Annotated in this window: 41 protein-coding genes (1 of these 41 running past the window's edge); 8 read left to right on the forward strand and 33 right to left on the reverse strand. The window is 36.6% G+C overall.

Translation table 11 applies throughout. The features are described 5' to 3' along the window. Positions 1 to 108: 108 nt before the first annotated feature. The 5 genes from MS2017_RS07640 to MS2017_RS07660 all read left to right on the forward strand — a co-directional run bounded on the left by MS2017_RS07640 (position 109) and on the right by MS2017_RS07660 (position 16,189). Positions 109 to 576: a hypothetical protein gene (locus MS2017_RS07640; RefSeq protein WP_122951814.1), complete on the forward strand. Its 468-nt coding sequence runs from the start codon at positions 109 to 111 to the stop codon at positions 574 to 576. Positions 577 to 780: 204 nt separating this feature from the next. Then, the gene (locus tag MS2017_RS07645) at positions 781 to 7,164 is read left to right on the forward strand and encodes an FISUMP domain-containing protein (RefSeq protein WP_164707661.1); all 6,384 of its coding nucleotides are present in this window, start codon (positions 781 to 783) and stop codon (positions 7,162 to 7,164) included. Between the two features lie 154 nt (positions 7,165 to 7,318). Then, complete coding sequence (locus tag MS2017_RS07650; protein WP_122951816.1) at positions 7,319 to 13,138, forward strand: galactose-binding domain-containing protein; 5,820 nt, start codon at positions 7,319 to 7,321, stop codon at positions 13,136 to 13,138. A 598-nt stretch (positions 13,139 to 13,736) separates the two neighbouring features. Next, a complete protein-coding gene (locus tag MS2017_RS07655; protein ID WP_122951107.1) occupies positions 13,737 to 14,741 on the forward strand; it encodes an IS5 family transposase in 1,005 nt (334 codons plus the stop codon). Between the two features lie 152 nt (positions 14,742 to 14,893). After that, entirely contained in the window at positions 14,894 to 16,189 is a 1,296-nt protein-coding gene (locus MS2017_RS07660) for an IS5 family transposase (protein WP_122951817.1), read from the forward strand. 211 nt (positions 16,190 to 16,400) lie between these two features. Here MS2017_RS07660 and MS2017_RS07665 read toward each other — a convergent pair whose 3' ends face one another. From MS2017_RS07665 to MS2017_RS11445, 26 genes are all read right to left on the reverse strand, one after another. After that, a complete protein-coding gene (locus MS2017_RS07665) occupies positions 16,401 to 18,527 on the reverse strand; it encodes a hypothetical protein (protein ID WP_122951818.1) in 2,127 nt (708 codons plus the stop codon). Between the two features lie 547 nt (positions 18,528 to 19,074). After that, the gene (locus MS2017_RS07670) at positions 19,075 to 19,767 is read right to left on the reverse strand and encodes a hypothetical protein (RefSeq protein WP_122951819.1); all 693 of its coding nucleotides are present in this window, start codon (positions 19,765 to 19,767) and stop codon (positions 19,075 to 19,077) included. Positions 19,768 to 19,836: 69 nt separating this feature from the next. Then, a complete protein-coding gene (locus MS2017_RS07675; protein ID WP_164707662.1) occupies positions 19,837 to 20,439 on the reverse strand; it encodes a hypothetical protein in 603 nt (200 codons plus the stop codon). A gap of 110 nt (positions 20,440 to 20,549) precedes the next feature. Next, positions 20,550 to 20,714: a hypothetical protein gene (locus tag MS2017_RS11435; protein ID WP_164707663.1), complete on the reverse strand. Its 165-nt coding sequence runs from the start codon at positions 20,712 to 20,714 to the stop codon at positions 20,550 to 20,552. A gap of 194 nt (positions 20,715 to 20,908) precedes the next feature. Next, positions 20,909 to 21,508, reverse strand: a complete 600-nt coding sequence (locus MS2017_RS07680; protein ID WP_164707664.1) for a hypothetical protein — start codon at positions 21,506 to 21,508, stop codon at positions 20,909 to 20,911. 258 nt (positions 21,509 to 21,766) lie between these two features. Next, positions 21,767 to 22,600, reverse strand: coding sequence for a hypothetical protein (locus MS2017_RS07685; protein ID WP_122951822.1), 834 nt, complete (start codon positions 22,598 to 22,600; stop codon positions 21,767 to 21,769). Positions 22,601 to 22,627: 27 nt separating this feature from the next. Then, the gene (locus MS2017_RS07690) at positions 22,628 to 23,425 is read right to left on the reverse strand and encodes a hypothetical protein (protein ID WP_122951823.1); all 798 of its coding nucleotides are present in this window, start codon (positions 23,423 to 23,425) and stop codon (positions 22,628 to 22,630) included. Between the two features lie 804 nt (positions 23,426 to 24,229). Continuing rightward, positions 24,230 to 24,802: a hypothetical protein gene (locus tag MS2017_RS07695; protein WP_122951824.1), complete on the reverse strand. Its 573-nt coding sequence runs from the start codon at positions 24,800 to 24,802 to the stop codon at positions 24,230 to 24,232. A 576-nt stretch (positions 24,803 to 25,378) separates the two neighbouring features. Then, positions 25,379 to 26,062 (reverse strand): hypothetical protein, encoded by a 684-nt coding sequence (locus MS2017_RS07700; protein ID WP_139458309.1) that lies wholly within the window; start codon positions 26,060 to 26,062, stop codon positions 25,379 to 25,381. Between the two features lie 651 nt (positions 26,063 to 26,713). Beyond that, the gene (locus MS2017_RS07705; RefSeq protein ID WP_122951826.1) at positions 26,714 to 28,981 is read right to left on the reverse strand and encodes a DUF262 domain-containing protein; all 2,268 of its coding nucleotides are present in this window, start codon (positions 28,979 to 28,981) and stop codon (positions 26,714 to 26,716) included. Positions 28,982 to 28,999: 18 nt separating this feature from the next. Next, the gene (locus MS2017_RS07710; protein ID WP_122951827.1) at positions 29,000 to 29,803 is read right to left on the reverse strand and encodes a protein kinase domain-containing protein; all 804 of its coding nucleotides are present in this window, start codon (positions 29,801 to 29,803) and stop codon (positions 29,000 to 29,002) included. After that, on the reverse strand, positions 29,781 to 31,157 hold the full coding sequence (locus tag MS2017_RS07715) for a DUF262 domain-containing protein (RefSeq protein ID WP_241156918.1): 1,377 nt from the start codon (positions 31,155 to 31,157) through the stop codon (positions 29,781 to 29,783). The genes MS2017_RS07710 and MS2017_RS07715 overlap by 23 nt, the downstream gene beginning before the upstream one ends. 13 nt (positions 31,158 to 31,170) lie before the next feature. Beyond that, complete coding sequence (locus MS2017_RS07720; protein WP_122951828.1) at positions 31,171 to 31,965, reverse strand: phosphoadenosine phosphosulfate reductase family protein; 795 nt, start codon at positions 31,963 to 31,965, stop codon at positions 31,171 to 31,173. Between the two features lie 3 nt (positions 31,966 to 31,968). Next, positions 31,969 to 35,238, reverse strand: coding sequence for a DUF6079 family protein (locus MS2017_RS07725; protein WP_122951829.1), 3,270 nt, complete (start codon positions 35,236 to 35,238; stop codon positions 31,969 to 31,971). After that, positions 35,228 to 36,079, reverse strand: coding sequence for a DUF4007 family protein (locus MS2017_RS07730; protein ID WP_122951830.1), 852 nt, complete (start codon positions 36,077 to 36,079; stop codon positions 35,228 to 35,230). The genes MS2017_RS07725 and MS2017_RS07730 overlap by 11 nt, the downstream gene beginning before the upstream one ends. A gap of 408 nt (positions 36,080 to 36,487) precedes the next feature. Beyond that, entirely contained in the window at positions 36,488 to 37,492 is a 1,005-nt protein-coding gene (locus tag MS2017_RS07735; RefSeq protein ID WP_122950936.1) for an IS5 family transposase, read from the reverse strand. 465 nt (positions 37,493 to 37,957) lie between these two features. Further along, complete coding sequence (locus MS2017_RS07740; protein WP_122951831.1) at positions 37,958 to 38,500, reverse strand: DUF3226 domain-containing protein; 543 nt, start codon at positions 38,498 to 38,500, stop codon at positions 37,958 to 37,960. Beyond that, on the reverse strand, positions 38,497 to 39,456 hold the full coding sequence (locus tag MS2017_RS07745; RefSeq protein ID WP_122951832.1) for an AAA family ATPase: 960 nt from the start codon (positions 39,454 to 39,456) through the stop codon (positions 38,497 to 38,499). Before MS2017_RS07745 ends, MS2017_RS07740 begins: the two co-directional genes overlap by 4 nt. A gap of 8 nt (positions 39,457 to 39,464) precedes the next feature. Beyond that, positions 39,465 to 40,901 carry an Asp-tRNA(Asn)/Glu-tRNA(Gln) amidotransferase subunit GatA gene (gene gatA, locus MS2017_RS07750; protein ID WP_122951833.1) on the reverse strand — a complete coding sequence of 479 codons (1,437 nt, stop codon included), beginning with the start codon at positions 40,899 to 40,901 and terminating at the stop codon, positions 39,465 to 39,467. Between the two features lie 5 nt (positions 40,902 to 40,906). Next, the gene (gene gatC, locus MS2017_RS07755) at positions 40,907 to 41,191 is read right to left on the reverse strand and encodes an Asp-tRNA(Asn)/Glu-tRNA(Gln) amidotransferase subunit GatC (RefSeq protein WP_071564671.1); all 285 of its coding nucleotides are present in this window, start codon (positions 41,189 to 41,191) and stop codon (positions 40,907 to 40,909) included. Between the two features lie 8 nt (positions 41,192 to 41,199). Further along, positions 41,200 to 41,805, reverse strand: coding sequence for a hypothetical protein (locus MS2017_RS07760; RefSeq protein WP_071564672.1), 606 nt, complete (start codon positions 41,803 to 41,805; stop codon positions 41,200 to 41,202). Continuing rightward, positions 41,802 to 42,878, reverse strand: a complete 1,077-nt coding sequence (gene aroB / locus MS2017_RS07765; RefSeq protein WP_122951834.1) for a 3-dehydroquinate synthase — start codon at positions 42,876 to 42,878, stop codon at positions 41,802 to 41,804. The genes MS2017_RS07760 and aroB overlap by 4 nt, the downstream gene beginning before the upstream one ends. A gap of 46 nt (positions 42,879 to 42,924) precedes the next feature. Next, positions 42,925 to 45,693, reverse strand: coding sequence for an isoleucine--tRNA ligase (gene ileS, locus MS2017_RS07770; RefSeq protein WP_122951835.1), 2,769 nt, complete (start codon positions 45,691 to 45,693; stop codon positions 42,925 to 42,927). 414 nt (positions 45,694 to 46,107) lie between these two features. Next, entirely contained in the window at positions 46,108 to 47,013 is a 906-nt protein-coding gene (locus MS2017_RS07775; protein ID WP_122951836.1) for a hypothetical protein, read from the reverse strand. A 78-nt stretch (positions 47,014 to 47,091) separates the two neighbouring features. After that, positions 47,092 to 47,229, reverse strand: coding sequence for a hypothetical protein (locus tag MS2017_RS11440; RefSeq protein WP_164707665.1), 138 nt, complete (start codon positions 47,227 to 47,229; stop codon positions 47,092 to 47,094). 724 nt (positions 47,230 to 47,953) lie between these two features. Then, the gene (locus MS2017_RS11445; RefSeq protein WP_164707666.1) at positions 47,954 to 48,103 is read right to left on the reverse strand and encodes a hypothetical protein; all 150 of its coding nucleotides are present in this window, start codon (positions 48,101 to 48,103) and stop codon (positions 47,954 to 47,956) included. A 252-nt stretch (positions 48,104 to 48,355) separates the two neighbouring features. Between MS2017_RS11445 and moaC the strand changes: the two genes are divergently transcribed. From moaC to moaD, 3 genes are read left to right on the forward strand one after another with little or no spacing between them, the layout of a single operon-like run. Next, on the forward strand, positions 48,356 to 48,832 hold the full coding sequence (gene moaC / locus MS2017_RS07780; protein WP_071564170.1) for a cyclic pyranopterin monophosphate synthase MoaC: 477 nt from the start codon (positions 48,356 to 48,358) through the stop codon (positions 48,830 to 48,832). Continuing rightward, a complete protein-coding gene (gene moaA, locus MS2017_RS07785) occupies positions 48,825 to 49,817 on the forward strand; it encodes a GTP 3',8-cyclase MoaA (RefSeq protein ID WP_122951837.1) in 993 nt (330 codons plus the stop codon). The genes moaC and moaA overlap by 8 nt, the downstream gene beginning before the upstream one ends. Before the next feature lie 7 nt (positions 49,818 to 49,824). Further along, positions 49,825 to 50,061 carry a molybdopterin converting factor subunit 1 gene (gene moaD / locus MS2017_RS07790; protein WP_122951838.1) on the forward strand — a complete coding sequence of 79 codons (237 nt, stop codon included), beginning with the start codon at positions 49,825 to 49,827 and terminating at the stop codon, positions 50,059 to 50,061. A 6-nt stretch (positions 50,062 to 50,067) separates the two neighbouring features. On the opposite strand, the gene MS2017_RS07795 is transcribed toward moaD, so the two are convergent. The 7 genes in view from MS2017_RS07795 to MS2017_RS07825 are tightly spaced (at most 18 nt apart) and all read right to left on the reverse strand, a layout consistent with a single transcriptional unit that may run on beyond the window. Then, positions 50,068 to 50,550 carry an HPP family protein gene (locus MS2017_RS07795; protein ID WP_071564167.1) on the reverse strand — a complete coding sequence of 161 codons (483 nt, stop codon included), beginning with the start codon at positions 50,548 to 50,550 and terminating at the stop codon, positions 50,068 to 50,070. A gap of 18 nt (positions 50,551 to 50,568) precedes the next feature. Then, positions 50,569 to 50,907 carry a TusE/DsrC/DsvC family sulfur relay protein gene (locus tag MS2017_RS07800; RefSeq protein WP_071564166.1) on the reverse strand — a complete coding sequence of 113 codons (339 nt, stop codon included), beginning with the start codon at positions 50,905 to 50,907 and terminating at the stop codon, positions 50,569 to 50,571. Between the two features lie 2 nt (positions 50,908 to 50,909). Beyond that, positions 50,910 to 51,365 carry a hypothetical protein gene (locus MS2017_RS07805; RefSeq protein ID WP_071564165.1) on the reverse strand — a complete coding sequence of 152 codons (456 nt, stop codon included), beginning with the start codon at positions 51,363 to 51,365 and terminating at the stop codon, positions 50,910 to 50,912. Positions 51,366 to 51,371: 6 nt separating this feature from the next. Then, positions 51,372 to 52,052: a respiratory nitrate reductase subunit gamma gene (narI, locus tag MS2017_RS07810; RefSeq protein WP_122951839.1), complete on the reverse strand. Its 681-nt coding sequence runs from the start codon at positions 52,050 to 52,052 to the stop codon at positions 51,372 to 51,374. Between the two features lie 12 nt (positions 52,053 to 52,064). Continuing rightward, on the reverse strand, positions 52,065 to 52,721 hold the full coding sequence (narJ, locus tag MS2017_RS07815) for a nitrate reductase molybdenum cofactor assembly chaperone (protein ID WP_071564164.1): 657 nt from the start codon (positions 52,719 to 52,721) through the stop codon (positions 52,065 to 52,067). After that, positions 52,718 to 54,259: a nitrate reductase subunit beta gene (gene narH / locus MS2017_RS07820; RefSeq protein WP_071564163.1), complete on the reverse strand. Its 1,542-nt coding sequence runs from the start codon at positions 54,257 to 54,259 to the stop codon at positions 52,718 to 52,720. The genes narJ and narH overlap by 4 nt, the downstream gene beginning before the upstream one ends. Further along, positions 54,256 to 57,671: the 3' portion of a nitrate reductase subunit alpha gene (locus MS2017_RS07825; protein WP_122951840.1), read on the reverse strand. Its footprint extends 319 nt past the window's final position; 3,416 of the gene's 3,735 nt are visible here — the last part of the coding sequence; the start codon falls outside the window, past its right edge; the stop codon is at positions 54,256 to 54,258. The genes narH and MS2017_RS07825 overlap by 4 nt, the downstream gene beginning before the upstream one ends.

Below are 57,671 nucleotides of genomic sequence, written 5' to 3' on the forward strand. Positions count from 1 at the left end.
TACATTTGTTATATTACTTTTCGGTAGTTTTAATGCTCTCAGTGAATAAGTGTGCAAAAAAAAATGAAGATAGTGATGTTATTAATAATTCATTATTCACAGCAATAGATGAATAATGGCACTTGCAATCTTGGACATAAGAAATCAGATGATAAGTGGAATAACGCCAGTGAAAGTAATGAAAAATTTTCAGACATATATGTCAAAGATAGCAACAATCGGCTAATGCCTCTTACTATCGGCGGCGGGGTTGCAACGGTTATTATTCGTCAAAAATATAAATTTTTTCCCTCTAAATCGGCAATGATAAATAGTGCCAAATATAATGACCCATGGTGGAAAGGCGATCAAAGGGAAAAAAAATTAAATCCAAATACGCAGAATTTTAAAAAGGTAGCAACAGAGGAGTTAGACACAGACGCTCCTACTATTGCCAATCAAATTGACACAGAAGTTGTGATCAAGGAAATAAGTGCCGCAAAGAATAGGATGGTTACAAATAAAATCCTTTTTGAGTTATCAACAAGTGGTAAACAGAGTGGATTTAAGAACTTTTTTCAACAAAAATCCTCATGAAGCCATCTCTGCAATTCATTTCGAAAATAACAGTTTATCTTGTTAAATATTTACCAAAATTACCTATGTTTGTTTTAATGGAGTTTGATTGTGCAAATAATTAAGTTACTGGCTAGCAGCCTATTAGTTTTTTCCCTGAATATAAATTCATCTGCTGAATCTACCACCTTCCAAGAAAAGGCCGTAAAAGAAATTTTCAATAGTGTGAAGAATCATATAAATACTGATTCTAATACAAACAATATCCCAATAGTGAATAACCCAAGGGTGGAAAAATTTGTCGAAAGACTTTTTAGCGCACCAAGTTTGTATATAAAGTGGCTTAAAGCTCTTGAAATGTCAATACAATATGACGATGGTTTTTCCTCTGTAAATGCTTTTTTAAACCATAATAAATGTATTTCTTGCACTTATGAACAAGTTAGCCAAGTATTTGAAACAAAAAAATCCGAACATTTGGTTTTTTGGGCTGGGCATTATCAAACGAACTTAATAAGCAATAGTGGCAATGGCAAAAAATTAGACTTAGTGATAGACAAACATGCTAAAGTTAAATTCAATAAAGTCGTTAATTTTCACTTCCGAATAGATGGCAAGGTTATTTTTGGTGCAAAATTTAAAAACTACAAGCTCACTTGGGATTATGGCGTCAATATACAGTCCAATGATAGCAAAGGTAGTATTACTTTTTCTGAGGTATTTTTGAATGGAAAGTATATTGGTCATCAATTTACTGGCAAACTTATTAGGCAGATGAGCACTGAAACTTTTGTAGGTTTTACTACCAGTTCTATAAACAACACCTCAAACAGTTTGGAAGAGTCAAGCAATAGCATTAGTCAATACAATAACAGTGGCACTACAAATAATGGTAATGGCAATAACGCCAACAATGGTACTAGTACTAACAATAGTACTAGCGCTAACAACAGTGCTGTCGTTACCACTAATATCTTAAATAACACAACCTCAGAATATGGCGATACAGCGAAATTCTCAATAACATTAAGTTCCAAACCAGTGTCTACACTTGAAAATCATAAAGGTTTTACCGAATTGTCTATTGTTCTTTGGTCTGACGACCCTAGCGAAGGGAGATTTATAGATGATGCAGGCAACCTTAAAGATACAATTAGCCTTACTTTTACTGAAGAAAATTGGAGTGTGCCAGTAACAGTTACCGTTTATGGGCAAAATGATAACTTAGGTGATGGCGATAATCCATACCAGATCAAATTTCAACCAATAACTGGAGGCTCTAACTATGCGGGTCTAGTTATCAATCCTATTAATTTAATCAACCGTGAAGATTATGATGATATTGACCCTATGACTGGCAAACCCAGAATGACTATCGGTTTTATTCACTATCCAGCCAAAAAAATTGGCACCCAAATATGGACCACTGAAAATATGCGTCATTATCCAGACAAGGTTGGCAACGGTTTTTGGAGTAGCACTGATAACAGTGGCGATGAATTCAAGTTTTACAATTGGAATGCGGCTATGAATGGAGAGACTACAGAGGGCGCTCAAGGCATTTGTGCCATTGGCTGGCATATTCCAACAGATGATGATTGGAAAACATTAGAAGGCTTCTTAGGAATGAGCAAAGCCATACAAGATCAAGATGGCACCTATCGTGGCACTGATCAAGGTGCTCAACTTTTGACAGATGGCTATAGTGGTTTTAACGCTGAATTACTTGGTTATCATGCAAATAATTTTGTACAAGACCAAGGTTTGGGTACGCGTTTTATCAGTTCTACCAGTAAAAATAATAATGAATTTATCAGTCGTTATATAGGTGAACGCCGTTTCTTTGCGCGTTATATCTTGCTTCAACAAAGTTCCTCAGTACTAGAATCTTGGTCGTTTTCTGAAATTGAAGTAATGCTTAATGGGATTAATATCGCACTCGGTGCAAAGGCAGTTTTTTCGGGAACGGGGCTTTATATTTTAACAAGTTCTCTTTGGGGGGTTTTTACTTCAAATATTAGTGAAAAGGTAAACGCTTCAGTATCTAATCATGTCAAAAGTGCTTTGACAGGTTATGATAATGATGATCAGATGGTGTTCGACATGTATTATCCTGATAGAACTGGACACTCTAGTTTAACAGATGGCTCGGGAAGAACGGGGCTTAGTTGGGGTAGAACTGATAAAAACCTTATCAACCTGAATGGTAGTAGACGCCTTACAGTGCGACCTAACGAGTGGTTGAAAATTGATTTGGGTAAAGAGTATCCAATTGATAGTATTAATATAAGAGAATTTGACATTGGTGCCACCAATCCGCCTTTTGCGGTTACTCGAAGATTTGAAGCTAACAAAATAGTTATATTTACCTCTCAAGATGATATTAGCTCGCTGACAATGACACAGCTTGGGCTTAATAATTCTGTTGCATTAAGAGTGGGGAGCGTTAAAGATGGGGCAAATTCTTCTCAAAATATTCAAATACCTGGTCCTCGATCTGTTTTTCATTATATGCCGAATGCTTCCAAGGCTGTATGGCGTGGTACTGGAGGAAAGGCAGAGGGCAATCTTGTGCGTTGCGTTAAAGGCGCTAACGATAAAAGTATTTCCGCCCACTCTCCCAAAAGATTAACCCTTAAGGTTGGCAAACCAATGACGCCAATTGGATTTGGCGATACAGTGACATCAACAACTAGAAACTGGTCTATCACTCCAGCAGTTGGCAATGGCTTAAGTTTTAATACTGCAACAGGGATTCTATCGGGCACACCGTTAGCCACTCAAGAGACAACTGACTATCAAGTAACAACTGCCGATGACTCAAAAGCAGTTTCTTCTATTGCTATTACAATTACTGATGGCGCAACAATGGTTAGCAGTATTCATATTGAGGGTGAGCATATTCTCAAAATTGGCGATAATACTCAGTTGAATGCAATAATTAGTCCTAATTATGCAAGCAATAAAAAGCTCGCTTGGTTGATTATTGGAGATAGTGACAAAGCGAGCATTAGTCAAACAGGAGAGTTAATTGCACTCAAATCGGGTCATATTATGATCGTTGCGACCTCACTTGACAATAGCGCCACTTACGCCACATTTTCTGTCCTTATTACTGCTCAAGAACATATTGTGTTTGAGGGTAAAAATTATTTAACAACCTTGTCTAAAAAAACAAGAAGAGTTTGGTTAGATAGAAATTTAGGCGCCTCTGAAGCTTGCACTTCCACTGCAGGCACTGCTGCTTGTTATGGCGATTTATATCAATGGGGAAGGGGGACTGATGGGCATCAAATTAGAAATTCAACAATCGTATTGAGCGACATCCAGGCAACCAGCATTACACCCGATAATGGAAAATTTATTATTAACGCTGGCGATTGGATCGTACCTGAGGTTGATGATTCAGGTAAAAAGCGGCAACTTGCATGGGGTAACATTTGCCCATCTGGTTTTAATTTGCCAACACTAAAAGAACTGGCGGCTGAAATGAATGACCATCCATATTTATCAAGTTCTTTAAACTTAATGCCATTAAATGGCTTGCGTAACGAAAAAGGTCAGTTGCAATTTGTAGGAATTCAAGGTAATTATTGGACACGGGATACGGGTCTCCCAACGATTACCAGTGTAAACCCCTCAGAAATAGAAAAACATACTGATATTCCAGGGATAGCGGGTATAGAAAATAACACAGATGTAGGTAGTAAGTTAAATATTAAGTTGGGTTTCAGTTCAAATATTGCAGGAATAGGCGGTTCAAATGCTGTAAAAGAAGGTGGTTCAAATACCATAGAAGAAGGGGCTAGCTCAAATGCTGTAAAAGAAGGTGGTTCAAATACCATAGAAGAAGGGGCTAGCTCAAATGCTGTAAAAGAAGGTGGTTCAAATACCATAGAAGAAGGGGCTAGCTCAAATGCTGTAAAAGAAGGTGGTTCAAATACCATAGAAGAAGGGGCTAGCTCAAATGCTGTAAAAGAAGGTGATTCAATTACTATAGAAGGAGGGATTAGCTCAAATGCTGTAAAAGGAGACGGTTCAAATGCTACAGAAGGAGGGGGCAGTTCAAGTAATATAGGTACCAATACAAACGACATTGTCAAACCAGACATGAATGCTAACCCAAACGACATTGTCAAACCAGACATGGATGCCGATCCAAACGACATTGCCAAACCAAACATGGGTGCTGATCCAAACGACATTGCCAATCTAGACAAAATGAATACTAGCCCAGTAACGCTACCTACTAACTTGTCTACATACCTTAGTTTTCATAGTGGTAATTACGAATATTTGTCCAATGTACGCACTATGGGTATGGGGGTGCGTTGCATCAAAGACCTGAAAGATTCGCCTCCTTTTATTAGCCCTAGCGTTAATAACTTAAATGTAGTTGTTGGCGCTACTATTGCACCCATTACATTTACCAACATAGGTGGAATGATAACTAAGTGGCGTATCACCCCAGTATTAAAATCTGGTTTATCTTTTAATACAAGAACTGGTACAATTTCAGGCACACCCAATAAAGCGATGCCTGCACAGCGTTATCGCATTACTGCTAGTAATGCCTCTGGTGCTGATACAGCTTGGGTGCGCATTACGGTACAAGCTACACCAATATTAACGACGGGGATTCAAATACAAGTTCGTCAAGCGACAATGAAAGTCAATAGTAGCATTTATTTAGATACAATTATTAGCCCTAGCAATGCTAGTGACAATAGCGTTTCATGGTCATCATCAAACACTAATTTAGCAACAGTTAGCAAGACAGGAGTTGTAAACACCCATGCGTACGGTAAGGTAACAATTCTTGCTCGATCTCATGATAATCCGATTGTTTTTGATGCAATAACGATCACTATTGCAGAATATACTGCCAACAACAAAAGTTATAACCTTATTAGTTCACCTAGAACTGGCAGGACATGGTTAGACAGAAATCTAGGCGCCAGTCGGGTTTGTATCTCTAGCACAGACATGGCGTGTTACGGTAATTTGTATCAATTTGGGCGTGCCAATGATGGACATCAAAAGCGTTCAAATGCTTATTTTGAAAGCACTCAGAGCGATACCGTTAATGCCTACAACAGTGCATTTATCGTTACAGGTAAAGACTGGACATCTGCTGATCAATCAGGCAGCTTACGCAAAGCAGATTGGGGCTATGGAAGCAGTAACAATATTTGCCCAGCAGGCTTTCGTGTACCGACTATAGATGAGTTTAAGGATGAAAAGATAGATTACGATTCGGTTGTTTTTAAAAATTTCTTAAAGTTGCCTATGTCAGGTAAGCGCAATGCTCAGGATGGTATTTTAATAGAGCCGGGTCGTCATGGTTACTATTGGAGTAACACAACTTCTAGTGACCATCGAACACAAAATTTAAATTTCACAAATAACGCAGTTAGAACGGATAACGCATACCGAAACCTAGGCTTTAGTGTACGCTGCATACAAGATTCAAAGTATAAAAACACAAGATACAATCAAGACCCTATGGAAATTTCTGGCATCCGCTATAAGACAATTAGAATTGGCACTCAAATATGGACAACAGAAAATATGCGTCATAATCCTAAAGGCAGCCTGCTTGGATACTCTTATAAAAACAACCCAAATTACGATATCATCAATGGTAAATATTACACTTGGCCTGCTGCCATGAGGAGATCAACTAAAGAAAATGCACAGGGCATTTGTGCATCAGGGTGGCACATCCCAACAATCAATGACTGGAAAACTCTAGAAGCATATCTAGGTATGGATAAAGACTCTATAGATAGGCAACAGGCGTGGCGTGGCAACAACCAAGAAGGCACCCAACTTAAAAAATGGGGCAGTAGTGGGTTTAATGCACTTACAACTGGCGTAATGGCCGAGAGAAACAATACCTTTGATTCTATCTCCCAAGGAGAGCAAATTTCTTTTTGGACTTCTAATCGTACTTCCAGCCACTTGGCTTCATACAGGTCGTTAAAAGCTTCGTTACCCACAATCTATCAAGGTACTATTAACTCAAATAAGTTTGCACTTAATGTACGCTGTATAAAAAACCCTCCAGCACCGATGATAATTCAAAATTTTCATTATAAAGTTGTTAAAATTGGTAACCAAGTGTGGACAGCGGAAAATATGCGTCATAACGCATCCCATGGGCGTACTTTTTCTAATGGTAACACTGATGATTATGGCAAACTGTATGATTGGGAAGCCGCTATGGATGGCTCTAAAGCTGAAGGTGCGCAAGGAATTTGTGCGCTAGGTTGGCACATCCCAACAGATAATGATTGGAAGACACTGGAAGGGCATTTATACATGGATAAAAAACAACGAAATACACGATGGGCATGGCGTGGTAGCAATCAAGGTTACCACCTTAAAAAAACAGGCTATAGCGGATTCAATGCACGCATGGCTGGTAGAGTCCTTGATCATAATTATACACTTAAAGGGAAAGAGGGTTATTTTTGGACTTCTAGTCGTAACAAACTCACACCTCTCTTTAGATCTTTGAAAGATTCGTTAAATAGAGTTTATAGAGGGGCTGATAATACGGGCACTTATGGGCTTAGTGTGCGTTGTATCAAAGATGCAAATTAAAACACTTTGTTTGTATGGCGACAAGATTTTTACGCTTGAGTGGAAAAACTTATGGCATTAATTTGGAATGCCGTTGTATGAAGTACATAAACAATGCCAACCTTAAAATTAGCGTTGTAATAGTTAACAATTTAATCATTAATATGGCGAACTTATGAATATATATATTTTGAAAAAAACCTTTTTTCGTGCTTTACTGATAGGCATTGCTTTTATTGCTTTATCAGCACATGCCACCACTCATTTTATCCCAGGATTTCTATCCAAACAACCAGTCGCTATTCCCAATATTTACTTGATAAATGCAAATAATATCGTTACCAAAATAACAGGCAAACTTGGTGGCAGTATGATAGGCGGAAATGGCGTATTTGACTTTACTGCAATCAAATTACAACAAAATTTATTCCTAGCCCAGGCTACTGTCGGTGCATATAAAAAAGGTGTTTTTTTTGAAGTAAACAACAACTATATCAAAGCAACTGCCGCCCGCTATTGCCCTCTTGCAGAATGCGTCAATCGTAATTTAGCGTTAACCGACACCTACAACACCATAGCCAGTAGCCCAACACTTGGTGCATACGGAGTTTTTGATCTTACTTTATCAATAACACATATCAACTCTAATCAAAACCCTATGCTTCAGACGGATTTTACATACCCAGAAAAAAGCACCTCTCTTAAAGGGGGTAACGAAGAAGGCAATAAAGAGGGTAATGAAGATATAAACAGGAATACAACCCAAAATTGCTCTACAGAAGGGTCAACTACAGAAGGGTTAGTTGCAAAATGTCAAAATCACACTTTAGGCCCAACCGTCCAACAAACAGACATCGGAGACATTTCTATAAATCCTCCACCCCTTACTCTTGGAAAACCTATCTTTACTAGTGATAACGAACTTCTTATCTCTGTCCTCATAACCACACAACCGACTCCTTTTCGAGGTTCTCGCTTCATCAATGCAAATCACATTATTACCAAGATAACAGGTAAATTTATTGACAAAGAGACGAACAATGGAGGTGGGACGATTGACTTTACTGCAATCAGGTTAAAACGAAATTTATTTTTAGCTCAAGTTGCTGTTGGGGTATATAAAAAAGGGGTCTTTTTTGAAATAGAAGACAAAAAAATAAAGGCAAATGCTGCCCGTTATTGCCTTCTTACAGAATGCCAAAATCGCAATCTAGCATTAACTGACAAGTTTGCAAAGCTTGCAACTCTCAATAATCGCCAAATAACCAATGGATATGGTATCTTCGATCTGATCCTATCAACAACCTATTTTAATGCCAACCAACGCTTTGTCCCAGGCTTTATAACCACTCAAGGTGTTACAGTTTCTGATTATACGACGAATAAAAAAAATATCGTTACTAAAATAACAGGCAAACTTGGTGGTAGTGGAATAGATGGAGATGATAAAGTTGACTTTACTGCAATAAAATTAGACAACAAATCATTTTTGGCTCAAACTATTACGGCTTACCATAAAAAAGGTGTCTTTTTTGAAATGGAAGGCAACAAGATAAAGGTAACTGCCGCCCGTTATTGTGCACTCACAATTTGTCAAGACCGCAATGTGACTTTAACTGATGCTCATGTAGCCATAGCTAGCAGTCAGATTACTCTTGGATACGGCGTTTTTGATCTTGTTTTATTAATAAAGCGCCTTACTGCCGACCAACGCTTTATCCCAGACTTTGTAACCACTCAAGGTATTGTGGTTCCTAATTATGTGGCAAATAAAAGCAATATCATTACCAAAATAACAGGCAAATTTGGCGGTAGTGGCATGAGTGGAGGTGATGGCAACTTTACCGCAATAAAATTAGACGGCAAATCATTTTTGGCTCAAACTGTCATGGCTGGCCATAAAAAAGGTGTCTTTTTTGAAATGGAAAATAACAAAATAAAGGTAATTGCCGCCCGTTATTGCGCTCTCACAGTTTGTCAAAACCGTGATGTGGCTTTAACGGATACCCATGCAACGATAGCCAGTAGTAAAACTGTTGGTGAATACGGAATTTTTGATCTTATTTTATCAATAAAGCACCTTGGTGCCGACCAATATCTTATTCCAGACTTTGTAACCACTCAAGGTATTGTAGTTCCTAGTTATGCAGCAAATAGAAGCAATGTCATTACCAAAATAACAGGAAAATTTGGTGGTAGTGGGATAAATGGAGATGATAAAGTTGACTTTACTGCAATAAAATTAGACAACAAATCATTTTTGGCTCAAACTGTTACGGCTAACCATAAAAAAGGTGTCTTTTTTGAAATAGAGGGCAACAAGATAAAGGTAACTGCCGCCCGTTATTGTGCACTCACAATTTGTCAAGACCGCAATGTGGCTTTAACGGATACTCATGTAGCCATAGCCGATGGTCGGATTGCTAGTGGATACGGCATTTTTGATCTTATTTTATCGATAAAGCATTTTAATGCCGACCAACACTTTATCCCAGATTTTGTAACCACTCAAGGTATTGTGATCCCTAATTATGTTGCAAATAAAAACGCTGTCATTACCGAGATAACAGGCAAATTTGGCGGCAGCGGAATGAGCGGAAGTGATGGTATCGACTTTATTGCAATAGAATTAGACGATAAGTCATTTTTAGCTCAAACCATTACGGCTAACCATAAAAAAGGGGTATTTTTTGAAATAGAGGACAATAAGGTAAGGGTAACTGCCGTCCGTTATTGCATACTCACAGTTTGTCAAGACCGCAATGTGGCTTTAACGGATACCTATACAACGATAGCCAGTAGTAAAACTGTTGGTGAATACGGCATTTTTGATCTAATTTTAACAATCACATATCTTAAATCTAATGAACGATTTACTCCAAGCCTTATAACCACACAAGGTGTTGTTATTCCTGACACCCATTTGATTAATGTAAACCAAGTAATAACTAAAATAACAGGCAAATTTTCTGACGATTCAACAGGTGGTGCCATTGACTTTACTGCAATAAAACTAGGCAATCAATCATTTTTGGCTCAAATTGTTACGGCTAACCATAAAAAAGGTGTCTTTTTTAAAATAGAGGGCAACAAGATAAAGGCAACTGCTGCCCGCTCTTGTTCTTTCACAGTTTGTCTAAATGGCAATGTGAAGTTAGCTGATACCCATGCAACGATAGCCAATAGACGAACTGCTGATGGATACGGCATTTTTAATCTAATTTTAACAACCACATATATTAATTTTAATGAACACTTTATTCCAAACTTTATAACCACGCAAGGTGTTGTTATTCCTAAATCCCATTTGATTAATGCAAACAATATAGTAACTAAAATAACAGGCAAATTTTCTTACGGTACAGAAGATAGAGTTGTTGACTTTACTGCAATAAAATTAGGCAACCAATCATTTTTGGCTCAAATTGTTACGGATAACCGTAAAAAAGGTGTCTTTTTTGAAATAGAGGGCGATAAGATAAAAGTAACTGCTGCCCGTTATTGTCACGAAGTTTGTCAATATAACGATGTGGCACTAACTAACTATCATACAAACATAGCCAATAGTCAAGCTAATTCTGGATACGGCATTTTTGATCTAATTTTAACAACCACACATATTAATCCCAATGAACACTTTATTCCAGACCTTATAACCACACAAGGTATTATTCTCAATGCCCACTTGGCTAATGCAAACAATGTAGTAACTAAAATAACAGGCAAGTTTAGAAGCTCCTTAACAGGCAAAGAGCTTGATTTCACAGCAATAAAATTAAATGGCAGTCTATTTTTAGCCCAAATTACCATGAGTAACTTCAAAGAAGGTATGTTTTTTGAAATAGAAGGGGATAAAATAAAAGTAATCGCTGCCCGCTATTGTTCTCTTGTGGTTTGTCAAAATCGTAACTTAGTTCTCACTGATCCTTATAGGAAAATAGCCAATAGTCACATGTCTTCTGGTTACAAAATCTTTAATCTTATTGTATCGATAATGCCACTTAATGCTAACGAACACTTTATTCCAAATTTTGTAACCACATTTGGTGTTGCTATTCCCAATGCCACTTTAATCAATGCAAGCAATATAATTACCAAAATAACAGGCAAGTTTGGTGGTGCTTCAATAAGTGATGCAATTGATTTTACGGCAATAAAATTAGGTGACAATGCATTCTTAGCTCAAATCACCACGAGCACCCATAAAAAAGGCATCTTTTTTAAAATAGAGAATAACAGTGTCAAGGCAACTGCTGCTCGTTATTGTGCACTCACAGTGTGTCAAAATCGTATATTGGCTTTAACTGATTCTTCTACCACAATAACCAGCGATCAAACCGTTGGCGCATACGGTATCTTTAATCTCATTTTATCAACAACGCGCATTAACAAAAACAACCATTTTGTTCCGGGTTTTGTAACCACACAAGGTGTTGCTATTCCTAATGCTTATTCGATCAATGAAAGTAACCCGGTTACATTCATAACGGGCAGAATGGGTGGTGGTTCAATAAGTACTCCAATTGAATTTATTGCAATAAAATTAGGCGACAAATCATTTTTGGCTCAAGTTGTTGAGGGTTTATATAAAAAAGGTGTCTTTTTTGAAATGGATAACAATAACATAAAAGTAACCCACGCCCGTTATTGCATTTTGACAGAATGCCAAAATCGCAATCTAAGTTTAACTGACAAGCATATGAGTGTAGCCACCAGTCCAGAATCTAATGGATATGGTGTTTTTGACCTTATGTTATCAACAACTTTTACCACTCCCAATTTCAGAAGTCGCTTTATTTCAGGCTTTGTAGCCAAACAGCCTAGAGCCATTCCCAATGCCCATAGATTAAGATTAAATAAGGATCATATTATTAGTAAAATAACAGGAAAACTTGCTGGACTAAGCATAGGCGGTTTTATGGATTTTACTGCAATAAAAATAAGTAATCATTCATTCTTAGCCCAAGGCATTGGAGACAAATACAAAAAAGGTGTCTTTTTTGAAATACGCAACAATAACGAAATAGTAGCAACCGCTGCCCGTTATTGCCTACGAACAGAATGTCAAAATCGCAATCTAAGGATTACCGATCATCATGCGGATATAGCCAACAGTAAAACGACTGCCAGTTATGGTATCTTTGACCTTACTTTGACAATAACACCTCTTACTATAATGACAAACACCGCTAGTCTTATCCCCGGTTTTGTGTCTAATCAACCTGTTGCCATCCCTAATTTCCTTAATTACCCGATTATTCAAATTATAGGTAAATTTGGTGGCGCTTCAATCAGAGACGACACTACAGTTGGTTTTACGGCAATAAAATTAGGCGACAATTTGTTTTTAGCTCAAATCATTCAAGGTATATATAAAAAAGGTATCTTTTTTGAAATAGACAACAATGGCAGAATAAAAGTAACTCAAGCCCGTTATTGCTTACTGACAGAATGTCAAAATCGCAATCTATCCTTAACTGACAAATATATGGGTATAGCCACCGATTCAAAATCTAATGGATACGGTATTTTTGATTTAAAAATTACTTCATTAATCAACTTAGCGCTTAACAAGACTGCCACACAATCTAGTACTTATTATGGTGCCAATGCTCATAAAGCGGTTGACGGCAATACCAATGGAAACATTCTCTCAAAAAGTGTTTCCCATACAAAACTTAGTCAAGGCGCTTGGTGGAAAGTTGATTTGGATGGACCTAAACTTATCCAGCAAATTCGCATCTTTAATCGAACTGATTGCTGCAAGAATAGACTTGCTCATTATCAAGTTAGCATTGCTAACGATGCTAACTTTGTAACCACTACTTACCGACAAGAATTTCGCACTTACCCCGATCCAGAGAAAAGTATTGATTTAAGTTTACCAAGCATACAAGGTAGTTATGTCAAGATTCAACTACTGAATAAAAACTATCTTGCTTTGGCAGAAGTTCAAGTGCTAGGACATCACTTAGTGTCAGAAACCAGTGATTAAAACCTTAAGACATGCTTAACTCAGTGGCGTAGAATCACCTAGGCAACCTGAAAGTCCTGTCCTGCATTAGACCTAGATGTTAAATTTTATTTGAGACCTTTGCATAAATATGGATGATTAGCAAAATCCACTTTTCACCCACTTGGTAATTTTCTTAAATCTTATCCCAGCAGGGCTAAGGCTAGGTTTAAAAAATTACCAAGTGGGTGAAAAGTGGATTCTTGATGATTATTTATATTTGTGCAAAGGTCTTCTATTTAATTGTAATTTTTTATAGCGCTTGCCCTAATGCCATTTTCAAAAATAAATCAAACAATCTGGCATTCATCCTCATTCCAAGTATTAACAGTAAAAATACTTAGTCAACCCTTAAAAACCACACAACAATTTGATTTATAACAATAAAAAATCAAATACCCATAGACAAATCAACCAACTTTTGGTATAACAACACTCTTTTACTGGTCGTTTTACCTAAAAAAAGACCCCTGCATTAAACTAAAAAACCCAACAAAAAATCACAAATCAACCCTCAAAACCTTATGCAAACATTAGAATTTATGATAAAATACTATAATTATCAGACACTTACAAAAAAATGCGAGTTAAAACCACTCAAGAACAAACCTTTGCTGATAGTTTTATCAACATACCAAACTCCCAACTAGACATCATTAACAAAGTTATCGATTGGGAAGTTATAGCCAAAGATCTGTCTCATATTAAAGTTGACTATTCTGCTGTTAGTCTGTTTAAAGCGCTATTAATAGGCACATGGCACAATCTCTCTGATGAGAAGTTGGCTGATAGTCTTAGTAGAGATTTAGTCTTTATTAACTTTTGCAACTTTAGCCTAAGTGGCAACAAACCTGATGCTACAACCATTGGCAGATTTAGAACCAAACTAATCAAACAAAATCTATTTGATAGACTTTTGAGTAGCATCAATCTTATGCTTGAGAATAATCAACTCAAACTCTCTAATGGCAAACATGTTGCCATGGATGCAACCTTAATTCAAAGTGCTAGACGCACTAAGAAGATTATTACAACACACAAAACTGGTGAGGTTTATGAGATTGATAGTAACCCAATTCAATATTCAGATGATAAAGATGCAAGATGGACATTTAAGGCGGGAAAATACACTTATGGATATTCATCAGTAGTAACAACTGATGCCAATGGATTAATTAACAAAGCCACTACGCACCCTGCTAATGATAGTGAAATGACTCATTTTGAAGAAAATGTTAAACAGGCAGGCAATCAAAAAGGCGTAAGAGTTTTATACGACAAAGGAGCAGCCTCTCAAGCTAATAGTGAAGCACTTAAAGCACAAAAGTTAAGAGATGGTATTATGCGCAAAAAACCCAAAGGCAAGCAAATGAGTCATTGGCATAAATTACGCAATAAAGCAATCAGCAAAAGAAGGTTTGTGGTTGAACGCACCTTTGGTACGCTCAAACGCACTTATGGTTTGGCAAGAAGTCGTTATATTGGTTTAGAGAAAGTTGCCAGCGAAGTTAATCTTAAAGCTATTGCTTATAATCTAGTTAGAGCGGCGAATGTTTATATTAACAAGGGATTAAATACAGCCTAGGGATTATTGTGTTTTTTTTGTGGAAACAGTACAAAAAAGAGTAAAAAATGAGCGATTTATAGTTGATATTGATGATTTTTTTAATGAAAGCTGGGTTTTATATGTTTTTTGACTTTGAAAAGTCAAAAATTGAGGGTTTTGGGTTTTGATGGTTGGTTTTAGGGTGCTATGCAGGGGTCTTATTAGACATCAAAGACCCACTCATTGCACTATCTCACGCCATAGACTGGCAAGTTCTTAATGATGCCTTCACCAAGCACTATTGCCTTAACAATGGCAGACCCTCAAAACCCATTCGCCTAATGGTAGGCTTGCTTATCCTCAAACAGTTAGAGAATCTATCAGATGAAGCCGTTGTTATGCAGTTTAAAAGAAACCCGTATTACCAATACTTTTGTGGTCACAGTGCTTATATTGCTGATGTACCTTGTAACGCCACTGAGTTAGTGCATTTCAGAAAACGCATTGGCGTTAAAGGTTTTAATCTTATCTTTAAAATGAGCGTTGAGTTACACGGTAAAAAAGCACAAGAGTCAACTGTGTTAATTGACACCACCGTTCAAGAGAAAAACATCACTTATCCTACTGACGCCAAACTGGCAATTAAGATAATTAATCGCTTAAACAAACTGGCAAAACAACACGGCATCAAACAGCGAAGAACTTATGTCAAAGAAGTTAAAAACTGTCGTCTTAGCATTCGCCACTTTCGCCATGTCAAAAAGCGTGCCAAAGCCAAAAAAGCCCTTAAAAGACTCAGAACCATTGCCAACAAGCTTATCCGTGAATTGCAACGCAAACTTCCAACTCATTCTTTGTTTGAAATCTATCAAAAAGACTTCTTGTTCTACCAAAAAGTGCTCGCTCAACAACCTGGAGACAAAAACAAAATTTACGCCCTACATGAGCCCGATGTTTATGTTATTGCCAAAGGCAAAGACCATAAGAAATATGAATATGGCAACAAAGTTTCAATCGTCTCTACCAAAGACAGTAACATTATCGTTGGCGTGGCAAGTCATAAAACAAACATTCATGATTCAAAAACACTAGATACAGCCATTGCTCACGCTAACGCTAATCGTATCAAGCCCATTCAGAAGGAAGTATGTGATAGAGGGTATGTGGGTGCAAAAGAAGTATTAGGTGTTGAAATCATCTTACCTAAAAAGCCCCTGAAACGAGACAGCCGTTACCAACGAGATAAAAAGCGTAAGTTGTGTAAAAGACGAGCAGCAATAGAACCCATCATTGGACATCTTAAAGCAGATTTTAGATTGTCTAGGAATTTACTCAAAGGGCAAGTTGGTGATGAGATTAATGTTTTAATGGCTGCTATGGCGTGGAATTTGAAAAAGTGGCTGATTGCCACTGTTATTTTTTTGTCTTTGCAAAAAATTGGTTTGTTTTTTGTGAAAAGGGCGAGGATTTTGTGTGTTATTGTTTGAAAACTGGTTTGGTTGATTAGGGGGGTGGTGGGGTTTGGGGTTTTTAAGGGTTGACTACTTAGGCGATTATAGGTGCTATATGATTCATTTTATTTTTGAATAATGGCGCAATAAGGCCAAAATAGGCTTTAACTAATACCGAATGTCTGACGCAGGGGTCTCAAATAGGCAAGAGTGGATTCTTGATGATTGTTCACATTATGTAAAGGTCTCATTGTATATTCTGCTTTTTAGACAGTTGAGATATTTTAATATCTTTAATAAAACGCTGTATTAAAGCCACTTTAACGCCTTCAAATATTTCTTCGAACAACACTCCAGAATTATCCTTATCAAGATAAAAAGAACCCAGTTTAGTTAGTTTCCTAGCAAAAATGATGGGCGCATCATCCCTTCTGTTAAGGCAATTTTGGCGGTCATCAATGACTTGCTGATGAACAATATTTACCGCCAAATCAAGCACTGGATCTTTTGTTGGCGTATATTTAGTTATACTACATATATATTTATCAACCCATATTCCTGTACAATACATATTCGGCACCTTATTCCTCATTACACCATTGTTATACCAGCGTGTACACTCACGATCCCAACATTCGCGATTTAAACTTTGACCCTTTCTATTAATATGGTTTTCTTTGTAAAAATTTTTTTTTGCAGACGCAGCCATTATTGAGGCTGCACGGGCTAAAACTTTTTTTGCATTGTCGTAATAAAGCTGACAAATTTGCTTATTTAGAGGTTCTTTTTCTCGGTAAAAATTGTTAATAATTTTAATCTTAGCCTGGGCTAACAGGTGATTGTAAGATTGTCCATAAGTCTGCAAGAGTTTTATTAAAGTAGAGTCAACAATTTTTTCGTCGCGTGTATCTACCTTAATAATTCGGTTTGAATCATAAGCAGAAAAGTAATTTTTGTAATCCAAAAGCACACTGTCTAAACATTTATCAATTTTTTGTATTTCTTTGCCACTTAAGAAATCAACATCATTATCGTCTATACCACAAAGTGTTATGGTTTGCTGAGAAATAATACTAGGTATCGGCACGCCAGCTCTAGTAAAACTTGTCTCAAGTCCTGTTGCTGTGTAACCAGAAGTAACAATTTCCCAACCTGCATTTTCAAAATTATTCGTTGTTGCCAACTCAGCGTCAAGTGTTACAAAGTTATCGGAATTTAAGATAGAGTAGATACTATATTCTACCCCCTCATCCTGATTAGGTGTATCTCTCAAAGTAACAACAAGATGGTGCGCCTCTCGTGTAGGGTATCTTTCCCCTATTATCCAAGTATTGTCTAATACAGTAGATTTAATCACAAATGTATCAGTATATAGTTGTGTTATTTTATTGCCAAAACTACTTGTATAGGTAAATTTATCCAAACCAGTAATGCTAGTAAAGTATGCTAGACCATTAGCAGTTAAAGGATGCCACTGCTGATCGTCTTGAATTACATCAACATCAACATCAACAACATTCCTTGAATTGTTTGATTTATTTATAAAATCAATCAACTCTATAAATATTGGCGAGGCCTTTATCCATTTGTCTGCGAAAAAATGTTTTAGATGCTTCTGCAACAAAGAAACATTGTGTAAATATTCTGATTGGTAGCGCTTGGATAGTTTTGCATTGTAGCCAATCACGATTTTTTTTACAGCTGCCAGATCTTGAGTGACCCCTCTTTCCAAAGCAGGACGGACTTTTGCAAGTATTGCCTCTTGAGTTTCTTCTGCTGATGCCCTATATTTATAATGTTCCGTACTGTTAAGCGCTTCAAGTTTTTGGCTTAATTCCGCCCAGCGCCTTTTCTTGTTATCATTCTGGTCAGCGATAAGAAATGGAAGTCCGATAATTGGTATCCAACCAAACACAGCAGTTACTTTATCAAGATCGGTTGAATTTGGATCCATAAAAACATGTATCCCCTGTATAACACTCAGCGAAAGCATTACTACTAAACCAGCAGGACCCAAAACATCTCCTAAGGAGTCAAGTAATGTTATCGTTTCCCCCGTTACTGATGAGACTGATATTACGCTCTCAGTCTCATCCAATACTTCACCTGTTGTTGCTGCTATATCTAACTCCGAAGAAGCGCTTAAGTAATCAGTATTTTCAGTCGAAATATCAAGGTATTCCTCGTTTGTTTTTGGGAGGATATCATCCTCAAGTATATCTTTGTACTGCAAATTAGGTTCTTCTTGAACAAAGGTTTCATCTTGAAATTCTTCATCATCTGACATACAAAACTTTGCAGAAAAGACATTAAGACTAAGTGTGAATGAAGCAACTAAAACTAAGGTTGAAAGTTTAAAATTTACCAGTGTCATATGCTATCTCATTAAAATAATTAAATTTAATTCATTAGAAACACGATCCACGCCTCTCATTTTTAAAATGTTTACTGATCACCTTTATTTAAAAAATAGAAGCCATAAATCTACCCCTTACCTCATCTGCATTCACAAAAAAAAACAACCGTCAATACCAAATAAATAGAACTAATATTTTTTTTTATAAACACAATACAAAACAAGAGGGTTCTATTGCAATCTTTATACGGATTAGCGTTAAAGCGTCCTAAGTTTCAAATATTTTGACCTAGATGCAACATTTATTGTATGTGATTATAGCAGTGAATTTATAAATATTCTAACAGAATTTCCCCTTGAATTCAAATAAATTCAATAGGAGTCTTTTTTGTATAGAGACTCTTGTGCAAATAGATGATTAGCAAAATTCAATTTTTACTCAATTGGTGATTTTATTGCACCTTACCTTAGTGGAGCTAAGGCTAGATTTGTCCACCTAAAGCCCCTACATTAGACATAGATGCTGAATAAAGGGATTTCTAAATAGAATACCTGATTGGCATCATTACTTACTCACCCCCCCGCAGGCGCCCTCAGGTTCAGGTTCGATTTGCCAGCCTCGGTTGAAATAATACTCATCATTTACAGAATAAAGCTGAATTTTCTCCACACCTTCCTCTTCATATTTGTGAACCATATAGTCTAAGAGTGACGACCCCCCTCCTTTGGGAAGCATCGTCTGATTTTCTACTAACCCATTAGGGTTTGCTACCAGTAAATCAATTTCAAGATCTTTCTCAGTTGTATCTTTCACATAAGAGATGGCTTCTATCTTACCTTTGTAAGTAGCGATATGGATCTCTTCTTGACTCGAACTTCTAAAGTCTTCACCGACATACGCCTTCATTAGCCCAGAAAAATTTTTGGACAGTTCGGCATTCTCTCCAAGCAATCCAATTTTCTCCGACCATTCAATTAAAATAGGTTTAACCTCCGCTTCATATGATTCAAAATCAGCCTCTAAGTTCAAATTGTAAGTTTTAAATTGAAAGGCATTCTGCTCTTCTAATACTTTAATGAAGTTACCTGCGTTTAGTGGATTTTCTCTCAGAAAGTAAGGGGGAAAATCAGCGACTGTATATTGATAATCCTGAAGCATCAGAATCATATTTATACCAGCATAAAGCGAACTACTGCAGAATATGGCTATCAATAACCAAGTTCTTAAAAAACCAAAAAAGATATTTCTAAATTTCATTGACACACCTCTAAAAATTCTTAATACAATTTGAGACCTTTGCATAAATATGAATACTGGTTGGCATCATTACCCATCTCCCCCGCAGGCACCCTCAGGTTTAGGTGCTATTTGCCAGCCTCGGTCGAGATAATACTCATCGTTTACAGAGCTAAGCTGAATTTTCTCCACACCTGCCTCTTCATATCTGCGAACCATATAGTCTAAGAGTGACGAACCCCCTCCTTTGGGGAGCGTCGTCTGATTTTCTACTAACCCACTAGGGTTTGCCACCAGTAAATTAATTTCAGGATTCTCTCCCACAATTGCATCTTTCGTATAAGAGATAGCCGATATCTTGCCTTTGTAAGTAGCAATATGGATTTCTCCTTGATCCAAACCTCTAAAGTCTTCATTGACATACGATTCCATTAGCCCTGAAAATCGTTTGGACAGTTTGGCATTCTTTCCAATCAATCCAGTTTTCTCCGACCATTCAATTAAAATAGGTTTAACCTCCGCTTTATATGATTCTAGATCAGCCTCTAAGCTCAAATTGTAAGTTTTAAATTGAAAGGTATTCTGCTCTTCCAATACTTTAATGAAGTTACCTGTGTTTAGTGGATCTTCTACCAGAAAGTAAGGGGGGAAATCAGCGGCTGTATATTGATAATCCCGAAGTATCAGAATCATATCTGTACCAGCAGAAAGCGCGCTGCTACAGAATATGACTATCAATAACCAAGTTCTTAAAAAACCAAAAAAGATATTTCTAAATTTCATTAACACACCTCTAAAAATTCTTAATACAATTTGAGACCTTTGCATAAATATGGATGATTAGCAAAATTCAATCTTTGCCCACTTGGTAATTTTCTTAAACCTTGTCCTAGCAGGGCTAAGGCTGGGTTTAAAAAATTACCAAGTGGGTAAAAGTGGATTCTTGATAATGATTCATATTTATGCAAAGGTCTCAATTTTAAGGATATAAGAAATCATAAATTTCCCAATCCACACTGACACCATTTTCAAAAATAAACCAAACAATCTGGCACCCATTCTCATCCTGAGTATTGGCACCAATTATTCATTTTATTTTTTAAAAATGATATGAATTAATAATACGAGACCTTTGCATAAATATGAATACTGGTTGGCATCATTACCCATCTCCCCCGCAGGCGCCCTCAGGTTCAGGTACTGCTTGCCAGCCTCGGTCGAGATAATACTCATCGTTTACAGAGCGAAGCTGAATTTTCTCCACACCTTCCTCTTTATACCTAAGAGCCATATCGTTTAAGAGTGACGACCCCGCTCCTTTAGGAAGTACCGTCTGATTGTCTGATAATGTCCTAGGGTTTGCTATAAGTAAATCAATTTTAGGTGCCCGCCCTTCTGTACTTCCCACATAAGAGACGGCTTCTATCTTGCCTTTGTAAGTAGCAATATGGATTTCTTTTGGCGTCAAATTATGGAGACTTTCATCAACATACATCTTCATTAGCCCAGAAAATTGTTTAGACAGTTCAGCATTACTTCCCAACAATCCAATTTGCTCTGACCATTCAGTTAAAATGGGCTCAACTTCCGCTTCATATAATGCTAGATCGGCTTCTGAGCTCAAATCGTAAGTTCTAAATTGAAAAGCATTCTGATCGTCCAATACTTTAATGAAATTACCTGTGCCTAGTGGCTCTTCTCTCAGAAAGTAAGGGGGGTAATCAGCGGCTGTATATTGATAATCCTGAAGCATCAGAATCATATTTGTACCAGCATAAAGCGAACTACTGCAGAATATGGCTATCAATAACCAAGTTCTTAAAAAACCAAAAAAGATATTTCTAAATTTCATTGACACACCTCTAAAAATTCCTAATACAATTTTAAGGATATAAGAATTCATGAATTTCCCAATCCACACTGACACCATTTTCAAAAATAAACCAAACAATCTAGCACCCATCCTCATCCCAAGTATTGGACTCATTAAATAAAGATGAATGCTGGTTGGCATCATTACTTACCCATCTCCCCCGCAAGCACCCTCAGGTTCAGGTACTGCTCGCCAGCCTCGGTTAAGATAATACTCATCGTTTGATACAGAACGAAGCTGAATTTCCTCCACACCTTCCTCTTTATATCTGTGAGCCATATCGTTTAAGAGTGACGACCCCGCTCCTTTAGGAAGTACCGTTTGATTGTCTGATAATGCCCTAGGGTTTGCTACAAGTAAATCAATTTTAGGTGCCCGCCCCTCTGCTCTTCCCACATAAGAGACGGCTTCTATCTTGCCTTTGTAAGTAGCAACATTGATTTCTTTTGGTGTTGCTTTATGGAGGCCATTATCTGTATACATCTTTATTAGCCCTGAAAATTGTTTAGACAGTTCAGCATTATTTCCCAACAATCCAATTTGCCCTGACCATTCACTTAAAACGGGTTCAACTTCCGCTTCATATAATGCTAGATCGACTTCTGAACTCAAATTGTAAGTTTTAAATTGAAAAGTATTCTGATTGTCCAATACTTTAATGAAGTTACCTGGGTTTAGCGGATCTTCTCTCAAAAAGTAAGGGGGGTAATCAGCAGCTGTATATTGATAATCCCGAAGAATCAGAATCATATCTGTACCAGCATAAAGCGAACTGCTGCAGAATATGGCTATCAATAACCAAGTTCTTAAAAAACCAAAAAAGATATTTCTAAATTTCATTAACACACCTCTAAAAATTCCTAATACAATAGAAATCATAAACTCCCTAATCCACACTGACACCATTTTCAAAAATAAAATAAATAATACAGTAGCTTCATTTGAATAAAGATAAATGCTTGGTTGGCGCCAATTATTCATATTTATGCAAAGGTCTCATAGTGTAACTTATCCACCCCCTCCACAGGCACCCTCATTCTCAAAATCGGAATCGGAATTAAAATTGGAATCAGAATCGGAATCGGAATCAAAGGAATCGGAGTTAAAGTTAGGGTCAATTTCAATTTCAGCTTCAGTTTCAGGTTTTATTTGCCAACCTCGCTTAAGATAATATTCGTCATCTACAGAATAAAGCCGAATTTTATCCACACCTTTCTCTTTAAATTCTTGAATCATACGGTTTAAGAGTGATGATCCTCCTCCTTTGGGTGTCGTCGTTTGATTCGTTATTAGTCCCTCAGGGTTTGCGACAATTGTCTTAATTTTAGGCTCCTCTAAGCCTACTACTTCTACATCTTCCGCATAGGACACAGCTTCTATCTTGCCTTTATAAGTGGCAATATGGACTTTTCCTAAAGGAAAGTTTTTGTCTAATTCCTTATTAATTTGTTCTACCATATATCGTGAGAAAGATGAAGCCCTGTCAGTCTGCTCTTGATACGGTTCAATTCCTTCCCCCCATTTAAGTAAAACAGGCTTCACTTCTGTTTCATATAATTTCATGTCATCTGCTAAATTTAAACTATAAGATTTAAACTGAAAAGTATTCTGCATGTCAACCACTTTAGTTATTTCACCCGTGTCTATATTTTTTTCAAAGAAGTAAGGCGGAAAATCACTGTCTACATAATGATAATCCTCAAGAATAAGAAACATACGATTATTAGCATAAAGCGAGCCACCGTAAAATATGGTTACCAATAACCAAGCTCTTAAAAAACCAAAAAAGATATTTTTAAATTTCATTTACACATCTCCAAAAATTCCCAACACGATTAAAAAAAATAGGAAATCATGAATTTCCTAGTCCATACCGAGTTAATACAGTGAAACCTTTGCATAAATATGGATGATTAGCAAAATTCAATTTTTGCCCACTTGGTAATTTTCTTAAACCTTGTCCTAGCAAAGCTAAGGCTGGGTTTAAAAAAATTACCAAGTGGGTAAAACGAGGATTGTTGATGATTATTCATATTTATGCAAAGGTCTCTCAATATAAAACCGCCATTTACCTAGTAACACCATTTTCAAAAATAAACCAAATAATCTAGCACCCACCTTCATCCCAAATATTAGCAGGAAAAATACCCATGCTATCAAGAAGTAGCGCAGGTGTTTTTGCTACTAATGCTTAGGCAATTATAAGCGTTGTTATTCATTGTTATTTTTGAAAATGGTATTAGCCCTATTAGAAATAGACCTTATAAAAAATTACAACTGAATAAAATTTGCCCTTTGTTTGACATTCATGCCTAATATAAAGTCTCATCTTGAAAATATGATTAACAGTGAGCAAAAATTGAGATCTTTGCATAAATATAACTAAGCAGTGAAATTCATTTTGTACGCCCTAGAAGGTTATTGTATAACTCTTTCTTTTAAATCTTGTGCAGCGAAGGTGCAATTACAAACCGCTCCCTGCGACTGGGTTTATCCCTGCCAGAGAACTGTCAAGTGTCGCCAGAAGAATTGCCAAGTGAATAAGAAAAGTGGATGTCTGATGATTGCTCATATTGACGCAAAGGTCGTCAATATGAGAACCTTCTGAAGTTAATGATTAAAATCAAAAATAATCCCTCCCCTTAGCCTCCTTAATTTCTTTGTCTTATTAACTAAAAAATTTAATTGTCTTATGCCGGCACTCATGTCATTATTCGCTATTGAAAGAGGCGTTTTTTCCATTGAATTAGTCAAATTACCGCCATCACTTATCGCCCCCTCAATCCTATCTTTACTCCGTTTCACCGTGCTAATTGCCTCCGCTTTGTCAACATTATTAAAGTCAACTTGATCTGTACTCCAGTGAGACGCTGCATAACTTTCCTTATCAGTTGACGCAGTTCCTTCGGTGTCTTTTATTTCTGTGTAAAATTTATACCCTGTATAAATAATATCACTCGCAGCATCACTAACTACCGAGCCAGTCATTATGACACCAACAACCAAAGGAGCCTTCCATGCATCGACATACTCAACACAGGCGCCTTCAGAGTCGCATTTGCAAACAAGAAAGTTTTCAATACCAATTGGCACATCAGCACTCTCTAAGCAAATATTATCAAGTGCGGTAGCATTGCTAGCAAGCAATATGTTTAATAAGAATAGTTTTATAATTAAATGCATTTATTTCTTTCCAATTAATGATTTTATTGTGGTAAAAATTTTGAGATTGTGACATAAAACCTGAACGCTATCTAAAAAAAATCAACGCTTACTCATTATTCATCAATCTTTACAAACCCCGTCAAAACTTACTTTGTAAAAATCGCTAATTCGATAGCATTCAACTTTTGACCAACATCCAAATCTAGCGAACTCAACCCATAAGTGCAACACTTTTATTTAAAAAATAGCCTTTACCAATCATCTTAGCAAAAACCTCACACAAGAGCCTCACTCTAACCATTCACTATACTCTATTATTCATTAAATCTGTCCCTTTGGTTGCCTTTTTTTACCAATACTATCTAAAATAACCCACAATCCATTGACTTAACAATAAAAAACCGTCATTAACCCTAACAAAAATTGCAACTTTTTACCAGAATACAACTCAACTGCCCAAAATTAGTTGTCTTGAATTTCTGGGGCAATGTAAAGATCTTATGTGGATAAAAATACCATAAAGATGAATGCCTAGCTGGCACCAGCATTTATTAAAATGGTGCAATTTATACTATTTTCAAAAATAAAATGGTATTATTCACCTCCCCCACAAGCGCCAGACTCAGGGACTCTTTTCCAGCCTCGGTTCAGATAATACTCGTCGTTTATAGAGTAAAGTTTAATTCTCTCCACCCCTCTTATTCGATATCTTTGAATCATATAATCCATGAGTGACGATCCCCCTCCTTTAGGAATTGTCATTTGACCCGTTACCATCCCATTAGGATTTGCGACAATAATGTCAATTTCAGGCACTTCCATCTCTGCACTGTCCGAATAAGCCAAAGCCTCTATATCGCCCTTGTAAGTGGCAACATGGATTTCTTTTGGAATGCCATTACCAAATTCTCGCTCAATATCGCCTATCATCTTCTTTGATAAGCGCCCAGCCGACTTGACCTCGGGTTCAATCGAATACTCCTCTTCTTCCCAATCCAGTAAAACAGGCTTGATTTCCATATCATAGGATTCAAAGTCATCTTCTGACTCTAAAACATAAGTTTCAAGTTGAAAATCATTTTTTGCATCATATACTTTAATTAAGTTACCTGTATTTGGATCTTTTCTAAAGAAGTAAGGAGAAGGATTACTGACTACATATGGATGACCCTCAAGAATAAGAATCATATCTCCTGCCGCACAAAGCAAGCCACTGTAAAATATGGCTACCAATAACCAAGTTCTTAAAAAACCAAAAAAGATATTTTTAAATTTCATTTTTACACCCCCAAAAATTCCCAGCACCATTTAAAAAAAATAGGAAATCATGAATTTTCTAGTCTACTAAGTTAATACAATAACTTCATTCAAATAAAGATACCATCAACAGCAAACCCAACCCACAAGCACAACACTTTTATTTAGAAAATAGCCTTTACCAACCCTCTTAGCAAAAACCCCACATAAGAGCCCCACCCCAAACATTCACCACACTCAATTATTCATTAAATCTGTCGCTTTGGTTGCCTTTTTTTACCAATACTATCTAAAATAACCCGCAATCCATTAACTTAATAAAAAACTGTCATTAACCCTAACAAATAATTGCAACTTTTTACCAGGGATACAACCCAACTGCCCAAAATTATTTATTTAAAAACCGCCTTGAAGTTTGTTCACTTTGCAGTAATTTAAACGCAAGTTTGGTTTTAAATGCTGATGTGTATTTGATTTGTTTTTTTTACTTCGATTTTTTGTTTGTTTTAATGGGTTGGAGATAAGAAAAATTAAACGGTTGTTTTGAATTGCTGGGGTTTTGCAATATATTCTTTTTAAAGATTTTCTTATTAACGCATTTAACTTTGATATGTTGTTTTATGCAAAATATAGGGTGCTATTCAACTTCCAAAACCATTCTTTTAGTTATTATCATTTTTCAAATCCTAGCCACTTTATTGCTAATTTACTCCAAATAATTGACCCTAAATTTTCAGTTCTTGCTTCTATAACCTCATCATTCCAACCTTCTAAGTTATCCAACGACTTTAAATATGGAAAGTGTTGAGATTGAACAAGAATTGATTCTGTACTTTCCCCAAATTTAACATTACTACTTCCTAAATGGGCTTTTTGCCCGTCTAGGGTTTCTGCAGACAAAGCTTTAAACATTAACTCTTTTTCTTTTAATGCTTTGTTACTTGCCGAACTATTAATGCTTTTTGGTAATAAAGTAAGATTGCCTAGCGTATGTTTCCTTTCATCGGACACACCATTCCAATTGTTTGTTTGTGGAGATATGTGTTCTATTGACTGAAAAAATGAATAATCAAAACCCTTATTTAAAGTTTCAGACACTCCACTTCTAGCCTCTTCCACTAAACCAACCCCTTGCTTACTTGGGGCAACGCCGTCAAATGCTGAAATCAGCATTATTTTGCATACTTCTTTACTCTCAGTATAAATATTAATATTCTTAATTTTACTTAACCATGTTTCTTGAGAATAAATTTCAGCCTTATCTGTTGCGCCCTTAAATAAAAAATATCTCAATGCTTTTTTTAGTTCTTCTAGGTTGATATTATCTGCATTCTTTTGCCTGCAAAAAGGCAATATTGCATCTTGCACCTTCTCAGATCCGTCGTCATCTCTAACGGTAGGAGCCTTTACACCTTTAGACATTAGTTCTCTATAGCAATTATCTATGCCTGCAGTCCCCGTTCTTGCCGACCTCCACAATACAAAAAATGCAGCAATGGCTTTAATTGCATTTGTGAAGTCAACAGCATTAGAATCCCCTGACAAAGACTTACTATAAAATCTAGACAAAAGTGCAATAGAAATAGTATGTTTTTTTGCTAAAAACTGCAAGCAGGTTAACGCTACTTTGTCATTTTTCAACTCATTCATAATAATTTCATCTGGGTTCTTATTTGACAAATTCCAAATATTATAAAATTCACTAACAATGGCTAAATTTTTAACAAAGTCTTCTTTTGTGTTAGTTTCCCTGTATTCATCACGCAGATATATTCTTTGCTCTCTTAATTTTTTAGATAATGCCTTACCATTTTCAGATAAAGAAAATGTTGTAATTAATTGATTGGTAGATGTGTCCCTTCTCTTTGGATCGAGTTTTAAATAAGCCTCTATTCGCTCCATATATGTTTTAGAATTAGAATCAAAATACTTCTCTAAACCAATATGCTCCACTACTTTAGGCTTAAAGGTCTCAAACGCTGTTAAGGGGTCTCCTGTTGTATTTAAAGAATCAAACATTTCAAAAGCATACTCTTCTTTTTTAGCAACAATGTCGGCAACAAATACTCTTTGTAAAACAAATCTAAGTATTAACAACAAGATAAACACCTCTTTCTGATCTTGATTGGTAGATATATCCTTGCGTATACCACTTTCTCCATCTGCACCTACAAATATAGACTCTTCTACATCTAAAAGCCCTGATTTTTCCATCATTATTTCATGAACATCCACCCTATCCCTTAAAAAGCCAGCAATAGATTTTTTAAAAACATCCAGGTTAAATTTAATTCCTTTATGGCTTTCTATATCTTTATCTGCATCATCAGCAGAATAAACAAATGTTTTTCTTCTGTTGTTATCATTAGCAACAAAATCTATATACTCTTTTAATAATCTAGCTATTGGTGAGCTATACCGTTCTTGGCTATCTGTTGCCCACTGATCGTCATAAGCTCTTATTATTTTAGGGTAATCTTTGGAGTCGTTTAATCCATAATTTTTAGGAGATTTATACATATTACCCACAAAAGTCAAGGTATCTAATACTCGACTCAATACCTTTTCATTATCTTTAGTCAATTTTTTTCTAATAGCATTATCAAGAGATATAACCAATAACAACATTGTTGTCAGCCTTTGCTGTCCATCAATAACAACCATAACTCTTGTTGGAGTTTCTCCTCTAACAATAGGCGCAATGGACTGATGTTTTATATCATGCATTGTTATAACCGACCCTAAAAAGGTAATATAATCTTCACTACCCCCTAATTGCTCTAACCCATAAACAATATCCTCCCACATTCGATTGATATCGTCTTTTTTCCATGAATAAGGCCTTTGGTAAGCAGGAATGTAAAAACATTTCTCACTCTCATCAGCAAACAATTTTTTCATGTTAACCGTGTCAACACTAAATACATTTTTTATATCCATAATTTTTTCCTTTTATAACTACCCTATAATTGCTTTATTAATTTGCTGGGCAAACTCATTTCCATCTTTTGGGCGTATACTTTTATCATTGTGTAATGCATCAAATATTGGTTTAAATAATTTTTCCGGCCCAGACCAATCTTCTTTTTTCAATATTCCTGTCGGGTGTGTCTTATTAACAATTAACCAAAATATTGACGCTAATTGAAATACATCAGACGATTTGCTAATATCGTCATTAATGCCACAATTAAGATTATTCGCTTCTGGGGACATCCAAAAAGCAGGCCCTACTTTCTCCCCATCTTTAGTAATTGAATCTTGCTTTGCATCGTCATCAAACTTGCACAAGCCATAATCACTCAACAACCACACTCCATTGGAAATTAAAATATTATCTGGTTTAATGTCCCTGTGAATGGCCTCTTTATGCAAACATGCTAACGCCTCCGATAGCCCTCTAAATTGAGCAAAATATTCTTCTTTGGCAAAATTTTCTTTATCTTTAAATAATTGTGTTAAATTTTTTTCGGCAATATTCATAACAATAAATGGGTATTTCTTGTATTCACCGCTGTCTATATATTTGATTAAATGCTTATGATTAATTTTTTTATTTAACTCAATTTCTTTATCAAATCTTTTGAGTCTCTTTTTTTGAAGTCTTGTCTGAAATTTGATTGCATACTCGTTACCTGTAGCCTCATTAACACACTTATACACCTCCGCATTACCGCCACTACCTATTGCTTCGTTAATAGTATAGATTACCCCATCTGTTTGCACCAACTCTGGGGCATCAAACTTTCTTAACATTTGCATAAAAACATTTAGGGCAAATAAATCGTGAATTTACTAGTTGATGGTTAAGCTCACTATCATCCCAATACAATAAATCTAAATCATTTGCTATTACTTGACTATTTTCATCATCTTCTTGATAAAAGTTACCTGTATTGCATTTGCCACAGTATAGGCTAGTAGGGCATCCATATTCTCCTTGCGATGAAGGTTTTATTTTTATCCAACTAAATGCAATTTCACTAAAAATTTTACATGTTTTTTGATTGTTTTCTTTTGCCCCATAAGTGCCAAGTAAAATGGATGATAAAAACTTGATTCGCCACTCTCTGCTAGCCTTAGAGTTTGCATCTGATAAGCACTTAGTAGCATATTCTCTAAACCGATTAATTTCTGAATTAGGATTAATATATTTATCCATCAAAGCCAAATCTATTCTTAAATTATCTAAATTTTTATTGACAATACTCAAACCATTTCTTTTTAATTGATTAATTGCAAAAAATAGAGCGTAAAAATCAGCTTTCTGTTTAAATCTTGTTTTACCAATAAATCCTTTAAATTTTAGTTCCTCATGGTAAATAGCCGTTATGGGTCCGCTTTGTCTAATGCATTCTTTTTCATTAAAAATAAGATGTATGTCTTTAAGTGTTTCAACAAATTCCTTCTCTATTTTGTCTTTTTCTTTAGTATCCCAATCAGCATAATTTCTATAAAAATCATCTAATGCATTCTTTTTATCTTGAGTGCCATCTATTAATCCTGCCAATAACTCTGACACATATTCGGCATCGCCAAACCTTCTTCTACTGGTGATAGTGAAAATTTTTGTATTATCGAAAAAGGAATTTACAGCTAGTTTTTCAGCTAATTCTAGGAAGTCACCAGGAAAATCAGAGCGCCTTAATTCTTGTTTATTGAGGACAGTAGAGTATTTATTAACACGCGAATATATCTCTCTAAGCTGCTCATCTGAAGCATCATTTATCTCATTAAAATCCAATTTATATCTAAGAAAAGTATTTTGTATGTTTTCTGGTAATTGACTAAATTTTTTATTGAAAAACTCTCCATTATAAGGCTTTTTCAAGGAAAACTCATTTCTAATAAACGACAAAATAGCCGTAATTCTTTGCTGCCCATCTATTACAGAACGATAAGGACTGTTATCTTTTACCACATTAGAGACAAATATTTTTGGCATTGGTATATTTTTTAATATAGTATCCATAAGCATTATTTGTGCCGCATTGCCCCAAACGAATTTTCTTTGAAAATCTGGCGCTATATCCAAACGATTATTGTCTGTCCAATCTCTTAAATCCAATATGCTATTAGTTGATGGTTGCCAATTAATTTGCTCAATTTTCTCCATAATACCTTCCTTTCTACAAACTACAAATCAAACAAGCCTGATCTTCGTCATCCCGCCCGTCTTCTATTAAAATATCTTGCCAAGAGCGATTATCTTTTTTCTCTGCAAGCTGTTTTTTTCTTTTTTTGCTGCTCGCCAGAATTTCATCTTTCTGCTCAACTAACTCTTCAAGCGTTATTCCTTGAATCCAAGTATAACCTTTGCCACCCTCTTGCTTTTCCATTTCGACCGCTCTCGCAAACTCTTTAGGATGTCGTTCTGCCAGACCCAGCCATTCTTCTTTACGCTGAAAGAAACAAAAGAAACAGCCTGAGCGGCTACGCCATTCATAATACTTAGGAATACCTACTGTTTCCCTTAATAAGTTAAAAATATCTTCCCTGACTAAACCATCTTCAATAAAGGGGAAAATTGGTTTAATATTTTTTTTACGACTAATGTAACCTTCGCGATTTTCATCGGCACGAATGCCAATATAAGAAATGCATTCATCATCACCAATAAACTCTTCAAAAGGGGCTAATTTCATATCTTTGGTACACCAGCGTTGTTGCGGCGATGGTAGCATTCCATCTTTCATTTTAAGGTGATGAAAAAAATCTTTTTCACTTCCCAGTTTTTTTATTTTCTTGCCTAAATAAATTTGTAATTTATCCAAAAAAGTATAAATTTCAGGCAACTCCACCCCCGTATCTGTGAAAAAATATTCTATCTCAGGGATTTTATTCTGCTGTTTGAGGTAGATTGCTAAGGCTGCACTGTCTTTGCCACCTGAAATACCCAATACATGTCTTATCTTTTTAGCCATTTTCTAAATAACTCTTAATGTTTGAGTGACTATCTTATTATCCGCTTCTTTTACCAATTCACCTACCACGCCTAATTTATCTTTCGTCCTTCCTAATAATTCTAAGATCTCATTTTTAATTTTTTCGTCCTCATGACTAAGATTAGAGTTTTGTATATGTACAGCATATAAATTGACAACCAAATTTATATTTTCTATCAATAACTTTTCTGCCATAACGGCATTTTGATCGCTCCAATTATTGATAGGCTTGTCAATAAGTGCCGATAAAATTCTCTCTAAATACTCATCAAGATTGTCAGAATCACAACTAATATTTTTTATGAAACCTTCAACTTCGTTATTAAAAGAGTACTTGCTCAAGGCGCACCCATAAGAAATAAGTTTTGGCTTTATTGCTTCTTTTTTGCTTTCATCTAATTTAGACGCAAGTATATTTATTTGCTTATCACGCATCGCTGGATAAGCGTTTTTAATTTCTTGCAAAGCAGTTTTTATTACCTCGCCAAATCCATCGGCAGTATTGTTATCAAAGCCACACACTTCTGGCAATTTTCTAAATAATAAGTCTTGGGGGCTTTTATTATTTTTAAAGGCATCTCTTACTTTTTGCGCTACCTTGGAAATACTCTCAGTTTGCTTGGTATAAGGTGGGATATTTTTCATAAATACTGCTATTGCTTGAAACAGTTTTAATGCATTTGGTGCTTTTTTACCATTCAGCAAACTGTTTTCATATTCTTGTAAAAATGATTGGGTAACGCCTTCTATTTTGAACTGCTGAAAGGTAAAGGTATCTGGGCGTTTTAAAAAACGCTCTAAATGTTCGGTTGTGAAATACGGCACATAAAAACGGTCTTCATAAACGGCAATTTCATCTTTATTAGACAAATAAACTGCGATATAAAAAATAGGTAATACTGGTTTTTTAATGCCAAAGGGGGGTGCGGTTAAAATTTCATCTAAAGTGGAAAGATTTTGCGCTTGTTCTTTGGCATTATTGAAAAACTTTTCTATTTTGTTCCACACTGTTAAATAATTTGAGTTATCTTTAGTAGGTGGTGCAATCTTCCAAACCTTTCCTGTCTTTTGATGCATGCCACTACTTTCTAAGATAGCCCTATACATGCTTTTTTCTGCGGGATATGCTTCAATACCTAAATCTTGTTTATCAGAATTATTTAATAGTGCTATTAATAATTTCTTGCGACCTGCATTCGCTTGAGCTGATGGGCGGTTTCTATTAATAAGCTCGTTTTTGATAATTGGGGTTTGGGGGTAAATATCTGCCAAGGTTTCGGAAAGTAACTTTTGAATGCCTCTTTTACTGTTTATGGACTGTTGGACTTTATTTTGATACCAGCAACAATCTGCAGGGGTTTCTACAATTTTATTAAGTTCATTGGTTACTTCTTTTTCAACATTGGCTGCATATGCTTTAAACTCTCTTTGCACTACTGGGTCTTGTTGGATAACTGAGTTATGCATTTTTATATACTCTAAAGCCGTTTGGTTTTTAATAACTTGTTTGATTTGCTCGCTGTTGTTTAGCAAAACGCAAATATCTTGCTGTGAAAAATACTGCACTAACTTGGTTTCAAAGGTTTCTTGGTCTTTTGAAGTGTCACTTAAGCAAAATATAATTCTTGGGTTTGTATACTGTTTAGCTTGCAATTTGTATGCTGATACATTAATAAAAAGTGGTTCAAAATAAAATAAACTGTGATGTTCAATAGAATATTTTTTTGCAACGAATGGCAAAAAAACTGAGATTTCATTTAATTTGTCTGCAACATTTAATGTGCATAATTGCACTTCTTGCTTGTTTAATTCAGCATTTATATCAAAATCACTACCTTGCCATACTCGATACTCATTATTAAATTTTCGGTAATAAACAATTGATTGCTTTTCAAGGTTTTGAATATTTTCCTCAAAAAGACTGTCGCATAACTTCAACAATGACTTTGATGCTGGAATTTTGCTAATGACATTTAACAAGCCAATGGTTTTAAGCAAATTCATTTCTTCTGTGTTGCTTGCTGAAAACCGCTCTATCGCACTATTGGCTTCAACCACTGTTCTTTGCACTTGCAAATCATTGGTTAGTATTTGACCTGTTAAAAAATAATCAAAAATATCTGCTGGTAGGACAAATTCCCCTACTGTCAGCTCGTCTAGTTTTTTAACTAATGACAAGGGTTCTGAGCCACCTAAATAATTAAACAAAGTCCTTTCATTTTGTGCCACTTTTTGGCATAAAGTAGGCAATAATAAGGCTGTTATTGGGTGCAATGGGTAACAATTTTCAAATAAATGATGGGCTGTTTTTGTATCAAGTGAAACAGGTAACAAATTGTTTTTTTGCAAAACTTTGACTGTGTTTTTTATTTCGGCTTGTATGGGCTTTAGTTGTATTTCGCTTAATTGATTTTGAAAAACTCGCCCCATAATATGTAACGATTGGGTGATGGTTTCTACAAATGATAAAACTTCATACCTGCCTTGTATTTTTGTCCATTCATTTTTAAGCTTGGTGTTTAAATTTTTGCCATATTGCTCAAAAGATTGGTGCAGCAAAACAAACAATAAAATATTGTTATTATAAGTTGCCTCTGCAAGTGTCTGCAACAAGAAAATATCATCACTTTCATGGCGAGCCGAATACTCTAAAAACTTACCCAACTCATCAATAACAATTAGCAATCCTTTGCCACCATTATTTTGAATATTATTTTGAACATTGACAACTAAATTACTTACTTTAGATGGTGATATCTTGTTACTGGATAATAATTTATCAATCGCCGTTAAACTTGTGTCGTCTGCTATATCTAATGTCTCATAATAATCAATAACGCTTATTTTTAATGTTTTTAAGAATACTGTAATAAGAGAATCTGGGCTGCCTGTAATTAATACCTCACAATAGCCGTTAGAGTTTTTTAGGTGCTTACTAATATTGATTGCAAAATTAGCGTTGTCTGTGCGTAATTTTTTACACGCTAATTTACTAAGTGCTGTTTTTGGATTGCCAAGTAAATGACTTAAATATAGGGCAAATGATGATTTTCCTGAACCATAAGAACCGATCAGCGACCATGCTTTATTGCCATTGGTCTTTTTCTGTGCGTTAATGACATTTTGAATATTTTGCATCGCTGTTGAAGTTAAAACATAACTTTCTAGCAATTCTTTGGCTGACTTATCTCTATCTAAATTAATAGATTTGGTTAGCGTTGTCTTAACAGAGATTAATTCATTAAGCCGCATAATATTCTTCTAAACATTTATAAGTGTCAATAGTAGTGCTTTTATGCAACTGAAAGACACCTGCATCTTCTCTTAAATGATAATCGCCATATTTTTGTGTGATTTTTTCTAAAATAGCGATTAACTCATCTTCTCTTATTTTTAAAGCGGGTGCAAATGCATTATCACCATACATTAAATCGTGAATAGAAACAGGCTTGTCGCCTTTAAATTGATCACCAATATTGTGAGCAATAACTTCAATTGGGGTATTTTTTGGGTCAAAAGAGAAATGGTATTTTCCATCAAAATGTTTGATTAAACCCAGTAAAGATAAAGGTGATTCTAGCATATCTTCTATTTGAGTTTTTGCTGATTTGTGTGGTGCATACATTCTTAGAATTACCTGGATATCCATTCTTAGCGTTTTTTCCGACCCCTTCCAGTTGTTTTCTTTTGCATAGGACAAAAAAGCACTTCCTGCCTCTTCTGCACTAAATTCGTTTTGATGAAAGTGATTAAACAACCAATAAATTGAAGTTGACAATTCTTTATTTTGAGCAAGCGCTAAATGCAACAACCACAAAGAAGCGTCATCCTCTAAATAAGCATCATTCTTATTTAAAAATTCGCCAAATTCAGTGATTGATTCATTGTCTATAACTTTAGTTGCCATTAGCCAATAACGAATAGCAGCAACCATATTTTTACCAACACCTAAATTAACTGTTGCATCATCCGAAGTAAAAACATCAGCTATTTTGCGAGACTTTTGAGTTTGTATTGCCTGAATACCTTTTGTTATCCAGCCATAACGAAGCTGAAAAGAACCGTGTCTGCCAATTGTAAAGGTATTGCTCATACATATTTTTAGGTAAAAAAACTCTATTAATTTTAACAGTAATTTGGCAAAAAAAATGACAGTATTTTTTTGAGTGCAATCCGATGCTTGTTAGAATTGATGGATAATGTTAAAAAATTTGGCTCCAACTCAGTAAAAAATAAATAATGCACACATCAAAAGCTTTGTATAAATACAAACACCATTCTCATCCCAAGCTCTGCTTGGGAATGCATATTACATAAAAAAAGACCCCTGCATAGCACCCTAAAACCAACCATCAAAACCCAAAACCCTCAATTTTTGACTTTTCAAAGTCAAAAAACATATAAAACCCAGCTTTCATTAAAAAAATCATCAATATCAACTATAAATCGCTCATTTTTTACTCTTTTTTGTACTGTTTCCACAAAAAAGACACAATAATCCCTAGGTTGTATTTAATCCCTTGTTAATATAAACATTCGCCGCTCTAACTAGATTATAAGCAATAGCTTTAAGATTAACTTCGCTGGCAACTTTCTCTAAACCAATATAACGACTTCTTGCCAAACCATAAGTGCGTTTGAGCGTACCAAAGGTGCGTTCAACCACAAACCTTCTTTTGCTGATTGCTTTATTGCGTAATTTATTCCAATGACTCATTTGCTTGCCTTTGGGTTTTTTGCGCATAATACCATCTCTTAACTTTTGTGCTTTAAGTGCTTCACTATTAGCTTGAGAGGCTGCTCCTTTGTCGTATAAAACTCTTACGCCTTTTTGATTGCCTGCCTGTTTAACATTTTCTTCAAAATGAGTCATTTCACTATCATTAGCAGGGTGCGTAGTGGCTTTGTTAATTAATCCATTGGCATCAGTTGTTACTACTGATGAATATCCATAAGTGTATTTTCCCGCCTTAAATGTCCATCTTGCATCTTTATCATCTGAATATTGAATTGGGTTACTATCAATCTCATAAACCTCACCAGTTTTGTGTGTTGTAATAATCTTCTTAGTGCGTCTAGCACTTTGAATTAAGGTTGCATCCATGGCAACATGTTTGCCATTAGAGAGTTTGAGTTGATTATTCTCAAGCATAAGATTGATGCTACTCAAAAGTCTATCAAATAGATTTTGTTTGATTAGTTTGGTTCTAAATCTGCCAATGGTTGTAGCATCAGGTTTGTTGCCACTTAGGCTAAAGTTGCAAAAGTTAATAAAGACTAAATCTCTACTAAGACTATCAGCCAACTTCTCATCAGAGAGATTGTGCCATGTGCCTATTAATAGCGCTTTAAACAGACTAACAGCAGAATAGTCAACTTTAATATGAGACAGATCTTTGGCTATAACTTCCCAATCGATAACTTTGTTAATGATGTCTAGTTGGGAGTTTGGTATGTTGATAAAACTATCAGCAAAGGTTTGTTCTTGAGTGGTTTTAACTCGCATTTTTTTGTAAGTGTCTGATAATTATAGTATTTTATCATAAATGCTAATGTTTGCATAAGGTTTTGAGGGTTGATTTGTGATTTTTTGTTGGGTTTTTTAGTTTAATGCAGGGGTCTTAAAAAGAGAATTTGAATATGCTATTTTTAAATCGCTCTAAAAGAAAACTTACTGAAGATTTGGTTTGAAGAATTGCCAATTAAACAGAAATTGAATTTTGTTAATCTTCTATCTTTATTACAAAGGTATTGTATTTGTTTAAAAATATTCGTCTCAACTTGAGGGTTATAACTCAAGTTGTGCTTTGACTTGATTTCTTCCTAGTTTAAGGTGTGGTGTTGCTGATAATTTTTTAGATTTTATATTAAATTGAGTGTGGGTTTCTAGCGCTTTGCCACTCTTGTTAAAAATTTAATTAATGAATTATTCCAAATATTTCTCTTAACTTCACACGCCATTTTATGTATTTTATTTTTTAAAAAGAGTGATTAGTTTCTGCTTTAGTTCGTTAAAGTTTGGGTGTGAAAAGTCATAGGGTTTTGTTGGGTATAGTTTTTGGTAAATACAGGTGAGGATTTTTCGGTTTTTATTTAGTTTTTTAAGTTTAAAGCATTGTTCGCAGGCTTCAAAATCGGCTTTGTTGTCTAGTGTTTTTAGTATGAAATCATCAAGATTTTTATCAAAGATGTGGTAATCTGTCGTAATATTCCAGCCTAGTTTTTGAATTAAATCTTCAATGCATTTTTGGCTATCTTCTAAACCATTACATTTGTTATCTGCTATAAAATCGGCATCAAAAACAAACAGTATTTTTTTGATTTTTCCTGCAGTTATCTCTTGGGTTGTGCCCAAATGTGTTTTTGATTTTAGTAAATCACTTTTTCCATTGGTAACTTCTATATATTTTGCATATTCAGGCTTGGTGTTTAATTCTCCATTTTCTTCTAAGTGCTGGAGTAATTGAATAATAAATTTTTTGTCATCCAAGCCTTCACAAATAATCCTTATCACCAGCCACGCACTCCTAGGCCTTGTGAGATTTTTTTAATGGTTTGATCGTAATTAAAGACGATGTTTTTTAATGTTCCGTCGCTTTTGCCTAATTCAATTAAGGCAATGTCTTTGTCTTGTAATTGTTCGGCGGCTCTGGCGTAAGATTCTAGGCATTCTTTTGAGTGTGTTGTGGCAAAGACTTGTACTTTGAGTTTTTTTGAGATGTTGAGGATAATCTGCCATACATTATCTAGTTGTTGGTAATGAATGCCATTGTCCATCTCATCAATGAATAAATAGCCTTCTTTGCATTGAAATAACAAGGTAATGATAGAGATTAAGTGTTGAGTGCCGTCGCCTAATTCTGTTAATTCTAAATATGCGTTGTTAATTTTGCATTTGGGTTTGCCATTGATAATTTTAAAATCTGTGATATTTGAATCAAATTTGGTGAGCTCTTGAATAAGAAGTTGTTCTTGGTCTAATTCCTGCATTTTGGAGAAAGCATGAATAATACTACTATTAACAACACCAAAGTTATCAATAAAATAACTATTTTCTAATGTTTTATTAGAAAAAGAAAAGTCATTGCTATTAACTGTGGTTCTTTGCTCGTTAAGGTCAAAAATATATTTTTTTATGCCGTTATATTCGCTAATATTAAAAGCAGTGGTTTTATGAACATCGGAAACAACATTAAAGCCATTATTTTGCTCCAAATATGAACGAGCATCAACTTCATCCTTATCAATTAGGATATTAATATTTTCTCTCCGATATTTAATGCCAAATAAACAGAAATAAAAATAAGACAGTGTTAATGCAGATGTGTTGGTATGAACCGCCTCTAAAAACGCCGTTTTACCAACATTATTTTTACCCGTTACTAAATTAACCCGTGCCAAACCTTCTACTGCAAAATTATCAAAATACTTAAAGTGTTTAATGTTAATTTTTTTAATGCAGTGTGTCATTTGCTTAATTATACGGGGGTTTTTGTGTGCCAGTCGGTTGCTTGCTGGAATTGATGGGCAATGTTAAGGAGTTTGGATTCTGACCAATAATTGCCGATGAGTTGTAAGCCGACGGGCATTTTTTGTGAGAATCCTGCGGGGATGCTCATGCCGGGGAGTCCGGCGAGGTTGGTGCTGAGGGTGTAGATGTCGGCTAGGTACATTGAGACTGGGTCTTTGAATGAGCCGAGGTTGAATGCGGTGGTGGGGCTAACGGGGCCCATGATGACATCGACTGTTTCGAAGGCTTGTTTGAAGTCGTTGCTGATGAGGTGGCGGGTTTTTTGTGCTTTGAGGTAGTAGGCGTCGTAATAACCTGCTGAGAGTGCGTAGGTGCCGATCATGATGCGGCGTTTGACTTCTTCGCCGAAGCCTTCGGTGCGAGAGCGTAGGTAGAGGTCTTCTAGGTCTTTTGGGTCGGTGCAGCGGTGGCCGAAGCGGACGCCGTCCATGCGGGATAGGTTGGATGAGCATTCGCAGGGGGCGACGATGTAGTAGGTTGGGATGGCGTATTTTGAATTGGGTAGTGAGATTTCTTTAACGCTGGCGCCCAGTGTTTCAAATTCTTTGACGGCTGCCATAACGGCTTTGGCGACGCCATCGTCTAGGCCGTCGGCGAAGAATTCTTTGGGTAAGCCGATGGTTAGGCCTTCGATTGAATCGTTTAAATTTTGTGTGTAGTCAGGGACTGTTCTGTCCACGCTGGTTGAGTCTTTTTCGTCAAATCCAGCGATGGTGTTTAAGACCATGGCGGCGTCTTGTGCAGTTTTGGTCAGGGGGCCTGCTTGGTCGAGGCTTGAGGCGTAGGAAATCATACCGTATCTTGAAACGCGTCCATAGGTTGGTTTGAGTCCTGTGATGCCGCATAAACTGGCGGGTTGGCGGATTGATCCGCCTGTGTCGGTGCCGGTGGCAAAACTGCTTAATCCATCGGCAACGGCGGCGGCTGAACCGCCAGATGAGCCACCTGGTACTTTGTTTTTATCCCATGGGTTTTTAACGGCGCCGTAGAATGAATTTTCATTACTTGAGCCCATGGCGAACTCGTCCATATTGGTTTTGCCGAGCATAACCAAACCTGATTGATTGAGTTTGTGGCTAACGGTTGAATCATACGGGGAGATGAAATTATCCAGCATTTTGGATGCTGCTGAGGTTTTAACGCCATTGGTGCAAAAAATATCTTTGTGTGCGTAAGGGATGCCTGTTAGGATGGGGGTTTCACCTTTGGCAATTTGTGCATCTGCTGTTTGTGCTTGTTGCAAGGCTACTTCGTCGGTAACGGTGATGAAGGCGTTCAGGTCTGAGGCGTTAATCCTGTTTAAATAGTGTTGTGTTAATTCAACGGAGGAAAATTCTTTGTTTTTTAGCCCTTGTGCTAATTCGGCAATGGTTTTTGTGTGCATAAGATTTATTCTATTACGGTGGGTACTAAATAATGCTGTTTGCCAATTTTCGGGGCAATGGCTTGGAAAGACGCTGATTGGTCTTGCTCTCTAACTTCATCTGCTCGCAAACGCTGCGTCATGTGTAAGGGGTGTGCCATTGGGGTAATGTCGTTGGTGTCAATCTCAGTGAGCTGTTTGGCTAGGTCTAAAATGGCGTTTAAATCCTTGATGGTTTCATTTTGAGTATTAGCGTCAATCGTTAATTTGGCTAAATTAGCGATTTGTTTGAGTTCGGTATTATCAATCATAAAAAAAATTATAGGAAAGGCACGGCGTTGAATACACGCATCGGCTTGTTAAAAGAAGATCTGAGTTGTGAAATGTCTTTTTGCATCCATTGCATTGATTTTTGCATGCCAATCATATTGCTGTTCATCTTTTGCATATTTACAAGCATTGGTTTAAGTGCGCTCATCTTGGTGTTAATTTGTGTCATATTGGTAGAAATATCATCTAAATTATCAAGTTTTTTAGCAACAACGGACATATTTTTACTAACACTGGAGAAATCTTGTCGCATTTGTTCGACTGATTGGCTCATTTGTGCCACATTTTTTGACAAATTATCAATGCTAACCACCATGGAAGACATATTGCTGCCCATTTTTGGATCCATAGCGCTCGCTAGGCGTGTCATGTCTTGGGTGATTGAGTAAATAATCATAAAACCGCCGAATGCTAAGAGTGAAAACACCAATAAAGAGGGCACAAAAAAGCGTTCAAATTTGGAGTCTGTGCGTTTGTCGGCGTGCGATTCTACACTTTCCAACATCTTTTCTAAATCAGACATTTTGGTCGTAATCATTACATCGTCTTCATGCACTGCCTCGTCTTTGATATCTTTGTTGTCTGTATCACTCATAAAAAATCCTTAATTACTTGCTCTAAATTGTGTTGCTGATAATCATTACCGATGAAAGCCTGTCCTAATTTTTTCATTAAAATAAGACGAATTTCGCCATTAATGGCTTTTTTATCAACACGCATTGCATTCATAAAATCTTGATGGTCTATTTTACTGTTGATAGATACAGGTAACTGAGCTTTTTGCAATAAACCTTTAATTTGTTGTACTTCTTCGTCATTAATCAGCCCTTCCAATGCGGATAATTCAGCTGCCATCAGCATTCCTACAGAGACTGCTTCTCCGTGTAAGTAGGTGCCGTAGCCCAAAGTATTTTCCAGTGCATGTCCAAAAGTATGGCCAAAATTAAGCAAGGCACGCTTGCCAGATTCCAGCTCATCTTGTGCCACAATATTGGCTTTGTCGGTGCAAGATTGATACACTGCTTTGATAATTAAAGCCTTGTCACGATGCATTAAAGCGTCTATATTTTGTTGCAAATCAAGCAAAAAATCCACATTACCAAGTAACCCATATTTAATGACCTCAGCCATACCTGCTGAATATTGCCTATCGTCTAATGTATCCAATGTATCCACATCAATCAACACGCATTTTGGCTGATAAAACGCCCCAATCATATTTTTACCCAGTGGGTGATTAACCCCTGTTTTGCCGCCCACGCTGGAATCTACTTGCGACAGTAGTGTGGTCGGGATTTGAATAAAATTAACACCCCGTTGATAACTGGCGGCTGCAAAGCCCGTCATATCGCCGACCACGCCACCACCAAGGGCAATAAGCGTACAAGAGCGGTCAAAACGGGCTGTGAGTAGTGCGGTAAAAATCTCATTGACTGTGTCCAGGGTTTTATACTGTTCGCCGTCTGGCAGAATTACCTCAGCCACGGTAAAAAGAGCAAGCAAAGCCTTTACTTTGGCGAGATAAAGCGGGGCAACTGTGGTGTTAGTCACAATCATTACTTGCCTGCCTTGGATGTGCTGGGTCAGCAAATCAGCTTGGGTAAGCAAATCTTGTCCAATGTGAATGGGGTAAGATTTGTTGCCTAGATCAAGATTGAGTGTTTTCATAAAATATTGCATCTATTGCGGGTTAAAAAATTTTGCACCTTAAGTATTAAGCAAATTCTCGCTTTTCACCATCACCAACCACATTTTCCACACAACGCCCACACAATTCAGGGTGCTCACTGTTGTTACCAATGTCTTCACGATGATGCCAACAACGCGCGCACTTTTCGTGTGTAGATTTGGATACTTTGATAAACACGCCAGTGCCTGCTGCAATGCAATCGTTGGTTTTTTCGCTTACAGGGTGAATTCTAGCGTAAGAAGTGATAAAGACAAAGCGTAATTCATCAGCCAATTTGTGCAGTGATTGATAAACACTGTCTTCGCAATAAATATCAACTTCGGCATCTAATGATGAGCCAATCGTTTTATCGTTACGCATTTGCTCCATTTGTTTTTGAATAAACGGTTTGATATTGCGTGCCGCGTCAATTGCTTCGTTGTCATAATCTGCGTTCAATTCTTGATACCATTCTTGTAAGAAAATACTGTGTGTTTTCTCACTCGGCATACTTTGCCAAATCTCTTCTGCAGTGAATGACAATACTGGCGCCAACCAACGCACCATCGCTTCTAAAATGTGATTTAGTGCTGTTTGTGCGCTGCGTCTGGCGGGCGAATTTTCCTGCGTGGTATATTGCCTGTCTTTAATCACATCTAAATAAAAACCACCCAAATCATTGGTGCAAAAATTAAGTGTCAATTGCATAACTTGATGGAAATTATATTGCTCATAGGCTTGCAAAATTTGCACTTGTAAAGTGGCTGCTTGCGCCACAATCCACTTATCCAAATCCAACATTTGAGTAAATTCGATGCTGTGTTTTTGCGGATTAAACCCAGTTGTATTTGCCAGCATAAAACGCAAAGTATTGCGAAGTCGGCGATACGAATCGGCACTGCGTTTTAAAATTTCATCACTCACGGTCATTTCGCTCGTATAGTCTGTTGATGCAATCCACAAGCGCAAGATATCTGCGCCCAAATTATTGACCACTTTTTGCGGACTCATGGCATTGCCAAGTGATTTAGACATTTTTTTGCCGTCTTTATTAACGGTAAATCCATGCGTCAAAACTTGTTTATAAGGCGCCTTACCATTCATTGCCACAGAGGAAATTAACGAGGATTGAAACCAACCACGGTGTTGATCTGAGCCTTCAAGATAGAGATCTGCCACATCTGCCAAGCCTGCTCGGGCTTTTAAAACCGCAAAATGAGAAACACCTGAATCAAACCACACATCTAGCGTATCGGTGGTTTTATCATAGTCTTTAGCATCAGTGCCTAAAAAATCTTCAATATCAGATTCAAACCATGCTTCAATGCCATTTTGCTCAATTTTATCTGCCACAGTGGCAAACAATGCTTGTGTGTCTGGATGCAATTCACCCGTTTGCTTATGCACAAACATCGTAATCGGCACACCCCAAAAACGCTGGCGAGAAATACACCAATCAGGACGGTTACCCACCATGAGTTCGATGCGCTTTTTGCCCCAATCGGGTATCCAATCAACTTTTGGAATTTCCTCATTCACCGTATCACGCAAGCCATTTTGTTGCATGGAGACAAACCATTGAGGGGTGGCACGGAAAATAACGGGGGTTTTGTGTCGCCAGCAGTGTGGGTAAGAATGCATTATGGGCGTATGCTTTACCAGCGCATGTTTATGATTCAAAATCTCAATCACACTGGCATTGGCTTTAAAAATAAACTGCCCGCCCAAAAGTTCAGTATCTTCAAAGAACACACCTTTGGCATCCACTGGACAATCCACTGGTAAATTGTATTGTTTGCCAACAACAAAATCTTCTTGACCATGTGCAGGCGCTGTATGCACTGCACCTGTACCAGCATCTGTGGTTACATGTTCGCCTAAAATAATAGGCACTTGCTTGTTGTAAAACGGATGCTGGACTTTTAACCCCTCTAACTCGCTACCAGCAAAAGTTTGTTTGCCGATAACGGCTTCAATATCATAACGCTCAACGGCATTATCAGCCAACGCTTTAGCAAGCAATAAACACTCACTGCCCGTATCAACCAGCACATAATCCAACTCAGGATGAAGTGCTACCGCCTCATTAGCAGGTAGCGTCCAAGGAGTGGTTGTCCAAATAACAACCGACACTGGTTTGTCAACATTAAACAGTGCAGTGTCAATGATATTAAATTTAACATCAATCGCCTCAGACTGTTTGTCCTTATATTCCACTTCTGCCTCAGCCAACGCCGAACCACACTCGGTGCACCAATGCACAGGTTTGTAACCTTTGGAAATATGGCCATTCTCAACAATTTGCCCCAAAGCCCGAACAATATTAGCCTCGTATTTAAAATCTTTGGTCAAATAAGGATTATCCCAATCACTTAAAATACCCAAGCGTTGAAAATCTGCTTTTTGTTTGGTAACTTGCGTATCAGCATACTTACGACACTCTGCTCTAAATGCATTGGCATCAATTTTATGCCCAACTTTGCCTTTTTTCTTCTCAACATTTAACTCAATCGGCAACCCGTGACAATCCCACCCCGGCACAAAAGGTGCATCAAAACCTGAGAAAGATTTAGATTTAATAATAATATCTTTAAGCACCTTATTAACCGCATGCCCAATATGAATGTCGCCATTCGCATACGGTGGGCCATCGTGCAAAATGAATTTAGGCTTGCCCTCATTGTGTTTGCGAATTTGGTTATACAATTCATCGTCTTGCCATTTCTTCAAAAAACCGCCTTCTCGATTGGCAAGATTGGCCTTCATCGCAAATTTGGTAAACGGTAAATTTAAACTAGATTTATAATCAGACATTAATATTTAAAATAATTGAAATAAAAAAACACCATTATACTAGAGAGAAACGCCGAAACCTTAATAAAACCCTGCCCTAACTCAATAATTCACCATTCAACAAATTCTAACGATATTCTATTTGAGGGCGCTTCCAGAAACCCCAATACAATTTATGAAAAGCATAAAACAGCACCTTTTTCATCCAAAAATTCATCAAATAGCGGGCTATTCTCCTCATTTTTGGCTAAAAAATACACTATTTTCTAATTCCCCTAAATCGCACTGGAGTTTCTGGAGGTGCCCTAGAGTGTATCGCAATCCTTAATGTAAGTATTCTTTACCACCCCAAAATACTTGATCAGTAGATGCCACCATTGCTATTGTAAGCATTAATACAATGATAATTATTTTTTATGTTTTTATATTAATCAATTAAAATTCGTAAGTTAAATTAGCGGTCGCTGCAGTATCTTCGCTTGCCACCTTGTTTTCTATTGTTAAACTCAAGCCTTCGGTAAACTCATAGCCAACAGCAAATAAAGTTGCATCAGCATTAGTGGCACTATCAGTGCTGTCTTTTCTAAGTGCAAATGTAAAATCGCTTATTGCATACTGTGCTTCTACTGAAGTTACATGCATTTTATTCGCACCCAAAGTTTTAACTGTAACCTTCTCAGCAATCAAAGTAGCACCACTTATTAAAAATTTCCCATGAATAGCCATCCCTTCGTTATTTTCCACATCTAACTGTTTTTGAGCATCTCCGCCAGCATCACGAATAATATCGATACCAACAGCAAGACTCTCATTTTCATAACCAACAGACAAGCCATGGTTTTTACTACTACCACTCCATGCCGAAAGTGTTATCCCGCCAACTTTCGTTGAAAGTATTAAACTTTTCGTTCCAGTGCTACCCATATCTTCTGTAGCGTTAGAAATCATCATAGTCTCATATGCACCAAATGGTGCATTTTGCTTACCCACAGAAAACGCAATACCATAAACACCTCCACCAATGGTAACTTCGTCAATAACGACCCTTTTCAACTCATTATCTACATCATCATCAACGCCTGCTAAAAGCACAATATTTGCGCTAAATTTATCAAAAATATTGGCAGCAATACCTATTTTCACCTCATTAACATAAATTTCTTTATCAGCTTGATTCCCTGTAGCGTAATTCATACTAACTGCACTACTAATTTCAACTTTAGTTGCATTATTTTCAAGTTCAGTAATGCGGTCTTTTAAGGCATCCATTTCTGTGCCTGCAAAAGTCTGTGTCACTCCAATTGTCAAAGCGCTTAGCGCCATAATATTACCTTTTTTCATAATATATTCTATAGAATTGTATTTAAAAAAACCTTTGTCACATTTGCCAAATCAATAATTAAAATACAAGTCTAATAATTATATTTCATCTAAATCTAGTTCTCTTTCAACTAATAAAGAATCGTCAAGCCCCCGAAGATATTTTGCAATACTGTTAATTGCGTTAATTTCATACGAACGCATACCACTTTTTAGATTGATTTTATTTACCGTCATCTCTTAACCTCCATTTCGTTAACAACCTCATTAAGTAACACCTCTCTAATAATTCGACTAGGAATGCTAAACTCCTTCATTGAATCAAAATTAAGTGTGTTATTTCTGCGCAAATAGTGCACTTTATAGTTATGCCAAAAATCTAACACCATTACTTGGCGCAACAACCACTGCATTTACCACAACCAGTGTTTGTCTTTTTATCTTTAATTGGCAACTTAGTATGTACCTGATTAACGCTAGATGTAACTTGTATGTTTTTATTTTTATTTTTCATTGCACCTTCCCTTTCATTATATTAAATTGTAAAAGACATATAAATTGCCAGCCTAAATTGGTTTTTTATACGAGAATTTTTCTTTAAACTAGCAATTTATATCCCTTTTTTCATGGAATCCAGCATAATGAGTAACAGGCTCTTTACTGGATAAAAAATAACAACTACACCATTTTTTGATGAATTTAAAAAATAAGGAGTTTTTTTAAAATCTGGCGTTGGTATTGTTATTTATGACATCCTTAATTAACCAATTTTGAACAAAAATCCAAATAATATTTCAATTCTTTTCTACTAATTATTGAGTAACCTTTTTTTACTTTCATTTTTTTCTCCCGTTAGATGTTGTTAATTTAATCAAGACTTTATTTGCTCCTAAGTTCTTATATGCAAATGATACTGATTATCATTCGTATTGTAAATAGTTATTGTCATTATTTTTTTATCCTAATAGAGGCCTTTGCATAAATATGGATGATTAGCAAAATTCAATTTTTGCCCAATTGGTAATTTTCTTAAACCTTGTCCTAGCAGGGTTAAGGCTGGGTTTAAAAAATTACCAAGTGGGTGAAAAGTGGATTCTTGATGATTATTCATATTTATGCAAAGGTCTCTAATTCTAATTTTTCAAAGAAATTTTCCTCACAAAAGCCTAAAAACGCCTCTTCTAATTGAATTGTGTAAAGACCTCTATTTAAAACACCATGTTTTATTCTTAAATGAGACCTTTTTAATTATCTGCACGATTTAGGGGCGGAAGGGCTTTATTATTTGGTTTATCTTCTATAATTATACAAAGGTCTCAAATACTCTAATTTTGAATTTTTATCCACTCAACGAGATGAAGTTATGAATAAATTAACTCATGTAAACAACAAAGGTGAAGCCAATATGGTGGATGTATCCGACAAAAACAACACGACGCGTATTGCTAAAGCCAGTGCCAAGGTGTTAATGAAGTCAGAGACTTTGCAGGAAATTAAGGGCAATAACTTGAAAAAAGGCGATGTGTTATCCGTTGCTAGAATTGCTGGCATTATGGCGGCAAAGCAGACCCACCATCTTATTCCAATGTGCCACAGTCTCAACCTTTCAAAAATTAGTGTGGATTTTGAATTTATTGAAAATGGCGTTCAAATTACCACATTGGCTAAACTAAACGCTCAAACGGGGGTGGAAATGGAGGCGCTTACTGCTGCCAGTATTGCGGCATTGACAATCTACGATATGTGCAAAGCGCTAGACCATTTTATCAAAATTACAGATGTCCAATTATTAGAAAAAGAAGGTGGTAAATCTGGTCATTGGAAATCTGAAAATGCCTAAACTAATTGACAAATTTAATCGAGAGATTACTTATTTAAGACTGTCGGTGACTGAGCATTGTAATTACCGATGTTTTTATTGTCGTGATGATGAGCAGACGCCAAATTGCAAGCGTGAAGACATTTTAAGTTATGAAGATATTGAAAAAATTGTCCAAATTTTTGCCGAATTAGGCATTACCAAAGTCCGATTAACCGGTGGGGAGCCTTTGCTGCGAAAAGGCATTGTTAAAATCGCTCGGCTGATTAGTCGTATCGATGGTATTAACGATGTGCCTTTATCTACCAATGCACATTTATTAGAAAAATTTGCTGAAAAATTACAACAAAATGGCATTAATAGAGCAAATATTTCAATAGATTCACTGATCCCCGAAAGGTTTGAAAAAATTACCCGTGGTGGCGATTTGACCAAAGTTATTAAAGGAATTGATGCAGCCATACAAGCAGGCATGCATCCAATCAAAATGAATGTGGTCGTAATGCGTGATGTGAATGATGATGAGATTGAATCAATGGTTGATTTTGCCATTGCCAAAAATATTGATGTGCGTTTTATTGAAACTATGCCTATTGGAGCGGTGGGTATAGAGGCACTGAGTCAGCATGTTAGTGAACAACAAATTTTTGAAAAAATCAACCAACACCTTGGCAATAAATTAACGCCCATTACCCCCAATCAAACTGATGGCCCTGCACATAATTTTAAAATTAAAGGCACAAACTCTACTGTGGGCATCATCAGTGCAGTGTCTAACCATTTTTGCCAAACTTGTAATCGTGTTAGGCTGACTACCAAGGGGGATTTAATTTTATGTTTGGGTCAAGAAGATGCCATCTCATTAAAAGATGCGGTGCGCTCGGATTTAACCGACGATGAAATTAAACAGATGATTATCAATGCCATCAATAAAAAACCTGAGAAACATGAATTTGACACCATTGATAATATTAGCAATCGGCAAATGGTCGAGATTGGTGGATAAAGAATATATGAAAATTTATTATTTCGCTTCGCTTAAAGAAGCCCTGAAAATGTCCAGTGAAGAAATAACACTAAGTGCCAATATGACAGTCGCACAACTAAGGGAAAAATTGGTTGATAAACACGGCGAACGCCATTTTCCAGAGAATATTCTTTGTGCAGTTAATCAAGAAATTGCCCATGATAACTTGATTGTTAATGGCACAGATGAAGTGGCTTTTTACCCACCCGTAACGGGAGGATAACGCAATTTACGAATAATCTTCAAACGGGTTTTTATCCCTAAAAGTGGCAACTGCCATAGCCACAGTAAGCAAAATTAAAGAATTAAAAAATATCGGCATAATAACAAACGCATACCCTAAATTATGAATGGTTGTACCGCCAATAATGGCCGTTACTGCGGTAGCACCGCCGGGAGGATGCATACATTTTAAAAAATGCATGGCAACAAGTGACAGGGGAATGGCAACTGAAGTGGCTAACAATGTATTGGTGATTAAATAAAAGCAAGCAACGCCCACTATGGCTGAAACACTGTGCCCACCAATTAAATTCCATGGGCGAGAGACCAAAGCGTGTGGCGAACCAAATATCACAATAGCCGATGCACCTGTTGAAGCAACAATCAAAGGGGAGTTGGCACTTTGCAAAATAACACTAGAAAAAAATTCAGCCATCGCCACGGCTATAAATGCACCAACTGCTGAAATTAATAATTCTTTATTGCTCACCCACTCCCCACTATATTATTAGCCCGTACTCCAACCTCTTGGGCGTTTCATACCTGATATTTTACAGGTTTGTTTGACATAACCATAAGGAAACATAAGGAATAACTTGGTTTTGGCGGATTTTTTATCAACCCCTAAATATTCACCAAAATTCTTAGCAGTATGCCTGATGTCTGGCACAATGCCATGCTCTTTGTAATAATCTTGCATAAACTCAAAGATGGCCCAATAATCATCAGTCAACTCAATGTCTTCTGATTTGGCTAATTCGATTGCCACTTCTTTGTTCCATTCCTCTGGATTAATTAAATATCCCTCAGGATCTAATTCTATTTGTTTGCCGTTTACTGTCATCATTTTTATTTTATCCTTACATTCATTGCACTGGGGTCTTTGAAATCAAACCCTTTTATCTCAGCATTAGCCGCCAGCATTTGGATATATTCATTAATACCCGAAGTGGTTGATTGATTTTGTAAATATTCTTTGATGTGATTTTCAACCAAATTGAATGGCAATTGCTGATTGGTACTCTTATCAAAAAACTTTTTGTCATTATTTTCATAATACCTTTTACAAGCAACTTCATCAGCAGTTGGCACCTTTAGGTTGTCCTCCAATAATTGATTAATCTTCACTTCTTGGTCGCTGTCATTACTGTTTGTTTTTGCCGCTTGTAAAAGTAATTGTTGCACGACCAATGCTTGTGCCGCATTGAAAATAACAGTTTCAACATTGGGGGCATCTGTTTGATATTGCATTTCTCTAAATACATCATCATCAGTGATTTCTATATTATTAACTTTAATTGGCATGGTTGGCTACCCTCTTCTTCTAACGATTTGATAGTTGCTACGAGTAAGGTATTGCACTGGAACGCTCCAAATATGCACCAATCGTGTGAATGGAAAAATAACAAATAAACTCATTCCTAACACTAAATGTAATTTAAACACCCAAGCCTCGGCGATAATGAAATCAGCAGCACCTGTTCTAAATGTTACAATGTGTTGCGCCCAATTTGCCAAAGCAATCATTGAACTGCCGTCTAAATGTTGGGCTGAATAGGGAATGGTAATCAAACCTAATAACAATTGCACAAACAAATAAAGCAAAACAAATGTATCGCTAAATTTAGATGTCCTGCTAATGCGCTTATCAAACAAGCGTCTGTTAAGCAAAATAAGCATTCCAATTAAACACATAGTGCCAAAAATACCGCCGGCAGTCATTGCCATAATTTGCTTAGTGCCTGCGCTCATAAATGGGTGATATACCCACTCTGGGGTCAACAATCCAACAAAATGACCGAAAAACAACAAAATTATCCCAATATGGAATAAATTGCTACCAACCAACATTCCCTTCTTACGCAACAATTGCGATGAGTCTGCTTTCCAAGTATATTGGTCTCTGTCGTAACGCATGGCACTGCCCAACAGAAATATTGTCATGGCAATATAGGGAAAATAACCGAAAAAAAACTGATTTAAAAAAACCATAATATATCTCCTTTAATTTAAACTTGCGTCATCTTCGCAAGTATTACATTCTGAGGTTTCACCGCTGAACGCCTCTTGTTCTTTCCAAAGCTCATCCAATTCATCTAAAGTCTCTGGTTCTTTAGGTGAGTTTTTTATGGCTTCAGCAACTCTGAATTTATTCACTTTAATTTTAGACAACTCTTCTAATGCAATAAATATCGCCTTATAAGGTGATTTATTTTTCTTCAAATGTCCGCCGATTAAAGCAATAATATCAATAGAATCTCCTAACGATTCTTTTGCCTCTTCAGCCTCACACAAAGATAAATATTCTAAAAATAATGGCAAATAATCAGGCAGTTCTTTTTTATTAATAAACAGCCCTTTGCTGGCATACATATCCGTCAAATCAACCATTGCTTGACCTCTGTCTCGTGATTCGCCGTGAATATGCTCAAAGAGATTTAGGCAATGATTTCTACTTCTATCAAATGTGCTAACAAAGCGCTCTTGCAATGCCAAAAAATCTTCATTTTTATACTCATCAATAAAAACCAACAAATCTTTGAGTGTTTTTTTAGGCAATAAATTTTCTTCCTTTAAAACCTCAATCAAATCTTCGGTGTTTGCTTGGACACTCTCTTCTGGATAAGACAATAAAATTGCCAAAACTTTTAATGTTTTCATGGAATTTTCCCGCTCATTGTATTTTTATGTGTGTTGCCGCCAAACAAAGTTGCTGTTGTTGCCCCTTCTGAACAACCGTTGCCAAAAGTAAACCCACAAGAGGATTTATTACTAAAAGCAATTTCATTATCAAAAGGCGTATCGCCTGAATATTCTTTGTGGTTTGTCGGAATAACAAATCTATCTTCATAAGCAGCCAGCGCCATGGTTTTATACATATCGTCAACCATATCTTCTGTTAATCCAACTTCATCCAAAACCTCTGTCAAGCGTGTGTTATCAACTTTTTTGCTACGCATAAAGTTACGCATGGCTATCATTCTTTTTAAAGCAAAAATAATAGGTTCGTCATTCCCAGCCGTGAGCATATTGGCTAAATATCGAACCGGAATACGCAGATCCTCCACATTAGGAATAGGTCCTCTATGATCAATCACCCCTTTTTCAATGGCATTTTGAATAGGAGACAGTGGTGGCACATACCAAACCATTGGTAAGGTTCTATACTCAGGATGTAATGGAAAGGCTACTTTCCAATCAATTGCCATTTTATAAACAGGTGAGTTTTTAGCGGCTTCCATCCAACTATCAGGCACGCCATCTTTTTTGGCTTGTTTTTGCACTGCTTCATCATGCGGATCTAGAAATATTTCTAACTGCGCCTCATATAAGTCTTTTTCATCACTTATATTTGCCATTTCTTCAATTCTATCTGCATCATACAGAATAACGCCTAAATTACGAATTCTACCAACACAAGTTTCAGAGCAAACGGTGGGTTCGCCCGATTCTATTCTTGGGTAACAAAAAGTACATTTTTCTGATTTTCCAGATTGCCAGTTATAATAAATTTTCTTATAAGGACAGGCGCTAACACACATTCTCCAGCCCCTGCATTTGTCTTGATCAATTAAGACAATGCCGTCTTCTTCTCTTTTATAAATCGCACCACTTGGGCATGCGGCAACGCAAGTTGGATTAAGACAATGTTCACACAATCTAGGCAAATACATCATAAAGGTGTTTTCAAATTCGCCGTAAATTTGTTTTTCAATTTCTTTGAAATTATAATCTTTTGCGCGTTTTTTAAACTCACCCCCTAAGATTTCTTCCCAGTTCGGACCCCATTCTGGTTTTTCCATTACTTCACCAGTAATCATAGAATGTGGCCTTGCTACTGGTGGTGTTGACATCTCAGATGCAGTTTGCAAATGTGCATAATTAAAGGTAAATGGTTCATAATAATCATCGATTTCGGGTAAATCAGGGTTGGCAAATATTTTTGCCAACAATCTAAACTTACCGCCCACTTTGGGTTGCAATTTTCCATTTTTAGAAACCCAGCCACCGTTCCATTTATCTTGATTTTCCCAATCTACTGGATAGCCAATACCCGGTTTGGTTTCTACATTATTAAACCAAGCGTATTCAACGCCTTGACGCGAAGTCCAAACATTTTTACAAGTAACCGAACATGTGTGGCAACCGATGCATTTGTCTAAATTTAAGACCATTCCTATTTGCGCTCTTATTTTCATGACTTATCTCCTTTTATTGGTTCATCCTTCCACTCAATCTTATCCATTTTACGAACAATAACAAACTCATCTCGATTAGACCCAACAGTGCCATAATAGTTAAATCCATACGATTGTTGTGCATAACCGCCAATCATATGAGTTGGTTTGGTAATGGTTCTGGTAACTGAATTGTGAATACCACCCCTAAAACCAGATTTTTCTGCCACAGGTGTGGTGTTTATTTTTTCTTGAGCGTGATACATCATCGACATACCTTTGGGAATTCTTTGTGAAACAACGGCTCTTGCGGCAATTGTACCGTTGACATTATAGAGTTCAATCCAGTCATTATCTTCAACGCCTATTTTTCCAGCATCGGTCTCACTCAGCCATACAACTGGGCCACCACGATTAAGTGTTAACATTAATAAATTATCGGAATAAGTGGAATGAATACCCCATTTTTGATGCGGTGTAATCCAGTTTAAAACCACTTGCGGGCGATTGTCATTATTGTCATTAATAATGGGCGCTATTGTCTTGGTATTAATTGGTGGCTTGTAAGTACATAAATTTTCACCAAAATCTACCATCCATTTGTGGTCTTGATAAAACTGTTGCCTACCAGTTAAAGTCCGCCATGGAATATACTCATGCACATTGGTGTAACCAGCATTATAACTGACATGCTCATCTTCCAACCCAGACCAAGTTGGAGAGGAAATAATTTTTCTAGGTTGTGCTTGCACATCTCTAAAACGAATTTTTTCATCTTCTTTTGGTTTTGCTAGATGGGTATGGTCTCTTCCGGTTATTTTGCCCAAAGCCTCCCAAGCTTTAACGGCCACTTGGCCATTGGTCTCTGGTGCAAGTGATAGAATAACTTCTGTGGCATCAATATCTGTTTCTATTTTTGGCAATCCTTTAGAAACACCCTCTTCTCTTACCGTTGTGTTTAAGTTGCCTAACAAGGTTATTTCATCTTCGGTATTCCAGGCGATGCCTTTGCCACCGTTGCCAATCTTACTCATTAAAGGCCCTAAAGAAGTAAATTTTTTGTAAGTGTCGGGGTAATTGCGTTCAACCTCAATGAAATTAGGCATCGTTTTACCTGGAATTGCTTCACATTCATCATCAAACCAAGCTTTAACATCAGTTGCCTGTGCCATTTCTCCCGGTGTGTCATGCAAAATAGGTAGGGCGACAACATCTTTTTCTTTGTCTAAATGACCGGGGCAAAGTTCTGAGAATTTTTTTGCCAAACCTTTGTAAATTTCCCAATCACTTCTTGATTCCCAAGCAGGGTCAACCGCTTTAGAAAGAGGATGAATGAAAGGATGCATATCCGAAGTATTCAGGTCGTTTTTTTCATACCAAGTTGCTGATGGCAAGACAATATCAGAATACAAACAAGTGGTTGACATTCTAAAATCAAGCGTTACAAATAAATCAACTTTACCTTCGGCACCATCACGCCATTTAACTTCAGAGGGCTTTTTGTCCGTTTCTTTGCCAAATACTGCATTTTGTGTACCCAGTAAATGTTTCAGCATATATTCATGACCTTTGCCACTAGAGCCTAATAAATTGGAGCGCCAAATAAACATATTGCGAGGGAAGTTTTTAGGGTTATCAGGATCTTCACAAGAAAATTTCAATTCTTTAGACTTTAATTGTTGCACAATATAATCTTTAATATCCATGCCAGCTGCGGCAGCTTTTTTTGTAACTTCCAATGGATTTTCTTCAAATTGAGGTGCAGAAGGCAACCAACCCATTTTTTCGCTACGCACATTACAATCAATCAATGAATAGTTTTCCCAATCTTTTTTGTCTGCTAAAGGAGATAAAATTTCATCAACCCCTAATTTCTCATAACGCCATTGACTGGAATGATTGTAGAAAAATGAAGTACCATTCATATGCCTAGGAGGACGATGCCAGTCCAAACCAAAGGCCAATGGCTGCCAACCCGTTTGCGGGCGAAGTTTTTCTTGTCCAACATAGTGCGCCCAGCCACCGCCTGATTTACCAATACATCCGCACATCATCAATACATTGATAATGCCACGATAAATCATATCCATATGGTACCAATGATTAACAGCAGCGCCCAAAATTACCATTGATTTGCCTTCTGTTTTATGGGCATTTTCTGAAAATTCTTTGGCAATACGAATCACTTGCTCTCTAGGGACGCCTGTTACTTTTTCATTCCAAGCAGGCGTATAAGGAACATCGTCGTCAAAAGAACTGGCAACATTTTCACCCCCTAAACCTTGATCAACGCTGTAGTTTGCCATCATTAAATCAAAAACTGTGGCAACTTTAACTTCTTTACCGTTAGCCAGTGTTACTTTTTTAATGGGGACATTTCTTTGTAAAATAGCGTCATGATCAGTATTGGTAAATATTTCTTGATCATGTTCTTTATTATTAAAATAAGGGAAACCAACGGATACAATATCATCGTTATCATTTTTCAAAGTTGTTTTAGGGCTGATGTCTTCGCCATTTTTAACATTTTTACTTTTAATATTCCACTTTCCAGAGCCGTCCCATCTTGAACCAACGGTTCCTGTAGGCACTACAATTTCATTGGTATTTTCATCAATTAATAAGGGCTTCCATTCGGCATTGTCTTTTTCGCCTAGCGTGTTTTCCATATCTGAGGCTCTTAAAGTTCTGGTTGGCGACAAAATGTCATTTTTTTCTTCCAAAATAACAAGAAAAGGCATATCGGTATATTGCTTAATATAGCCCGTAAAATAGTCGCTTTTATTATCCAAATGGTATTCTTTTAAGATAATATGCCCCATGGTCATTGCCAAAGCAGCATCCGTACCTTGAGTAGGCGCCATCCATTCATCAGAAAGTTTGGCAACTTCACTAAAGTCAGGAGTTACTGCAATAGTTTTGGTGCCGCTATAACGCGTTTCTGTGAAAAAATGCGCATCAGGTGTGCGTGTTTGTGGCACATTAGAACCCCAAGCCATAATATAAGATGAGTTATACCAATCTGCACTTTCAGGCACATCTGTTTGCTCACCCCAAACCTGAGGAGAGGCTGGTGGCAAATCACAATACCAATCATAAAAACTTAAACAAGTTCCACCTATAAGTGATAAATAACGAGAGCCAGCAGCATAAGATACCATTGACATAGCAGGGATTGGCGAGAAACCAACCACTCTATCTGGGCCATAAGTTTTTGCGGTATAAATATTAGAAGCGGCAATAATTTCATTCACCTCCTCCCAATCTGCTCGAACCATTCCACCTAAGCCACGAACTTTTTTATATTCCTGAGATTTCTCTTTGTCATCCATAATAGCCTTCCAAGCATCAACTGGGTCTGAATTTTGACGCTTGGCTTCACGCCAAATTCTTAACAACCTAGAGCGAATTAAAGGATATTTAAGACGAGTAG

It is taken from the genome of Bathymodiolus thermophilus thioautotrophic gill symbiont (genome assembly GCF_003711265.1).
In the GTDB taxonomy this organism is placed as follows: Bacteria; Pseudomonadota; Gammaproteobacteria; order PS1; family Pseudothioglobaceae; genus Thiodubiliella.

Excerpts from the sequence above, each read along its gene's own strand:
- MS2017_RS07775 (WP_122951836.1), bottom strand. The coding sequence starts at position 47,013 with ATGAAAAAAGGTAATATTATGGCGCTAAGCGCTTTGACAATTGGAGTG.
- MS2017_RS07670 (WP_122951819.1), bottom strand. The coding sequence starts at position 19,767 with ATGAAATTTAGAAATATCTTTTTTGGTTTTTTAAGAACTTGGTTATTG.
- narI (WP_122951839.1), bottom strand. The coding sequence starts at position 52,052 with ATGGTTTTTTTAAATCAGTTTTTTTTCGGTTATTTTCCCTATATTGCC.
- MS2017_RS07680 (WP_164707664.1), bottom strand. The coding sequence starts at position 21,508 with ATGATTCTGATGCTTCAGGATTATCAATATACAGCCGCTGATTACCCC.
- MS2017_RS07690 (WP_122951823.1), bottom strand. The coding sequence starts at position 23,425 with ATGAAATTTAAAAATATCTTTTTTGGTTTTTTAAGAGCTTGGTTATTG.
- MS2017_RS07800 (WP_071564166.1), bottom strand. The coding sequence starts at position 50,907 with ATGATGACAGTAAACGGCAAACAAATAGAATTAGATCCTGAGGGATAT.
- narJ (WP_071564164.1), bottom strand. The coding sequence starts at position 52,721 with ATGAAAACATTAAAAGTTTTGGCAATTTTATTGTCTTATCCAGAAGAG.
- MS2017_RS07675 (WP_164707662.1), bottom strand. The coding sequence starts at position 20,439 with ATGATTCTGATACTTCGGGATTATCAATATACAGCCGCTGATTTCCCC.
- MS2017_RS07685 (WP_122951822.1), bottom strand. The coding sequence starts at position 22,600 with ATGAATAATTGGCGCCAACCAAGCATTTATCTTTATTCAAATGAAGCT.
- gatC (WP_071564671.1), bottom strand. The coding sequence starts at position 41,191 with ATGATTGATAATACCGAACTCAAACAAATCGCTAATTTAGCCAAATTA.
- MS2017_RS07695 (WP_122951824.1), bottom strand. The coding sequence starts at position 24,802 with ATGCATTTAATTATAAAACTATTCTTATTAAACATATTGCTTGCTAGC.
- MS2017_RS07665 (WP_122951818.1), bottom strand. The coding sequence starts at position 18,527 with ATGACACTGGTAAATTTTAAACTTTCAACCTTAGTTTTAGTTGCTTCA.
- aroB (WP_122951834.1), bottom strand. The coding sequence starts at position 42,878 with ATGAAAACACTCAATCTTGATCTAGGCAACAAATCTTACCCCATTCAC.
- MS2017_RS07655 (WP_122951107.1), top strand. The coding sequence starts at position 13,737 with ATGCGAGTTAAAACCACTCAAGAACAAACCTTTGCTGATAGTTTTATC.
- MS2017_RS07715 (WP_241156918.1), bottom strand. The coding sequence starts at position 31,157 with ATGGAGAAAATTGAGCAAATTAATTGGCAACCATCAACTAATAGCATA.
- MS2017_RS07745 (WP_122951832.1), bottom strand. The coding sequence starts at position 39,456 with ATGACACACTGCATTAAAAAAATTAACATTAAACACTTTAAGTATTTT.
- gatA (WP_122951833.1), bottom strand. The coding sequence starts at position 40,901 with ATGCACACAAAAACCATTGCCGAATTAGCACAAGGGCTAAAAAACAAA.
- MS2017_RS07760 (WP_071564672.1), bottom strand. The coding sequence starts at position 41,805 with ATGAGTGATACAGACAACAAAGATATCAAAGACGAGGCAGTGCATGAA.
- ileS (WP_122951835.1), bottom strand. The coding sequence starts at position 45,693 with ATGTCTGATTATAAATCTAGTTTAAATTTACCGTTTACCAAATTTGCG.
- MS2017_RS07720 (WP_122951828.1), bottom strand. The coding sequence starts at position 31,965 with ATGGCTAAAAAGATAAGACATGTATTGGGTATTTCAGGTGGCAAAGAC.
- MS2017_RS07700 (WP_139458309.1), bottom strand. The coding sequence starts at position 26,062 with ATGAAATTTAAAAATATCTTTTTTGGTTTTTTAAGAACTTGGTTATTG.
- MS2017_RS07735 (WP_122950936.1), bottom strand. The coding sequence starts at position 37,492 with ATGCGAGTTAAAACCACTCAAGAACAAACCTTTGCTGATAGTTTTATC.
- MS2017_RS07725 (WP_122951829.1), bottom strand. The coding sequence starts at position 35,238 with ATGCGGCTTAATGAATTAATCTCTGTTAAGACAACGCTAACCAAATCT.
- moaC (WP_071564170.1), top strand. The coding sequence starts at position 48,356 with ATGAATAAATTAACTCATGTAAACAACAAAGGTGAAGCCAATATGGTG.
- MS2017_RS11445 (WP_164707666.1), bottom strand. The coding sequence starts at position 48,103 with ATGAATAATCATCAAGAATCCACTTTTCACCCACTTGGTAATTTTTTA.
- moaA (WP_122951837.1), top strand. The coding sequence starts at position 48,825 with ATGCCTAAACTAATTGACAAATTTAATCGAGAGATTACTTATTTAAGA.
- MS2017_RS07730 (WP_122951830.1), bottom strand. The coding sequence starts at position 36,079 with ATGAGCAATACCTTTACAATTGGCAGACACGGTTCTTTTCAGCTTCGT.
- moaD (WP_122951838.1), top strand. The coding sequence starts at position 49,825 with ATGAAAATTTATTATTTCGCTTCGCTTAAAGAAGCCCTGAAAATGTCC.
- MS2017_RS07805 (WP_071564165.1), bottom strand. The coding sequence starts at position 51,365 with ATGCCAATTAAAGTTAATAATATAGAAATCACTGATGATGATGTATTT.
- MS2017_RS11440 (WP_164707665.1), bottom strand. The coding sequence starts at position 47,229 with ATGACGGTAAATAAAATCAATCTAAAAAGTGGTATGCGTTCGTATGAA.
- MS2017_RS07640 (WP_122951814.1), top strand. The coding sequence starts at position 109 with ATGAATAATGGCACTTGCAATCTTGGACATAAGAAATCAGATGATAAG.
- MS2017_RS07710 (WP_122951827.1), bottom strand. The coding sequence starts at position 29,803 with ATGCAAATGTTAAGAAAGTTTGATGCCCCAGAGTTGGTGCAAACAGAT.
- MS2017_RS07650 (WP_122951816.1), top strand. The coding sequence starts at position 7,319 with ATGAATATATATATTTTGAAAAAAACCTTTTTTCGTGCTTTACTGATA.
- MS2017_RS07705 (WP_122951826.1), bottom strand. The coding sequence starts at position 28,981 with ATGGATATAAAAAATGTATTTAGTGTTGACACGGTTAACATGAAAAAA.
- narH (WP_071564163.1), bottom strand. The coding sequence starts at position 54,259 with ATGAAAATAAGAGCGCAAATAGGAATGGTCTTAAATTTAGACAAATGC.